The sequence below is a fragment of the Sphingobium xenophagum genome, assembly GCF_002288285.1.
GTDB lineage: Bacteria > Pseudomonadota > Alphaproteobacteria > Sphingomonadales > Sphingomonadaceae > Sphingobium > Sphingobium xenophagum.
The window spans coordinates 2,568,846-2,625,654 of sequence record NZ_CP022745.1; the positions used below are offsets into that span (position 1 = coordinate 2,568,846).

Annotated in this window: 51 protein-coding genes, 3 tRNA genes and 1 pseudogene (2 of these 55 only partly in view); 22 read left to right on the forward strand and 33 right to left on the reverse strand. The window is 63.7% G+C overall.

Features of this window, described 5'->3' with window-relative positions:
• From CJD35_RS23405 to CJD35_RS12530, 3 genes are all read right to left on the reverse strand, one after another.
• Window positions 1-938, reverse strand: the 5' end (the start) of a protein-coding gene (locus CJD35_RS23405; RefSeq protein ID WP_276327780.1) for an excinuclease ABC subunit UvrA. 1,729 nt of this gene lie to the left of the window's left edge; 938 of the gene's 2,667 nt are visible here — the first part of the coding sequence; the start codon lies at window positions 936-938; its stop codon lies beyond the left edge, outside the window.
• A gap of 213 nt (window positions 939-1,151) precedes the next feature.
• Complete coding sequence (locus CJD35_RS12525; protein ID WP_017183087.1) at window positions 1,152-2,261, reverse strand: S-(hydroxymethyl)glutathione dehydrogenase/class III alcohol dehydrogenase; 1,110 nt, start codon at window positions 2,259-2,261, stop codon at window positions 1,152-1,154.
• 69 nt (window positions 2,262-2,330) lie between these two features.
• Window positions 2,331-3,320 carry a zinc-dependent alcohol dehydrogenase family protein gene (locus CJD35_RS12530; RefSeq protein WP_017183088.1) on the reverse strand — a complete coding sequence of 330 codons (990 nt, stop codon included), beginning with the start codon at window positions 3,318-3,320 and terminating at the stop codon, window positions 2,331-2,333.
• A 138-nt stretch (window positions 3,321-3,458) separates the two neighbouring features.
• On the opposite strand from CJD35_RS12530, the gene CJD35_RS12535 reads away from it, so the two are divergent.
• Both CJD35_RS12535 and CJD35_RS12540 read left to right on the forward strand, forming a co-directional pair.
• On the forward strand, window positions 3,459-4,037 hold the full coding sequence (locus tag CJD35_RS12535) for a TetR/AcrR family transcriptional regulator (RefSeq protein WP_017183089.1): 579 nt from the start codon (window positions 3,459-3,461) through the stop codon (window positions 4,035-4,037).
• Between the two features lie 73 nt (window positions 4,038-4,110).
• Window positions 4,111-4,941, forward strand: coding sequence for an aldo/keto reductase (locus tag CJD35_RS12540; RefSeq protein ID WP_017183090.1), 831 nt, complete (start codon window positions 4,111-4,113; stop codon window positions 4,939-4,941).
• Between the two features lie 531 nt (window positions 4,942-5,472).
• Here CJD35_RS12540 and CJD35_RS12545 read toward each other — a convergent pair.
• From CJD35_RS12545 to CJD35_RS12570, 6 genes are all read right to left on the reverse strand, one after another.
• Window positions 5,473-5,548 (reverse strand) — tRNA-Lys (locus CJD35_RS12545).
• Between the two features lie 124 nt (window positions 5,549-5,672).
• Entirely contained in the window at window positions 5,673-6,785 is a 1,113-nt protein-coding gene (gene rodA / locus CJD35_RS12550) for a rod shape-determining protein RodA (protein WP_095687097.1), read from the reverse strand.
• Entirely contained in the window at window positions 6,782-8,860 is a 2,079-nt protein-coding gene (gene mrdA, locus CJD35_RS12555; protein WP_026002376.1) for a penicillin-binding protein 2, read from the reverse strand. Before mrdA ends, rodA begins: the two co-directional genes overlap by 4 nt.
• Complete coding sequence (gene mreD / locus CJD35_RS12560; protein ID WP_017183093.1) at window positions 8,857-9,384, reverse strand: rod shape-determining protein MreD; 528 nt, start codon at window positions 9,382-9,384, stop codon at window positions 8,857-8,859. The genes mrdA and mreD overlap by 4 nt, the downstream gene beginning before the upstream one ends.
• Window positions 9,381-10,295: a rod shape-determining protein MreC gene (mreC, locus tag CJD35_RS12565; protein WP_017183094.1), complete on the reverse strand. Its 915-nt coding sequence runs from the start codon at window positions 10,293-10,295 to the stop codon at window positions 9,381-9,383. The genes mreD and mreC overlap by 4 nt, the downstream gene beginning before the upstream one ends.
• Before the next feature lie 30 nt (window positions 10,296-10,325).
• The gene (locus tag CJD35_RS12570) at window positions 10,326-11,372 is read right to left on the reverse strand and encodes a rod shape-determining protein (protein ID WP_017183095.1); all 1,047 of its coding nucleotides are present in this window, start codon (window positions 11,370-11,372) and stop codon (window positions 10,326-10,328) included.
• A gap of 173 nt (window positions 11,373-11,545) precedes the next feature.
• On the opposite strand from CJD35_RS12570, the gene mutL reads away from it, so the two are divergent.
• Window positions 11,546-13,330 (forward strand): DNA mismatch repair endonuclease MutL, encoded by a 1,785-nt coding sequence (mutL, locus tag CJD35_RS12575; RefSeq protein ID WP_017183096.1) that lies wholly within the window; start codon window positions 11,546-11,548, stop codon window positions 13,328-13,330.
• Window positions 13,331-13,334: 4 nt separating this feature from the next.
• Window positions 13,335-13,835: a hypothetical protein gene (locus CJD35_RS12580; RefSeq protein WP_017183097.1), complete on the forward strand. Its 501-nt coding sequence runs from the start codon at window positions 13,335-13,337 to the stop codon at window positions 13,833-13,835.
• Window positions 13,836-13,993: 158 nt separating this feature from the next.
• On the opposite strand, the gene CJD35_RS12585 is transcribed toward CJD35_RS12580, so the two are convergent.
• From CJD35_RS12585 to CJD35_RS12625, 9 genes are all read right to left on the reverse strand, one after another.
• A complete protein-coding gene (locus CJD35_RS12585; protein WP_017183658.1) occupies window positions 13,994-14,461 on the reverse strand; it encodes a MaoC family dehydratase in 468 nt (155 codons plus the stop codon).
• 50 nt (window positions 14,462-14,511) lie between these two features.
• Window positions 14,512-16,062: an alkaline phosphatase D family protein gene (locus tag CJD35_RS12590; protein WP_017183659.1), complete on the reverse strand. Its 1,551-nt coding sequence runs from the start codon at window positions 16,060-16,062 to the stop codon at window positions 14,512-14,514.
• Between the two features lie 86 nt (window positions 16,063-16,148).
• Window positions 16,149-16,664, reverse strand: a complete 516-nt coding sequence (locus CJD35_RS12595; protein ID WP_037514823.1) for a DNA-deoxyinosine glycosylase — start codon at window positions 16,662-16,664, stop codon at window positions 16,149-16,151.
• A gap of 79 nt (window positions 16,665-16,743) precedes the next feature.
• Window positions 16,744-17,844: a redox-regulated ATPase YchF gene (ychF, locus tag CJD35_RS12600; RefSeq protein ID WP_017183661.1), complete on the reverse strand. Its 1,101-nt coding sequence runs from the start codon at window positions 17,842-17,844 to the stop codon at window positions 16,744-16,746.
• Between the two features lie 95 nt (window positions 17,845-17,939).
• Window positions 17,940-19,568, reverse strand: coding sequence for an alpha-D-glucose phosphate-specific phosphoglucomutase (locus CJD35_RS12605; RefSeq protein ID WP_017183662.1), 1,629 nt, complete (start codon window positions 19,566-19,568; stop codon window positions 17,940-17,942).
• 89 nt (window positions 19,569-19,657) lie between these two features.
• Window positions 19,658-20,227: an aminoacyl-tRNA hydrolase gene (gene pth / locus CJD35_RS12610; RefSeq protein WP_017183663.1), complete on the reverse strand. Its 570-nt coding sequence runs from the start codon at window positions 20,225-20,227 to the stop codon at window positions 19,658-19,660.
• A 113-nt stretch (window positions 20,228-20,340) separates the two neighbouring features.
• Window positions 20,341-20,955 carry a 50S ribosomal protein L25/general stress protein Ctc gene (locus tag CJD35_RS12615; protein ID WP_017183664.1) on the reverse strand — a complete coding sequence of 205 codons (615 nt, stop codon included), beginning with the start codon at window positions 20,953-20,955 and terminating at the stop codon, window positions 20,341-20,343.
• Window positions 20,956-21,144: 189 nt separating this feature from the next.
• Window positions 21,145-22,041, reverse strand: a complete 897-nt coding sequence (locus tag CJD35_RS12620; protein WP_017184734.1) for a TraB/GumN family protein — start codon at window positions 22,039-22,041, stop codon at window positions 21,145-21,147.
• Window positions 22,042-22,047: 6 nt separating this feature from the next.
• The gene (locus tag CJD35_RS12625; protein WP_017184733.1) at window positions 22,048-22,941 is read right to left on the reverse strand and encodes a TraB/GumN family protein; all 894 of its coding nucleotides are present in this window, start codon (window positions 22,939-22,941) and stop codon (window positions 22,048-22,050) included.
• Between the two features lie 134 nt (window positions 22,942-23,075).
• Between CJD35_RS12625 and CJD35_RS12630 the strand changes: the two genes are divergently transcribed.
• The 3 genes from CJD35_RS12630 (at window position 23,076) to ppdK (ending at window position 29,193) form a co-directional block, all read left to right on the forward strand.
• A complete protein-coding gene (locus CJD35_RS12630) occupies window positions 23,076-23,948 on the forward strand; it encodes a glycine--tRNA ligase subunit alpha (RefSeq protein WP_095687098.1) in 873 nt (290 codons plus the stop codon).
• 154 nt (window positions 23,949-24,102) lie between these two features.
• Window positions 24,103-26,352 carry a glycine--tRNA ligase subunit beta gene (glyS, locus tag CJD35_RS12635; RefSeq protein ID WP_086485637.1) on the forward strand — a complete coding sequence of 750 codons (2,250 nt, stop codon included), beginning with the start codon at window positions 24,103-24,105 and terminating at the stop codon, window positions 26,350-26,352.
• A gap of 138 nt (window positions 26,353-26,490) precedes the next feature.
• Complete coding sequence (ppdK, locus tag CJD35_RS12640; protein ID WP_017182918.1) at window positions 26,491-29,193, forward strand: pyruvate, phosphate dikinase; 2,703 nt, start codon at window positions 26,491-26,493, stop codon at window positions 29,191-29,193.
• A 58-nt stretch (window positions 29,194-29,251) separates the two neighbouring features.
• On the opposite strand, the gene CJD35_RS12645 is transcribed toward ppdK, so the two are convergent.
• On the reverse strand, window positions 29,252-29,737 hold the full coding sequence (locus CJD35_RS12645) for a hypothetical protein (RefSeq protein WP_017182917.1): 486 nt from the start codon (window positions 29,735-29,737) through the stop codon (window positions 29,252-29,254).
• 142 nt (window positions 29,738-29,879) lie between these two features.
• Between CJD35_RS12645 and CJD35_RS12650 the strand changes: the two genes are divergently transcribed.
• Both CJD35_RS12650 and CJD35_RS12655 read left to right on the forward strand, forming a co-directional pair.
• Window positions 29,880-29,956 (forward strand) — tRNA-Arg (locus CJD35_RS12650).
• A 56-nt stretch (window positions 29,957-30,012) separates the two neighbouring features.
• Window positions 30,013-30,089 (forward strand) — tRNA-Arg (locus tag CJD35_RS12655).
• Window positions 30,090-30,097: 8 nt separating this feature from the next.
• Here the strand turns inward: CJD35_RS12655 and CJD35_RS12660 are convergent.
• From CJD35_RS12660 to CJD35_RS12705, 10 genes are all read right to left on the reverse strand, one after another.
• Window positions 30,098-31,549 (reverse strand): cobyric acid synthase, encoded by a 1,452-nt coding sequence (locus CJD35_RS12660; protein ID WP_017182916.1) that lies wholly within the window; start codon window positions 31,547-31,549, stop codon window positions 30,098-30,100.
• A gap of 39 nt (window positions 31,550-31,588) precedes the next feature.
• Entirely contained in the window at window positions 31,589-33,205 is a 1,617-nt protein-coding gene (locus CJD35_RS12665; protein WP_095687099.1) for a pilus assembly protein TadG-related protein, read from the reverse strand.
• Entirely contained in the window at window positions 33,202-33,639 is a 438-nt protein-coding gene (locus CJD35_RS12670) for a TadE/TadG family type IV pilus assembly protein (RefSeq protein WP_017182914.1), read from the reverse strand. Before CJD35_RS12670 ends, CJD35_RS12665 begins: the two co-directional genes overlap by 4 nt.
• 167 nt (window positions 33,640-33,806) lie before the next feature.
• On the reverse strand, window positions 33,807-34,706 hold the full coding sequence (locus tag CJD35_RS12675) for a PAS domain-containing protein (protein ID WP_017182913.1): 900 nt from the start codon (window positions 34,704-34,706) through the stop codon (window positions 33,807-33,809).
• 96 nt (window positions 34,707-34,802) lie between these two features.
• Entirely contained in the window at window positions 34,803-35,024 is a 222-nt protein-coding gene (locus CJD35_RS12680) for a hypothetical protein (protein WP_017182912.1), read from the reverse strand.
• A 30-nt stretch (window positions 35,025-35,054) separates the two neighbouring features.
• On the reverse strand, window positions 35,055-36,314 hold the full coding sequence (locus tag CJD35_RS12685; RefSeq protein ID WP_017182911.1) for an N-succinylarginine dihydrolase: 1,260 nt from the start codon (window positions 36,312-36,314) through the stop codon (window positions 35,055-35,057).
• Entirely contained in the window at window positions 36,311-37,330 is a 1,020-nt protein-coding gene (locus CJD35_RS12690) for an arginine N-succinyltransferase (protein ID WP_017182910.1), read from the reverse strand. Before CJD35_RS12690 ends, CJD35_RS12685 begins: the two co-directional genes overlap by 4 nt.
• Window positions 37,327-38,553, reverse strand: a complete 1,227-nt coding sequence (locus tag CJD35_RS12695) for a hydrolase (protein ID WP_026002347.1) — start codon at window positions 38,551-38,553, stop codon at window positions 37,327-37,329. The genes CJD35_RS12690 and CJD35_RS12695 overlap by 4 nt, the downstream gene beginning before the upstream one ends.
• 97 nt (window positions 38,554-38,650) lie before the next feature.
• Complete coding sequence (locus CJD35_RS12700; RefSeq protein WP_095687100.1) at window positions 38,651-39,550, reverse strand: DUF481 domain-containing protein; 900 nt, start codon at window positions 39,548-39,550, stop codon at window positions 38,651-38,653.
• Window positions 39,551-39,604: 54 nt separating this feature from the next.
• A complete protein-coding gene (locus tag CJD35_RS12705) occupies window positions 39,605-40,090 on the reverse strand; it encodes an RNA pyrophosphohydrolase (protein ID WP_017182907.1) in 486 nt (161 codons plus the stop codon).
• 216 nt (window positions 40,091-40,306) lie between these two features.
• Between CJD35_RS12705 and CJD35_RS12710 the strand changes: the two genes are divergently transcribed.
• Both CJD35_RS12710 and CJD35_RS12715 read left to right on the forward strand, forming a co-directional pair.
• Window positions 40,307-41,683 (forward strand): cryptochrome/photolyase family protein, encoded by a 1,377-nt coding sequence (locus CJD35_RS12710; RefSeq protein ID WP_026002346.1) that lies wholly within the window; start codon window positions 40,307-40,309, stop codon window positions 41,681-41,683.
• A gap of 36 nt (window positions 41,684-41,719) precedes the next feature.
• Window positions 41,720-42,985 (forward strand): SAM-dependent methyltransferase, encoded by a 1,266-nt coding sequence (locus CJD35_RS12715; RefSeq protein ID WP_017182905.1) that lies wholly within the window; start codon window positions 41,720-41,722, stop codon window positions 42,983-42,985.
• A 4-nt stretch (window positions 42,986-42,989) separates the two neighbouring features.
• On the opposite strand, the gene CJD35_RS12720 is transcribed toward CJD35_RS12715, so the two are convergent.
• The 3 genes from CJD35_RS12720 to chrA all read right to left on the reverse strand — a co-directional run bounded on the left by CJD35_RS12720 (window position 42,990) and on the right by chrA (window position 46,603).
• Complete coding sequence (locus tag CJD35_RS12720; RefSeq protein WP_017182904.1) at window positions 42,990-43,703, reverse strand: SDR family NAD(P)-dependent oxidoreductase; 714 nt, start codon at window positions 43,701-43,703, stop codon at window positions 42,990-42,992.
• Window positions 43,704-43,779: 76 nt separating this feature from the next.
• Entirely contained in the window at window positions 43,780-45,258 is a 1,479-nt protein-coding gene (gene purF / locus CJD35_RS12725; RefSeq protein ID WP_019052066.1) for an amidophosphoribosyltransferase, read from the reverse strand.
• Window positions 45,259-45,406: 148 nt separating this feature from the next.
• Window positions 45,407-46,603 carry a chromate efflux transporter gene (chrA, locus tag CJD35_RS12730; protein ID WP_086485639.1) on the reverse strand — a complete coding sequence of 399 codons (1,197 nt, stop codon included), beginning with the start codon at window positions 46,601-46,603 and terminating at the stop codon, window positions 45,407-45,409.
• 233 nt (window positions 46,604-46,836) lie between these two features.
• On the opposite strand from chrA, the gene ccmC reads away from it, so the two are divergent.
• The 8 genes and pseudogenes from ccmC (at window position 46,837) to CJD35_RS12765 (ending at window position 53,751) form a co-directional block, all read left to right on the forward strand.
• On the forward strand, window positions 46,837-47,565 hold the full coding sequence (gene ccmC / locus CJD35_RS12735) for a heme ABC transporter permease CcmC (RefSeq protein ID WP_017184484.1): 729 nt from the start codon (window positions 46,837-46,839) through the stop codon (window positions 47,563-47,565).
• A 4-nt stretch (window positions 47,566-47,569) separates the two neighbouring features.
• On the forward strand, window positions 47,570-47,701 hold the full coding sequence (locus tag CJD35_RS23410; RefSeq protein ID WP_017184483.1) for a hypothetical protein: 132 nt from the start codon (window positions 47,570-47,572) through the stop codon (window positions 47,699-47,701).
• The gene (ccmE, locus tag CJD35_RS12740; protein WP_017184482.1) at window positions 47,698-48,144 is read left to right on the forward strand and encodes a cytochrome c maturation protein CcmE; all 447 of its coding nucleotides are present in this window, start codon (window positions 47,698-47,700) and stop codon (window positions 48,142-48,144) included. Before CJD35_RS23410 ends, ccmE begins: the two co-directional genes overlap by 4 nt.
• Window positions 48,145-48,199: 55 nt before the next feature.
• Window positions 48,200-50,124: pseudogene (locus tag CJD35_RS12745) on the forward strand (heme lyase CcmF/NrfE family subunit).
• A complete protein-coding gene (locus CJD35_RS12750) occupies window positions 50,121-50,648 on the forward strand; it encodes a redoxin family protein (protein WP_017184480.1) in 528 nt (175 codons plus the stop codon). The pseudogene CJD35_RS12745 and the gene CJD35_RS12750 overlap by 4 nt, the downstream one beginning before the upstream one ends.
• Window positions 50,645-51,052 (forward strand): cytochrome c-type biogenesis protein, encoded by a 408-nt coding sequence (locus CJD35_RS12755; protein ID WP_017184479.1) that lies wholly within the window; start codon window positions 50,645-50,647, stop codon window positions 51,050-51,052. The genes CJD35_RS12750 and CJD35_RS12755 overlap by 4 nt, the downstream gene beginning before the upstream one ends.
• On the forward strand, window positions 51,049-51,690 hold the full coding sequence (locus CJD35_RS12760; protein ID WP_017184478.1) for a tetratricopeptide repeat protein: 642 nt from the start codon (window positions 51,049-51,051) through the stop codon (window positions 51,688-51,690). Before CJD35_RS12755 ends, CJD35_RS12760 begins: the two co-directional genes overlap by 4 nt.
• 129 nt (window positions 51,691-51,819) lie before the next feature.
• A complete protein-coding gene (locus tag CJD35_RS12765) occupies window positions 51,820-53,751 on the forward strand; it encodes a potassium transporter Kup (protein ID WP_017184477.1) in 1,932 nt (643 codons plus the stop codon).
• 41 nt (window positions 53,752-53,792) lie between these two features.
• On the opposite strand, the gene CJD35_RS12770 is transcribed toward CJD35_RS12765, so the two are convergent.
• Window positions 53,793-54,266, reverse strand: a complete 474-nt coding sequence (locus CJD35_RS12770) for an Hsp20 family protein (RefSeq protein ID WP_019052074.1) — start codon at window positions 54,264-54,266, stop codon at window positions 53,793-53,795.
• Window positions 54,267-54,788: 522 nt separating this feature from the next.
• Here CJD35_RS12770 and CJD35_RS12775 point away from each other — a divergent pair.
• From CJD35_RS12775 to dnaE, 3 genes are all read left to right on the forward strand, one after another.
• Entirely contained in the window at window positions 54,789-56,039 is a 1,251-nt protein-coding gene (locus CJD35_RS12775; protein ID WP_017184475.1) for a lipoprotein-releasing ABC transporter permease subunit, read from the forward strand.
• Complete coding sequence (locus CJD35_RS12780) at window positions 56,032-56,703, forward strand: ABC transporter ATP-binding protein (RefSeq protein WP_017184474.1); 672 nt, start codon at window positions 56,032-56,034, stop codon at window positions 56,701-56,703. The genes CJD35_RS12775 and CJD35_RS12780 overlap by 8 nt, the downstream gene beginning before the upstream one ends.
• Before the next feature lie 75 nt (window positions 56,704-56,778).
• On the forward strand, window positions 56,779-56,809 hold the 5' portion of the coding sequence (gene dnaE / locus CJD35_RS12785) for a DNA polymerase III subunit alpha (protein ID WP_017184473.1). 3,503 nt of this gene lie beyond the right edge of the window; 31 of the gene's 3,534 nt are visible here — the first part of the coding sequence; it begins with the start codon at window positions 56,779-56,781; the stop codon falls past the right edge of the window.

A 56,809-nucleotide genomic window follows, 5' to 3' on the forward strand; every position in this document is an offset into this window, starting at 1 on the left:
GCGAACTTCACGGACAAGGCTTCGCGCTTCAGGCGCTTGCCGTCGCAGGTCGGGCAATCGCGGCCGATGATATATTGCGAGACGCGCTTATTCATCAGCGCGCTTTTAGTGTTGGCGAAGGTTTCCAGCACATAGCGGCGCGCGCCGGTGAAGGTGCCCTGGTAGCTCGGTTCCATGCCGCGCTTGAGCGCCGTCCGCGTCTGTTCGGGCGTCAGGCCCGCATAGACCGGCACCGTCGGCGCCTCTTCCGTGAAGAGGATCCAGTCGCGATCCTTTTTCGGCAGGTCTCGCCACGGCGTATCGACGTCATAGCCGAGCGAAACGAGGATATCGCGCAGGTTCTGCCCATGCCAGGCGGTCGGCCAGGCGGCGATCGCCCGGTCGCGAATGGTGAGGCTGTCGTCAGGAACCATCGTCTCTTCGGTCGCGTCATATATGCGGCCGATACCGTGGCAGGTCGGGCAGGCCCCCGCGACCGTGTTGGGCGAGAAATCCTCCGCATAGAGCATGGGTTGATGGCGCGGATATTCGCCGACGCGCGAATAGAGCATCCGCACCAGGCTGGAGAGCGTCGTCACGCTGCCGACCGAGGATCGCGCGTTGGCCGAGCCGCGCTGCTGCTGCAACGCGACCGCAGGCGGCAAACCGTCGATCGCGTCGACCTCCGGCACGCCGGCCTGGTCGATCAGGCGACGGGCATAAGGCGCAACCGATTCCAGATAACGCCGCTGGGCTTCAGCATAAAGGGTGCCGAACGCGAGCGATGACTTGCCCGAGCCCGATATGCCGGTGAACACCACGAAGGCGTCGCGCGGTACATCGACGTCAATATTTTTGAGGTTATTCTGGCGCGCGCCGCGAACCTGCACGCAAGCGGGCGGCCCCGTATGCCCATGATCGGTGGCCGGCGTCGTCGCGTGAATATCCTTGCTCTTCAATACAGTCTTCCTGCCCTATACGCCCGTGCGGCCCGTGGTTCATCACAATCGGGTAACAGATGAATGCATTTCCGACGCAATACATCCAACGGTTGTTATTGCATCGCGACGCGTTGCCCATTTGCCAGAGCGCGCGTCATCATGGCCGGGTTCGGGCCATGATGACGGCCGAATTGTCGATCTGGGCGCCTCGCGCCGCTTCGGATGGGCGGGTCAGTAGTGAATGACCGAGCGGATCGACTTTCCTTCGTGCATCAGTTCGAAGGCCTTGTTGATCTCCTCCAAACCCATCGTGTGGGTTACGAACGGGGCCAGATCGATATCGCCTTTCATCGCGTCCTCGACCATGCCGGGGAGCTGTGTCCGTCCCTTGACGCCGCCGAAAGCGGACCCCTTCCATACGCGGCCCGTGACGAGCTGGAATGGGCGGGTGGAGATTTCCTCGCCCGCGCCGGCAACGCCGATCACGATCGACTGACCCCAGCCACGGTGCGCCGATTCAAGCGCGGCGCGCATGACGTGGACGTTGCCGATGCACTCGAAGGTGTGATCGATGCCCCAGCCCGTCATCTCGATCAGCACTTGCTGGATGGGCTTGTCATGGTCCTTGGGGTTGATGCACTCGGTCGCACCGAACTGGCGTGCCAGCTCGAACTTGGAAAGATTGGTGTCGATGGCGATGATGCGACCCGCCTTCGCCTGGCGCGCACCCTGAATCGCCGCGAGGCCGATGCCGCCGAGGCCGAACACGGCGACCGAGTCTCCGGGCTGGACTTTGGCGGTATTGTGGACTGCTCCGATGCCGGTCGTGACGCCGCAGCCGAGCAGGCAGACATGTTCGGGGTTTGCCTCGGGATTGATCTTGGCGAGCGAGACTTCGGCGACGACAGTATATTCACTGAAGGTTGAACAGCCCATGTAATGATAGAGGGGCTGACCATTGTACGAAAAACGGGTGGTCCCATCGGGCATCAAGCCCTTGCCCTGCGTTTCGCGGACAGCGACGCACAGGTTGGTCTTGCCCGACAGGCAGAAGTCGCACTTGCCGCACTCGGCGGTATAGAGCGGAATCACGTGATCGCCCGGCCCGACGCTGGTGACGCCTTCACCGACCTCGACAACGATGCCCGCGCCCTCGTGGCCCAGAACCACCGGGAAAACACCCTCCGGATCACTCCCCGCCAGCGTGTACGCGTCGGTGTGGCACACACCGGTGTGCGTCACCCGTATGAGGACTTCGCCTTTCCGGGGTGGGGCGACATCGATCTCGACGATTTCGAGTGGCTTGCCCGCCTCGAAGGCTACAGCGGCGCGAGATTTCATGTTGGGATACCCTCGTTGAGTTAAACTGATTGCTGGTGCGAGGCCGTTGCGTCAGCGCCGCTATGACGGTCAGACCGTAACGACGACCTTGCCGATCTGTTCGTTCGATTCAAGGAAGCGGTGAGCGTCCTGGATGGCGTCGAGCGGGAAGGTGCGCGCGATCCGCGGCTTGAGCGCGCCCGATTCCAGACCCGCTACGATAAACGCCTTAGCGCGATCGAGGGCGGCATCGTCCGAGACGATCTCGCTGTAGAGATACCCCTTGAGCGTGAGGCTCTTGCCCAGCACGGAGAACAACGGGAACGGCGTCGGTTCGCCGCTGAGCGCGCCATATTCAAGCAGGATGCCGCCGCGTGCCATGCTTTCGGTCAGCGGCTCGAACGACGGGCCTCCGACCGGATCGAGCACCACGCGCGCACCCTGACCATCGGTTATCTCCATCACCCTTGCTACCAGATCCTCTTCCCCGGTCGCGACGACATGATGTGCACCGGCATCGATCAGGGCCTGGCGCTTGGCGCCGGTACGCGTCGTCGCGATTACCGTCGCGCCGACCATCCGCGCAATCTGGAAGGCAGCAAGGCCGACGCTGCTGGAGGCAGCAGTGACGATGACGAAATCGCCCTCGCCGAGTTTCGCCTGCTCCACCAGCGCCCCCCATGCGGTGACATACTGCATCCAGACGGCCGCGGCTTCCTCGAACGACAGCGCCGCCGGATGCTTGACGACGAGGCGGGCGGGCACGTTGGCGACCTCGCCATAAGTGCCCCAGCGCGCGATATCGAGCGGGGGGATGACGCTGACGGCTTCGCCTTCCGCAAACCCGGTCACGTCCGCGCCGACCGCGACGACAGTGCCGGCAGCCTCATAGCCAAGGCGGCTCGGGAACTCGGCTTCCTGAAGGTAGGCATGGTTGCGGAACATCACCTCGGCGCGGTTTATGCCTATCGCCTTCACCGCTATCTGCACTTCGTCGGCGGCGGGCGCGGGGACTGCCACATCTTCAATCCTGAGGACGCTAGCGTCGCCATATTCGTGGATGCGGACGATGCGGCTCATGGGAGACTCCTTGATTATTGAATGATCGTTCTGTAAGAGGGCGGACCACCAGTTTCAAGATATTATTTATCGATCGTTCCATATCGTGCGCCAGAGATGACAGAGACGAAAGCCCGTCGCCGCGCAGGTCGCCCTCGTGTGTTCGACACCGACGCTGCGCTCGACAAGGCGGTGCGGCTGTTCTGGCAGCGCGGCTACGAGGCGACATCGATGGCCGATCTGGTGGCGGAAACCGGCGTCGCCGCCGCCAGTCTCTATGCAGCGTTTGACAACAAGGCGGGGCTGTTTGCGGCGGTGATCGAGCGCTACGCCGCGACGTTCAGCGTCCACCTCTATGCACCCATCAACGATCCGTCGTTGTCCACCTACGAGGCCGTCAAAGGCCTGCTGGAACGAGCGGCGTCATCATTCTCGGAACCTGGAACGCCGGCCGGCTGCTTCATGTATTCGGCAGCGGCAGCCGTTTCGCCGGCGTCCGCCGCCATCGAATGCCTGCTGCGCGACAAGCGTATCGCGGCGGAGGCCCTCTTGATCGAGCGTCTGCAACGCGGCGCCGCGCAGGGCGAGCTTGCGGCCAACACCGATCCGGCCGTGCTAGGCAAATTCATCAGTACGGTCATGCAAGGCATGTCCGTTCAGGCGCGCGACGGCGCTACTATCAACGAACTGCTTTCCATCGCCAGAATGGCACTCGATCGATGGCCGGTTGCGGTCTGATCTTTATATGGTGGTTATCTGCCAATCCGCCTCCCGACCGAACAGTCGAACTCATTTTATAGGACGAAAGCACATGAAACACGTGACATTGCCCGGCGGGCAAGTGGTTCCTTCACTGGGACAAGGCACCTGGAAGATTGGCGAACGTGCCGAGCGGCGATCCGATGAGATCGCCGCGCTACGCGCTGGTGTCGAACTGGGCATGACGCTTATCGATACCGCCGAAATGTACGGCGATGGTGCGGCGGAAACGCTGATATCCGAGGCGCTGGGCAGCGTTCGCGACCAGCTGTTCCTCGTCAGCAAGGCCTATCCGCAGAACGCATCGCGCTCCCGCCTTGCCGGTGCGTGCGAGGCGAGCCTGAAGCGGCTCGGCACCGATCGGCTCGACCTCTACCTTCTCCATTGGCGGGGATCGGTGCCGCTCGCTGAGACAGTGGAGGCAATGGAGGCTCTAAAATCAGCGGGGAAAATTAGGCATTGGGGTGTCAGCAACCTCGATACCGACGATATGGACGATCTTATCGCTGCGGGCGGGGATGGCTGCGTGACCGATCAGATCCTCTACAATCTCGTCCGCCGAGGCCCCGAACTGGACCTGCTGCAGTGGCTCGCCGAGCATAACATACCGGTTATGGCGTATAGTCCAGTTGAGCAGGGACGACTTTCTACCCACCCCGCTCTCGACAAAATTGCAGCCGAGGTTGGCGCAACCCCTGTGCAGGTCGCACTTTCGTGGACGTTGCGGCACGATGGTCTCATCGCCATCCCGAAAGCGAGTTCAGTCGCACATGTGCGGGAGAACCGCGCGGCCGCCGATATCGTTCTTTCCGACGCTCAGCTTGCGACACTCGACGCGGCATTTCCCAGGCCACGCGACCGCCGTCCACTCGAGATGCTTTAGCGTCGGATGGCGATATCATCGCTCGAAGGAACGGAACGCAAACCGGATCGGCGTAGGCGCTCAGCGGTGCGGTGATCGGACCAGTGCCGACACCGCTATCGAGCGGCTGCTGCGCGACTGACGGTTCGAGAACAAGGCCTATCGCGTCCCCTGGCCCCAATCTGCTCTTAGCCTCCACGAATAACCGTCTGACCGTTCTTACCGTCTATGAGCGTATCCGAGCTGGCAGGGCATCCAGCCAAGGGCGTCATTCTTGTCCATCGGGCGCTCTGGATCGAAGCTCGGGCGGCCTATCTGTCAGCACGACACCGCGCTGCCCGAGTTTTCAAGCTGCCATCCCAGCGTGTGCCGCTGGCGGGAAGGTGAGCCGACTACTCGCTCAAGCTCAGTTCGACGGGGCGCAGGCCATGAACCGTTCACTGCACTGCAGCGCCGAATTAGCGCTGCTACCTAGAGAGCTACCTAGCACAAAAATGCTCTCAATAGCCCGATCTCGCAAGCTTAGTATCTGATTGACGAATAAGGGAAATGTGGTGGACGCACTAGGGCTCGAACCTAGGACCCGCTGATTAAGAGTCAGCTGCTCTACCAACTGAGCTATGCGTCCACACCGGCAATCGGGCGGTCTGGATGACCAGTGCCCGTTGGCGTGGGCGGGCAATTAGCAGCGTCATCGGGATTCGCAAACCCTAAATTGCGTTGGGTTGCAGAAATATTGCGCGGGGGCGGCTTCAGCCCCAGTTTCGGGGGTTGTTCGCGCGGCTGTTGGAGCGGTCGATCGCCATGATGATGCCCACGCACAGCATGACGGTCAGCATCGACGATCCGCCATAGGACATGAAGGGCAGGGGGATGCCCACCACCGGGGCCAGGCCCATCACCATCATCAGGTTGATGGCGACATAGAAGAAGATCGTCGTGGTCAGCCCCGCCGCGACCAGTCGGGCGAAGCGGTCGTTCGTACGCATCGCCACGCGCAGGCCCCAGCGGAACAGCAGCATGAACGCGCCGATCAGCAACAGGCCGCCAGCCATGCCCCATTCCTCCGCCATGGTGGCGAAAACGAAATCGGTATGGCCTTCGGGCAGATAGTCGAGATGGCTTTGTGATCCCTGCAGAAATCCCTTGCCCCAGATACCGCCCGAACCGATTGCGATCTTGGACTGGCTGATATGATAGCCCGCGCCCAGCGGATCGCTTTCCGGGTCCAGAAAGATGAGGACGCGCTTCTTCTGATAGTCGTGCAGGAAGCTGAAGGCGATCGGCACGATGGCAGCCACGGTCAGCCCCGATCCGATGAACAGGCGCAGCGGCAAGCCAGCCAGGAACATGACGGTCACGCCGCCAGCCAGGATCATCGTGGCGGTCCCCAGGTCCGGCTGGATCAACACCAGCGACCATGGCATGCCGATCAGCAAGAGAACGGGCCAGATCGCGTTCCAGCTGCGGATTTCGCCCACCGGCAGGCGCGCATAGAATTGCGCCACGGCCAGCACGATGACCGGCTTCATGAATTCGGATGGCTGAAGCTGCATGAAGCCCAGATTGATCCAGCGCTGGCTTCCCCCCGCAACCCCGCCGATCAACTCGACCAGAAACAGCGCCACCAGAATGGCGCCATAGGCGGGAAAGGCGAAACGCGCGAAGATTTCCAGCGGGATGCGGCTAAGGACCAGCGCCATCGCGGAAAATATGCAGAAGCGCACCGCCTGGTTGGTCGCCCAGGGGAAGATACTGCCACCCGCCGCGCTGTAGAGGACCAGCGTACCGAAAACCGCGATGGCCAGCAGCAGCGCCATGACGCGCCAGGGGAATTGAGTGATGGGCTGGGGAATGATGCTCATGGCACATCCGCCGCATTGCTGCCGGGGGGAGGAGGGGCGTCGTCCGACTCGTCGGTTGGTGGTGCCGCTGGTGCTGGCGTGGCGCTGTTGCCCGCCGCTGCTGCGTTGCTGCCATTGTCGGCGGCAGGTGGCGGGACTTCACCCTTCTCGATCGCGCGGGCCAGCCGGAACGCGCCCATTTGCCGCGCCTGCCTTTCCGATGGGGTGCCGCCCCAGCCCTTTTCCAGCGTCTCCAGCTTCTCCATCGCCTTTTTGGGATCGAACAGATAGGACAGCGTATCGCTGGCGATCATCGGCGCGTCCTCGTTACGGATCAAATGCCCGCCATGTTCGATGATGCAGGCGACCGCATAGCGCGGATTGTCGAACGGCGCGAACCCCTGGAACAGGGCATGGTCGCGCAGCTTGAACGCCAGTGAGCTGTTGCCGCGTACCCCGCCCGCGCGCTCGGCCATGGTGATGCGCCGGACCTGCGCGGTGCCGGTCTTGCCGGCGATCAGCACGCCGGGGATCGACATGCGCGCGGCCCCGCCCGTGCCGCCGCCATTGACGACTGCGCTCATCGCATCGCGGATGACGACCAGATGCTCTTCGGATGCGCCGACCAACGCAGGCTCGGGACGCTTCGCGCCGTGCAGGAAATTGGGCATGAGTTGCTTGCCGGTCGCCAGCCGCGCGGCCATCACCGCCATTTGCAGCGGATTGATCAGCATATAGCCCTGACCGATGGTGGCGTTCACCGTGTCATACACCTGCCATTTCTGGTCATATTTCTTCAGCTTCCAGGCCGGGTCGGGCACCGTGCCGTAACTTTGGCTGGGGAAGGGCAGGTCGAAACGCTGGCCCATGCCGCACCGACGCGCCATCGCCGCGATCCGGTCCATGCCGATGCGCTGGGCCATCTGGTAGAAATATATGTCGCAGCTCTGGGCGATGGCGGTCCGCATGTTGACCGCGCCATGGCCGCGCCGCTTGTGGCAGTGGAACAGCGTATTGCCGACGCGCAGCGCCCCGGAGCAACCGACCGTTTCCTGCGGCCCGATGCCCGCTTCCAGCAGCGCGAGCGCCACCATCGGCTTGACGGTCGATCCGGGGGGATAAAGCCCCTGCAACGTCTTGTTGCGCAACGGGACATGGTCATCCTGCGACAACATCGCCCATTCCATATGGCTGATGCCGTCCGAAAAACTGTTCGGATCGAAACTGGGCATCGACGCCATCGCCAGCACATCGCCATTGGCGCAATCGATGACGACGACGGAGCCGCTCTGCGTCGCCAGCCGCCGTCCGGCATATTCCTGCAATCCCGCGTCGATGGTCAGCTTGATCGAATGGCCGGGCGTATCGGGTCGGGTGGTCAGTTCCCGCACGATCTTGCCGCGCGCCGTCACCTCGACCCGCTTGGCCCCTGGCTTGCCGGTCAGATGTTCGTCAAACGCGCGTTCCAGCCCGTCCTTGCCGACCTTGAAACCCGGCGTGATCAGCAGCGGATTCTTGCGTTCCTTATATTCCTCCGCCGTCGCCGCGCCGACATAGCCCAGCAAATGACCGACTGTGGACCCGCCCGGATAATGGCGCGAAAAGCCCTGGCTGGGCGCAACGCCCGGCAGGTCGGGCAGGCGTACGCTGACGGCGGCATATTGGTCATAGGTCAGCTTGTCGGCGACCTGCACCGGGCGGAACCCGGCCGACTTGTCCAGTTCCTCGCGAATGCGATCGACCTCGTCCGGCTCCAGGCTCAGCAATTGCGCCAGATGCTTCACCGTCGCATCGGCGTCGACCACCCGCTGCGGGATCAGGTCGACGCGAAAATCGGTGCGGTTGTTGGCCAGCGGCCGACCATGGCGGTCGATGATCCAGCCCCGGCGTGGCGGAATGAGCGTCAGGTTGACGCGGTTGCTCTCCGACAGGAGCGAATATTTCTCATTCTCCGCCACGCTGATCCACGCCATTCGCGCGGCCAGCACGGCGCCAACCGCCCCCTGGAGCGCCCCCAGCACCATGGTGCGGCGGGTGAAGGTGAAGGACTGGGCGGCTTCGGTGATGATCTGGCGTTTGGAACCGGGAAATTTCATGCCATCACGCGCCAGCGGTCGATCCGCGCGCATTGCCGGACGACGAAGGGAAACAACAATATCGTCCAGAACATCTGTGGCGCGACCAACAGCAACCTCACATCGCCTCCGCCGGTGATGCGGGCAAAGAACAGCCCGCCGGCCATGCAGACTATAATGGCGAAACCGGCGATCAGCCAGTCCTGCCGGTAACTACGCCATATCATGCGATGCTCGACCGCGTCGACGCCTATCAGCATGATGGTCCACAGGAACATGGCGGAACCGATCGGCTGCCCGCTCATCATGTCGTCGAACAGGCCGAGCGGCAGGCCGATCCACGCCCGCCACAATTCCGGGCGCAGCAATCGCCAGGATAGCAGAAACAGCAGGCCAAAGGGCGGCATGACCGGCGATTGCGCGATCACCGGCAGCGCCGTGACAGACGATCCCAGCATGACGGTGATGACCGGGATTCCCGCCAGCCGAAATCGGGACGGGTTCCGCCCCAGGCGCGGCACATAATGAAGGTGCCGGTCGATCATGGCGTCGCTACATTGCCCGGCTCTGCGCCCTCCGCCGCGGCGGGGGCGCCTGGGTCGGGGCGTGTTACGACTTGTTCAAACGCGCGCTCGACCACGACCGCATCGACGCGCGATGGGTTGGCCAGCGGGAAGCCCCAGGCGATTTCACCCTGCACCCGCACGACGACAGCGACGGGAATGTTGGGCTGATATATGCCGCCAATGCCCGATGTGACCAGCAGGTCGCCCGGCTTGAACGGATTGCGCCCGGCCGACAGCGACCGGATTTCCAGCGATCCGTCGCCGGCCCCGGTCGCGATGGCGGGCACATTGTCATTCGCCCGCCGCACCGGCACGATGCTGCCGCTATCGGTCAGCAACAGGACGTCGGACGTGTTGGGCGTGGTGCTATGCACCCGTCCGATCAGCCCTTCCGTCGCGCGCACCGGCATGCCCGGCTGCACGCCCTGCCACCGCCCCGCATTCAGGCGAGCGAAGCGCCGCGCGCTGCTGGAGGAGGAACTGATCAGCCGCGCCGTCAACAACTGGCTGGCATCCTCATCGACCAGCTTGAGCAATTTCTTGAGCCGCGCATTTTCCTGCGCCACGGCCTTGGCTTCGATGATGCGATTGCGATCCGCCTCCACCTGGCGGCGCAGCGCGACATTCTGCGACCCCGCGCGCCAATAGGCGGCCAGCACTTCGTCGATGGAACTGACCCCGCTCACCATGTTTTTCAGGCCCACGGACACAGGGCGGGTCAATTCGGCGGTAACTGCGCGAATACCTGCAAACCCGGTGGGATCGAAGATCGCGACGACGATCAGCAACAGCCCGATCGCTGCGCCGGTGACCGCCACCACATAGCTGGCGAACAGGCTATATTGCGCCTTCCGGTTGTGTCCGGGGCGTCGGCTGGGTGGCCGCGCCATCTACGCGTCCCTTTCGCTCTGGCCTAACGATCAGGCGGTTTGCAATACACCCCGGAAGATCGGATCTTCCATCGCACGGCCGGTGCCGATCGCCACGCAGGTCAGCGGGTCTTCGGCGATGGTGACGGGCAGGCCGGTTTCGTCGCGCAATTCGTCGTCCAGACCATGCAGCAACGCACCGCCGCCAGTCAGGACGATGCCCTGATCGACAATGTCGGCGGCCAGTTCGGGCGCGGTATTTTCCAGCGCGATCCGCACGCCTTCCACGATCGTGCTGATCGGTTCGGCCAGGGCATCGGCAATCTGGCCCTGATTGATGCTGATTTCCTTGGGCACGCCGTTCACCAGATCGCGGCCCTTGATATGGATCGTCTCACCCACGCCGTCGGCGGGCGACTGGGCGATGCCATATTGCTTCTTGATCCGTTCCGCCGTGGCTTCGCCGATCAGCAGATTGTGATGACGACGCACGAAGGACACGATCGCTTCGTCCATCTTGTCGCCGCCCACGCGCACGCTGGTGGTATAGGCCAGGCCACGCAGCGACAGCACGGCGACTTCGGTGGTGCCGCCGCCAATGTCGACAACCATCGAACCGATCGGCTCGGTCACGGGCATGTCCGCGCCGATCGCGGCCGCCATCGGTTCCTCGATCAGGAACACCTGCCGCGCACCGGCATTGCTGGCGGCATCGCGAATGGCGCGACGCTCGACGCTGGTGGAGCCGGACGGCACGCAGATCACGATTTCAGGCGCGCGCCAGGGGCTGTGCTTGCCGCCATGCACCTTGGTGATGAAATGCTTGATCATCTGTTCGGCGACGTCGATGTCGGCGATCACGCCGTCACGCAGTGGCCGGATGGCCTCGATCGAATCCGGGGTCTTGCCCATCATCAGCTTGGCGTCGACGCCGACCGCCTTCACCCGCTTCACGCCGTTCAGCGTTTCGACCGCCACCACCGACGGCTCGTTCAATACAATGCCGCGACCGCGCACATAGACCACCGTATTGGCGGTGCCCAGGTCGATGGCCATATCCTGCGAAGTGAATTTGAAGAGACGCGAGAAGATCGACATGCCTTATCCTGTATCGCCCGCCGTCCCCGCGACGCGACTGGGGGACCGGTCGGAAAGCTGTTCCGTTCATCACTGCGCTAAATGGCTTCTGCCCTGTTCAGTTGTCCTGTGCAGTGCAAAATATTTGGCGTCGCGGGTCGCGGAAAGCGACCGATTGGGCTAGTCCCTAATCAATGTCAATACGCCGCCTGCCCGAACATCTGGTCAATCGTATCGCTGCCGGTGAAGTGGTTGAAAGACCCGCCAGCGCGCTCAAGGAAATTGTTGAAAATGCGTTGGACGCTGGCGCGACTCGCATCGCCATCCGCCTGTCGAACGGCGGACTCGACCGGATCGAGGTGAGCGACGACGGTGTCGGCATGGATTCGGTCGACATGGCGCTGGCGCTGGAACGGCACGCGACATCCAAGATGCCCGATGACGATGCCATTGAAAATGTGGCCACTCTGGGTTTCCGTGGCGAAGCGCTGCCGTCCATCGCCAGCGTCGCGCGCCTGTCGATCGACAGCCGGCGGCAGGGCGGGGAGGGCTGGAACCGCACGGTCGACAATGGGCAATTGGTGGCGGAGGGGCCAGCCGCCTTGCCCCCCGGCACCCGCGTCACCATCGAACAGCTTTTTGCCAAGGTGCCCGCCCGCCGCAAATTCCTGCGATCGGCCAAGGCAGAATATGCCGCCTGTCTCGACATCGTCCGCCGTCTCGCAATGGCACATCCCGCGGTCGCTTTCGCGCTGGAACATGACGGTCGCCGGACGCTGGGGGTGCAGGCGGGCCATGCGCGGGAGGAAAGGGTGGCTGCGCTGACGGACCGGGCGCTGGCGGACAATCATGTCATCATCAGCCTGGCACGCGAAGGCGTGCGCCTGTCGGGCGTCGCCTCCATTCCCACCTACAACCGCGGCGTGGGCGATCATCAATATCTGTTCGTCAATGGCCGCCCCGTGCGCGACCGGCTGCTCATCGGCGCGTTGCGCGGCGCCTATGCCGACATGCTGGCGCGCGATCGGCATCCGGTGGTGGCCCTGTTCCTCGACGTCCCGCCGCTCGATGTGGACGTCAATGTCCATCCCGCCAAGACGGAGGTGCGCTTCCGTGATCCCGCGATGATCCGGGGCATGATCATTTCGGGCCTGCGCCGCGCGCTCGACGAACAGGGCTTTCGCGCGGTCCAGAATGCCGATCCCGCCGCGCTGTCCGCCTGGCGCGCCGAACCCGTCTCGCCCACGCCGATCGGCGCGATGCCGATCTTTGACGCCGCGGCGGTCAGCTACAACCCGCTCGCCGCATCTTCCTTCGGCGATCGCCGTTCCAGCTTCATGACCCCGCCGCCGCAGGCGCGCGCCGAACCTGCCATGGCCCCCGCCCCGGAAGGGCAGAGCTTCCCGCTGGGCGTCGCGCGCGGCCAGGTTGCGCGCACTTACATCGTCGCGGAAGCGGAGGACGGCCTGGTCATCGTCGACCAGCACGCCGCCCATGAACGGCTGACGCTGGAACGGATGCGCCGGGCGATGGAAGGGCAGGGCGTCCAGTCGCAGGCGCTGCTGCTCCCCGAAGTCGTCGAACTGGAAGAACCCGCCTGCGACCGGCTGGAATCGCGCGCCCCCGAATTGCACGACTTCGGCCTCGACCTCGAACGCTTCGGCCCGTCCGCCATGCTGGTCCGCGCCGTACCGGCGATGCTCGGTCAGTCGGATGTCCAGGGCCTCGTCAAGGATCTGGCCGACGATCTCGCCGCCTATGACAGCGCCCTGTCGCTGAAGGAACGGCTGGATCTCGTCGCCGCGACCATGGCCTGCCACGGATCAGTCCGCGCAGGCCGGGTGCTCAGCGTCGCGGAAATGAACGCCCTGCTGCGCGAAATGGAAGTCACGCCACGCTCTGGCCAGTGCAACCATGGCCGCCCGACCTGGGTGAAGCTGGGCCATGGCGACATAGAAAAATTGTTCGGAAGGAAGTGATCTAATGACGATCCTCGCCGCCTTGCTGCTTGCCGCAGCCCCGGTTGCCGCCACGCAATGCACAGCACCCGCACCATTGGCCGAACCCTGGACCAGTTGGACCCAGAGCGGACGGGCAAAGGCGGGCGTTCAGGCTCATGGCGCACCCGCGCTGATCCTGGGAAAGCCGGTCACCGCCACGCTGACGCCCGCCGCCCATGTTCAATTCGCCGCGCCGCCGGGCAAAGGGGCGAAAGATGGGCATGGCGGTCTCTTCACCCTGTCGCTCAAGCAGGCGGCGCGGGTCGGGATCGCACTAGATGGCCCGGCCTGGGTTGACGTCATCACCGGCACGCAGGCGATGGCCTCGGTCGAACATGGTCATGGCCCGGACTGTTCGGGCATCCGCAAGATCGTGTGGTTCGATCTCCCCGCCGGTCGGCATCTGGTGCAGATTGCGGGGTCGAAAGCCGCCGATGTGCGGGTGATGGCGGCCGACGCGCTGGCCAACCAGCCGGTCGGATAGCGTTACAAAATCCTCCCCTGCAAGGGGAGGGGGACCGTTCGCGAAGCGAATGGTGGAGGGGTGTCGCCCTATCGATAGGGAGGCACCCCTCCGTCTGGCCTGCGGCCCGACACCTCCCCTTAAAGGGGAGGATCAAGAGGTGCGCACCTCCCCCAAAATCAAACCGGCCGCGTCCGCCACAATGCAATCGGGATCATGGTCAGCACCGCGTCGTCATCCTGATTGAGGATCGTCACCTTGCTGTGAACGATGCCCATTTCCGGGCGGCTTTGCGACGCCTTCTTGGCAATCACCTCGCTGGTGCCGCGCAGCGTGTCGCCGGGCCGCACCGGGCGCAGCCAGCGAAGCTCGTCGACGCCCATCGCGCCCAGACTCGCCGCCTGCCGCCCCGGATCGCGCTGCATCTCGGTCACAAACATCTTCATGAACAGGGCGGTGGTGTGCCATCCGCTGGCCGACAGCGTGCCGAAATGGGTGGCAGCGGCTGCCTCGTCGGACAGATGAAAGGGCTGGGCGTCAAACTCGGCGGCGAAGGCGATCGTCTCCTCCCGGCTCACCGTCCGAGGACCAAAGGCGATGCTATCGCCCACCGCAATATCCTCGAAATAGACTGTCGCGTCCGCCATGATATTTCCTTTCATGACGGACCTAATGCGAACTTACGTTTACGTCAATGTCAACTAATTTGGAGGGAAGGCTGGCCGCGCGGCACCGTCATGGTCGCGCGCGTGCTGATCGCGCCGCCCGGCGTGGATACCTGATCCACCACCCGCGCCTTCGTCGTCCAGGCATCGGGCGTCACTTCGCACACCAGATAGCCGCGCTGGTCGTTGATGAATTTCAGCTCCGGATTGTTCTTCAGCATCATGTCGCTGCCGGTCCGCAGATCGGACCCGTTGCCGCCCGACGAGATGGAGGTCGACACAAATTCCACCGCCACGGTCTTGTCGCCATTGTCGAGCAGCCCGGCGAAATTCTGGTGCTCATCCCCGGTCAGCACGATCACATTGTCCAGCCCGCGCATCTTGGCCAGCAAGCGGTTGCGCGGCACGCTATAGCCGGCCCAACTGTCGATATTATAGATTTTCGCCTTCTCGTCGGCATAGCGGCGCCGGTCGAGCGACATCATCATCACCTGCTGCGCCAGGCAATTCCATTTGGTCCGCCCGCGCTTCAGATTATCGACCAGCCAGCTTTCCTCCTGCGCCGAAATGACGGTCGCCTTGCTGTCGTCAATGCCGGGGCAATAGGGTTTGAACCCGTCGTTGCACGGCTGGTCGCTGCGGAAGGAGCGGGTGTCCAGAAAGTCGATCGACAGCAGGTCGCCAAAGCGCGCCTCGCGATACATGTTGGTGATGATGCCGTCGCGCGGCAGCATCGCGGCGCGCACCGGCATATATTCATACCATACTTGCAACCCGGCCTGACGGCGCAGGCGGAAAATCTCCGGCGGCACATCCTTCCAGTCATGGTCGCCGACCCAGTTATTTTCGACCTCATGATCGTCGAAGGTCGAAAACCATGTGTGGTTCGCGCGCGCGGCCTGCAGGTCATAGTCGCTCAGATATTGCGCATAGCGCAGCCGGTAATCGGCCACGTCGAAACAATCCTGGCCGATATGATGGCGGACCTGATCCTCCGGCAACCCGTCCTTGTCATAATCGGGGCCGCGCTGTTTATATTCGTAGATGAAATCGCCATAGTGAAAGACGAAATTCAGGTCATCCTCGCGCGCCAGATGGCGGAACGCAGTGAACAGCCCATCCTCATAATTCTGGCAGCCCGCGACCCCGAATTTCAGGCTGGCAAGACTGGCCAACGCCAGCGGCAAAGTGCGCGCCCGCCCGCGCGACGACTGGTCGCTGCCCAGGGCAAAACGATACCAATAGGGCCGGTCGGGTTGCAAGCCCGTCACCTCGACATGGACGCTATGGCCCAGTTCTGGCCGTGCCGTCGCCTCGCCCGAAGCCACGATGGTCTTGAACCTGTCGTCGCTCGCCACTTCCCATTTCACCGGCAGCGGCACCATCGGCATGCCGCCATGCGGCTCGAACGGCTTGGGGGCCAGCTTGGTCCAGATGACGAAACCGTCCGCCGCCGGATCGCCCGACGTGACGCCCAGGGCAAAGGGGTAGCCCGCAAACCAGCTTTGCGCCTTCAACAATGCGGGCGCGCCGATCAGCGGCGCCGTCGTGGCAACGGTCAGTAACTGGCGACGGGAAAACATGGCGGCGACTTTCTGTATGGCTGTTTTACGACTGTGTCTTAGCCTGCTGCCCTAGCTTCGCAATATGACAGATCGACGCAAGCACGTCAGACGATCCACGCGCGCAAGACCCGCCACCGCTCCGCCTTCTGCGTGCGCGACAACGTGGCATGCGCGCCGCTGGAGGAGGGGAGGTCGATCAGCGTCAGGTCGTCCCGCCCCGCCAATTGCCGTCGTCCATGCACCGCCGCCGTCCTGCCGTTGAACGCGACCGCCTGCAACGCGGGCAGGGCCGCAACGAATTGGCCCAGATCGCGAAGCTGCGCATCGCTGATCGCGCTGTCCAGACTGCCGGGCCGGGTCGCGCTGGCGATCACGTCCCACAACCCCACGCCCCGCACCCTTAAACGCTCCAGCCGCAGTGCATAGGGCTGCCCGACCAATGCCTCGTCCAGCACATCGCCGATCAGCGCCCAGAACGCATTGCCCGAATGCGCATAATATTCCTGCCGCGCGATCGACACATCGCCGGGCAGGCTGCCCAGGATCAGCAGCCGGGTGTCGGCATCGACGCTGGGCGGGAGGGCTGCCTTGCGCTGGATCGCATCCTCCAAAGCCGTCATGCCAGCGAAGGCTGGCATCTCAGGCGTTAGTGCGCTGCCTCACGAGGCCCCAGCCTGCGCTGGGGCGACGTTGGGGTTTCTACACGTTAAACCGGAACAGCATGATGTCGCCGTCCTGCGTCACATAGTCCTTGCCTTCGGACCGCCACTTGCCTGCTTCCTTGGCACCCGCCTCGCCATTGAACTGGACATAGTCGGCATAGGCCATGGTTTCGGCGCGGATGAAGCCCTTTTCGAAATCTGTATGGATCGCGCCAGCCGCCTGCGGGGCTTTCGACCCCTTGTGCACGGTCCAGGCACGCGCTTCCTTCGGTCCCACGGTGAAGAAGGTGATGAGGCCCAGCAACTCATAGCCCGCCCGGATGATCCGTGCGAGGCCCGCTTCGGTCAGCCCCAGGGCTTCCAGATATTCGCCGCGTTCCTCGACCGGCATGGTGACCAGTTCGGCCTCGATCGCTGCCGATACGATGACCGCGCTGGCATTTTCCGCCGCCGCCTTTTCGAACACCCGTGCGGAATGGGCATTGCCCTGCGCCGCCGCGCCTTCCTCGACATTGCAGACATAGAGGACGGGCTTGGCCGTCAGCAGTTGCGCCTGCGCGAACAGGCGTGCTTCTTCGTCATCGCGCGGCTGGGTCAGGCGCGCAGGCTTGCCATCGCGCAGCAATTCCAGCGTCTGCCCCAGCACGGAAGCGGCGGCCTTCGCCTCCTTGTCGCCCTGCGCGCCCTTCTTCAGCAGATTGGGCACGCGCTTTTCCAGGCTTTCCAGATCGGCCAGCATCAATTCCGTCTCGACCGTCTCGGCGTCGGCGATCGGGTCGACCTTGCCCTCGACATGGGTGATGTCGTCATCCTCGAAACAGCGCAGCACATGGACGATGGCGTCGGTTTCGCGGATATTGGCCAGGAACTGGTTGCCCAGCCCTTCGCCCTTGGACGCGCCCCGCACCAAGCCGGCAATGTCGACAAACGCCAGCTGCGTCTCGATGATCTTCTGCGACCCGCCAATCTTCGCGATCGTCTCCAGCCGGGGGTCCGGCACAGCCACGCGCCCCTCGTTAGGTTCGATCGTGCAGAAGGGATAATTCGCCGCCTGCGCCGCCTGCGTTTCGGTCAGCGCATTGAACAGGGTGGACTTGCCCACATTGGGAAGCCCGACGATACCGCAACGAAAACCCATTTGACTGCCTTCACTTCAAATCCGATGGCGCGCCCGATAGCGGTTTCGCCGTGCATTGGCCAGCCTTTGCCCCATCGGCGACAATATCGGGCCGATCAGGTGATGACGCTCGGCGCGTCCATGCCGGTATAGCCGCGAATGTCGGCCAGTTCCTGCGCGGCGGCGACCAGCGGGGCCAGCGCGTCCCCCGTCGCCAGATTGAGGTCGCCATCGGGCGCCATGTACCGCTCGATATAGACGCGCAGCGTCGCCCCCTGCGTGCCGGTGCCCGACAGGCGGAACACGACCCGCGATCCATCCTCGAACAATATACGCACGCCCTGATTGCGGCTCACCGATCCGTCGGTCGGGTCGGTATAGGCAAAATCATCCGCCGCGCTGATCGTCCCGCCGCTGTTGCCCGTTCCCGCCAGACTGTCGATCTTGCCGCGCAGCGCCGCCATGAGCGCATCAGCCCGGTCGGTGGCGATGGCCTCATAATCATGCCGGGCATAATAGTTGCGGCCATAGGTCGCCCAATGATCGGCCATGATCGCCGCCACGCTCTGCTGGCGCGCCGCGACGATGTTCAGCCATAGCAGCACCGCCCAGATGCCGTCCTTTTCGCGTACATGGTCGGACCCGGTGCCAGCGCTTTCCTCGCCGCAGATGGTCGCCATGCCTGCGTCGAGCAGATTGCCGAAGAATTTCCAGCCGGTCGGCGTTTCGTAGAGCGCAACGCCCAGTTTCTCCGCCACCCGGTCGGCCGCGCCGCTGGTCGGCATCGACCGCGCAATGCCCTTGAGCCCCGCCTTGTAACCGGGCGCGAGATGCGCGTTCGCGGCCAGCACCGCCAGCGAATCCGACGGCGTCACATAGCAATGCCGTCCGATGATCAGGTTGCGGTCACCATCGCCGTCTGATGCCGCGCCGAAATCGGGCGCGTCGACGGCCATCATCTTGTCGTAAAGCTCTTTGGCATGGACCAGATTGGGGTCGGGATGGTGATGGCCGAAATCGGGCAGGGGGGTGCCGTTCATCACCGTGCCCACGGGCGCGCCCAGCCGCCGCTCGAATATCTCGACCGCATAGGGTCCGGTCACCGCGCTCATGGAATCGAATGCCAGCGTGAACCCGCCCGCGATCATCGCCCGGATCGCGCCGAAATCGAACAATTGCTCCATCAGGTCGGCATAGCCCGTGACCGGATCGACCACCTCGACCAGCATGTCGCCCATCCGGCTCGTGCCGATATGGTCCAGATCGACGTCGGCGGCGTCCAATATGCGATACTGGTCGATCGTCAGCGTGCGCGCATGGATCGCATCGGTCACCTTCTCCGGCGCCGGGCCACCATTGCCGACATTATATTTGATCCCGAAATCCTCGTCCGGTCCGCCCGGATTGTGGCTGGCCGACAGCACCAGCCCACCAAAAGCGCCCGACGCGCGGATCAGGTGCGACGCGGCTGGCGTCGACAAAATGCCGCCCTGACCCACCAGCACCCGGCCAAATCCGTTGGCCGCCGCCATTTTCAGGACGATCTGGATGACCTCGCGATTGAGATAGCGTCCGTCGCCACCCACCACCAGCGTCTGCCCGGCAAAGCCCTCCAGGCTGTCGAACACGGACTGGACGAAATTTTCGGCATAATGGGGCTGGGCAAAGACCTTCACCTTTTTGCGCAGGCCCGACGTTCCCGGCTTCTGATCGTTGAACGGCGTGGTCGAAACTGTCTGAATCACCCGGTAACCCCCTGCAAGACGCAATGTCCCGCGCCCTTATGGCCCGGCGTTGTGACAATTCGCAATGCAGTTATTGCCTGCCCGTCCGCTCAATCCGCCAGCCGCAGCGCGACTTCGTTCATGAACCGCGCATCGTCATTCTTCGCCAGCCATTCCGCTTCCGCGCCGATCGCGCCCAGCATGTCGGCCAGTGCGTCGCTCTCGCTCTTGTGATAATTGCCCAGCACATAGTCATGCACCCGGTCCTTGTGCCCCGGATGACCGATGCCGATCCGCACCCGGCGGAAATCCGCGCCGATATGCGCGTCGGTCGATCGCAGGCCGTTATGCCCGGCATTGCCGCCGCCGCGCTTCACCTTCACCTTCATCGGCGCCAGGTCCAGTTCGTCGTGAAAGACGGTCACGTCCTGCGGCGTCAGCTTGTAGAAGCGCATAGCATCGCCAACCGCCCGCCCGCTTTCATTCATGAATGTCGCGGGTTTCAGCAGCAGTATCTTCTCCGGCCCGATCCGCCCTTCCTGGGTCCAGCCCTGGAACTGCTTGCGGGGCGGGGAGAAGCGATACAGGTCCGCGATCAGGTCTGCGACCATGAAGCCGACATTATGCCGGTGCATCGCATATTGCGCGCCCGGATTGCCCAGGCCCACCCAGATTTGCATCGTCCCTTGCTCCTTCACGACAAAACCCCGTTCGCCCTGAGCCTGTCGAACCGCCAGGTCCGACAGGCTCAGCCCGAACGGGGTTGAGCTGAACCGTTATACGGTCGAAAGGCTTATTCGGCTTCCGCCTCGGCCTCGCCTTCACCTTCGGCGCTCTTGAGAGCCGACGGGGCGACGATGGTCGCGATCGTGAAGTCGCGATCCTCGATCGCGGGCTTCGCGCCCTTGGGCAGCGTCACCGCGCTGATGTGGATCGAATCACCGACTTCGAAGCCGGTCAGGTCGACCACGACATCGTCGGGGATTTCGGAAGCATCGACGACCAGTTCGACATCATGACGAACGACGTTCAGCACGCCGCCCTTCTTGAGGCCGGGCGAGGCGGCTTCATTTTCGAAACGCACAGGGACCGCGACGGTCACGCTGGCATGTTCGGCAACGCGCAGGAAGTCGGCGTGCAGCGGACGGTCCGAAACGGGGTGGAAGGCCACATCCTTGGGCAGGGTGCGGACGGTCTTGCCGTTCACTTCGACCATGATGACCGAATTGAAGAAGTGGCCGGTGCCGAGCAGCTTGTTGAGGAGCTTTTCCTCGACATGGATCGACAGGGGTTCTTCGTTCATTCCATAGATGACGGCGGGTACGCGGCCCTCACGGCGGAGGGCGCGGGAGGCTCCCTTGCCTGCCCGATCGCGTGCCTCGGCCGACAGCGTAAGCTGCTCGCTCATTGCGTGTCTCCAAAAGCTGGTTTGAGTTACTTTTCCCGCCACGCCTCCAGGGATGACCATAGCGGGAGCGCGCCCTTTAGCAGAAAAGTCCCAGAAAGCAAGCGGGCCAACACGCGGTGCTCCCGCGAAGGCGGGAGCCCAGTTCATACGTCTCGACTGGGCTCCCGCCTTCGCGGGAGCACAAAGCGCCTACTGCACCCGCGTCACCGCAAACCCGCGCGCCTTCAGCAGGTCGATCAGATTCTCCCGCCCCGTCAGATGTCCGGCGCCCACCGCGATGAACGGCGCGCCTTTCATCGGTTCGATGGCCTTCACCCAGTCGCGGTTGCGCGCCACCAGCACCGCCTCCTCGACCACTGGGTCGGGCTGCTCGCCAATCTGGTCCTCCCTGGCGATCGCTTCCATGTCGCCCGTGCTCCAGGCCTTGAGGATGCGGTCATACAGCCCCTTCATATCCTTGGCCTCATGCACGGTCTGCACCAGCAGGCGCGATTGCGCCGCTTGCGGCAGCGTGTCGAACGCGCCGAACTGCCGTTCGATCGTCTCCAGCCCGCCAATCGGCTTGCCTGCCTTTGTGAAGGCCGCGATCAGTACCGGCTCGACCCCGTCATCCTGACTGACGCCCAGCTCCTGTTGCGTCGCCGCCGACAGCAGCATCGCCGCTGCCCAGCTTTCATAGCCTGACAATATTTGCGTGCTGGTCCCGCCATCGCTGATCGCCTTGTCCAGCGCAGCCTTCTCCTTGTCCGGCACGCGCGCTTCGAGTGGCGGCAGGCCCGGACTGCGCCCCATGGATTCAAACAGGGCCAGCGTTTTCTCCTCGTCCTGCAAATCCGCCGCCTCCAGCACCAGCCGGTCGGCCTTGGCCATCGCTGCGCGGATCGTCGGCGTCTCCCACGCTACCCCCTTGGGCAGCACATGGATGGTGCCGAACAGCCATCCCTTCATGTCGCCGCGCTGCACCTGCCACAGCGCCGGGCCTTCCTTTGCCGCGGGCGATGGGGCAGGGTCACCGCCACAGGCGGCAACCAGCGTCAGCGCACAGAATGCCAGAAAATGCGCCAGAAATCGGGTGAACAGCCGCATCCCCGCTTACTCCTTCACGCGCCGGGTCTTGATGCCCAGCGCCTTCAACTGATCCTGCACGCTGCCCTTGCCCGCCAGATGCCCAGCGCCCACGGCCACGAACACGGTGCCGGGCCGGTCCATCCGCCCCTTTATCCACTGCGCCCAGTTCGCATTGCGTCCGATCAGCAATGTCTGCGCCAGCTGCGGCGTCGCTTCGAGCGATTCGTTCATCGACCTGGCCAGCCGCTTGGGGTCGCCCGCCTGCCAATAGCGCAGCAGCTTGGCAAACTCGCCCTCCATCTCCGGCAATCCATCGACCGTCGCGTTCAGAAATTCGATCTGTTGCGCCATCGGCAGCGTGGCGAAGAAATCGATCTGCTGCTCGACCGTCTCCAGCGCCTCGACCTGCTTGCCCGCCTTCACCGCCGCCGCGCGCAATATCTTCTCCGCGCCCAGATCGGCGCGGTAGCCCAGCTTCTGGAGCGGCGCGACCGACAGCGCCATGCCCGCCATCCACGGGGCAAAGCGCTCGAACGCCTGCCACGGCATCGCATTGGCTTCCATCGCCGCGCGATATTTCGCCCGCGCCGTGTCGTCCAGCCGGTCCGACAGCGCCACCCCGTCGCCCGCAACCGCCTTGCTCATCATGACAGCGCCCATGACATTGGGATCGTCCGGCTCGATAATCTCCAGCACCAGCTCGTCCGCCCCGTCGAACGCGGCCTTCACATCGCCGCGAAACCAGTCGATCCCGGGCTTCATCACATGGACGGTGCCGAACAGGTAGATGGTGGTGTCCGCATCCTGCACCCGCCACAGGGCGGGGGTGGCAACGATATTGGCGGGCGTGGCAGGGCGCGCCTGCGCCACGCCACTCATCATCAACAGCGCAGCGGCGCATAAACGAAGCATCTTCATGCCGCACACATGCGTGCAGGGCGGCCCAAGGGCAAGCTGCTTAACCCTGTTTTGCGCGCGTTTCCCTTGACCGTATCAGCCCCATACGCCAATGCGCGACGCCAAGATAAACCGTCATATCGCAAGGATCACCCGTGGCCGAAGGCAAAGCGCTTTCCTTCCAGGATCTCATCCTGACCCTCCATGCCTATTGGGGGAAACAGGGCTGCGTCATCCTCCAGCCCTATGACATGGAAGTGGGCGCTGGCACCTTCCACCCCGCAACCACCTTGCGCGCGCTGGGGCCAAAGCCGTGGAACGCCGCCTATGTCCAGCCCAGCCGCCGCCCGACCGATGGCCGCTATGGCGAAAATCCCAACCGGCTCCAGCATTATTACCAATATCAGGTGATCATGAAGCCGTCGCCCGCCAACCTTCAGGATCTCTATCTGGGGTCGCTGATGGAAATCGGCATCGACCCGCTGGTCCACGACATCCGCTTTGTCGAGGATGACTGGGAAAGCCCGACGCTGGGCGCCTGGGGGCTGGGCTGGGAAGTCTGGTGCGACGGCATGGAAGTCAGCCAGTTCACCTATTTTCAGCAGATGGGCGGCTATGACTGCAAGCCGGTCGCGGGCGAACTCACCTACGGGCTTGAACGGCTCGCCATGTATATTCAGGGCGTCGACAGCGTCTATGACCTGAAATTCAACGACGCGGACGTCACCTATGGCGACGTGTTCCTCGACAATGAAAAGCAGATGTCGAAATGGAATTTCGAGGTCGCCGACACCGAAAAACTGTTCCGCTGGTTCAAGGATTGCCAGGCCGAATGGCGCCAGTGCATCGACAATGGCGTCCCGCTCGCCGCGTTCGAGCAGGCGATCAAGGCATCGCACACCTTCAACCTGCTGCAGGCCCGCGGCGTCATCTCCGTACAGGAACGCGCCAGCTACATGGGCCAGGTCCGCGACATGGCCAAGGGCAGCTGCGAAGCATGGATGGAATCCAACGGATGGACGGCGTGAATTCAGCACTTAACATCCTCCCCTTGCAGGGGAGGTGGCGCGCCGGAGGCGTGACGGAGGGGTGTTGCCCTGTCGATAAGGCGACACCCCTCCGTCTGGCTGCGCCAGACACCTCCCCTGCAAGGGGAGGATTTTCTACATGTGGGTATGACCAATGACTGACTTCCTCCTCGAACTGCGCTGCGAGGAAATTCCCGCGCGCATGCAATTGAAGGCCAGCGACGATCTCGCCCGCCTGTTTTCCGAGGAACTGGCCAAGTCCGGCCTCACCCCCGGCGCGATCGACAGTTTCGTGACGCCGCGCCGCCTGGCGCTCATCGCCCGCGACCTGCCGCTGGAAACCGCCGCCGTCAGCGAAGAACATAAAGGCCCGCGCACCAGCGCGCCGCCCCAGGCGCTCGAAGGCTTCCTGCGCAAGACCGGCCTGACCCAGGACCAGCTGGAGGATCGCGACGGCGTCTGGTTCGCCGTCATCAACAAGCCGGGCCGCGCGACCGCAGACGTGCTGGCGCAGGCCATCCCCGCCATCATCCGCGCCTTCCCCTGGCCCAAATCCATGCGCTGGGGCAGCGCGTCCCAAACCACCGAAAGCCTGCGCTGGGTCCGCCCGTTGCAGGCCATCGTCGCGATATTGGGCGAAGACCTTATCCCCTGCGAAGTCGACGGCATCCAGTCCGGCTACGCCACGCTCGGCCACCGCTTCCACCATAGCGGCGAGATCACCATCGGGGGCGCGAGCGATTACGCCGAAAAGCTGCGCGCCTGCCATGTCATCGTCAGCCATCAGGAACGCCAGTCGATCATAGCGGAAAAATCGGCGCAGGCCGCCGCCGCCCACGGCTACACCGTGGTCGAGGACAAGGGGCTGATCGCGGAAAATGCTGGCCTCACCGAATGGCCGGTCCCGCTGCTGGGCGATTTCGACCCCGCCTTCCTGGAGGTGCCGCCCGAAGTCATCCAGCTGACCCTGCGCATCAACCAGAAATATTTCGTGCTGCGCGACGGGCAGGGCAAACTCGCCCCCGCCTTCATCTGCACCGCCAATATCGAGGCGAAGGATGGCGGCGCGGCGATCATCGCGGGCAACCGCAAGGTACTGGCCGCACGCCTCTCCGACGCGCGCTTCTTCTGGGAACAGGACCGCAAAACCCGGCTGGAAGATCACGCAAAGAAGCTGGAACGCATCACCTTCCACGAGAAACTCGGCACCGTCGCCGACAAGGTCGAGCGCGTGGCGAACCTCGCCCGCTGGCTGGTGGAAGAGGGCATCGTCACCCCAACCACCCCCGCCACCACCGTCACCCCAGCGAAGGCTGGGGTCTCAGGCGGCAGCACACCAACGCCTGAGATGCCAGCTTCCACTGGCATGACGAAAGAGCAGTTGGCGCAGCTTGCGTATGACGCGGCAATGCTCTGCAAGGCCGACCTCGTCACCGAAATGGTCGGCGAATTCCCCGAACTGCAAGGCATTATGGGAGGCTACTACGCCCGCGCCGAAGGCCTGCCCGACGCCGTAGCCGACGCCATCCGCGACCATTACAAGCCGGTCGGCCAAGGCGACGACGTGCCGACAGCGCCGGTCACGGTAGCGGTGAGTTTGGCGGATAAGCTGGATACGATTGGCAGCTTTTTTGCCATCGGCGAGAGGCCTACCGGTTCTAAAGACCCATTCGCCCTTCGTCGCGCTGCGTTGGGTCTGATTAGTTCAGCGGTCGAAAATAATGTGCGCTTTCCTCTCGAAAAGCTGTTCATTGCTGCGCTTGCCGAAAAACAGCGAACTGCAGATGGAGATCCAGAAGCGGTATTTCATCTGTTTGATTTCTTCATTGAGCGCTTGAAGGTTCAACAGCGCACGGCAGGCGTTCGCCATGATCTTATAGAGGCAGTTTTCATGGCTGAAGAGGAGACGGAAGTCCTCCGCCTGCTCGCCCGCGTCCATGCGCTCCAGTCCTTCGTCGCGACCGATGACGGCGCGAACCTGCTGGCGGGCTACAAGCGTGCCGCGAACATCCTCAAGAAGGAAGCGCCTGCCCAACCCACCACCGTCATCCCCGCGAAGGCGGGGACCCATCTCCCAACCGAGCAATCAGACACAGCGGCGGCGATGGATTCCCGCCTTCGCGGGAATGACGGGCCTCTTTCCTACACCCCCGAAATAGCCGAAGCTGCGCTCATCGCCGCGCTCGACGTGGCGGAACCGCGCACGGCTCAGGCGGTGGCGGCGGAGGATTTCGAGGGTGCGATGGCGGCCCTTGCAACGCTCCGCGCGCCCATCGACGCCTTCTTTGAAAGCGTGACGGTCAATGATCCCGATGCGGACAAGCGCGCCGCCCGCCTCGCCCTTCTGGCGCGGGTCCGCGACGCCGTTCACAGTGTGGCGGACTTTTCGAAAATTACCGGGTGACGTAATAAAATGTCATGTTTGCCGGGAAAAGTACGAAGTTAAGGCGTAATAATCCTATTCGAACGCGCATGATCTGGCTATGCATGTCGGATTGTTGCGATGCAATATAATCGGCAATCAGTGCAGGGAGTGCCGGGAATGAAGAATACAGAAGAGGGCATGATGACGACGACCGCAACGCGCTATGTTTATCGTTTTGGCGGCGGCGTCGATGATGGCGGTCAGGGGGACCGCAATCTTCTGGGCGGCAAGGGCGCCAATCTCGACGGCATGGCCGCGATCGGCCTGCCTGTCCCTCCGGGCTTCACCATTACGACGGCCATGTGCACCCGCTATTATGAAGATGGCGGCGTCTATCCCGACAGCGTGAAGGCGGAAGTCGCCACTGGCCTCGCCCACATCGAAAGCATCACCGGCAAGACGTTCGGCAACGCTGCCGATCCGTTGCTCGTCTCGGTCCGCTCCGGCGCGCGCGCCTCGATGCCCGGCATGATGGACACGGTCCTCAACCTTGGCCTTAACGACGAAACCGTCGTCGGCCTCGCCAACACGTCGGGCGACGAGCGTTTCGCCTGGGACAGCTATCGTCGCTTCATCCAGATGTATTCGGACGTCGTGCTGGAACTGGACCATGGCGCGTTCGAAGAAGCGCTGGAAATCGCCAAGGAAGATCAGGGCTACACCCTCGACACCGAAATGACGGCGGACGACTGGAAGGCGCTGGTTGCCGAATATAAGGCGCTGGTGGAAAAGCTGTGGAACAAGCCGTTCCCGCAGGACGTCCATGACCAGCTCTGGGGCGCGATCAGCGCCGTATTCGGGTCGTGGCAGTCGGAACGCGCGAAAGTCTATCGCCGCCTCAACAACATCCCCGGCGAATGGGGCACTGCCGTCAATGTGCAGGCGATGGTGTTCGGCAATATGGGCGAAACCTCCGCCACCGGCGTCGCCTTCACCCGCGACCCGTCGACCGGCGAGAATGTCTATTATGGCGAATTCCTGATCAACGCCCAAGGTGAAGACGTCGTCGCAGGCATTCGCACCCCGCAATATCTGACCAAAGCCGCGCGCGAACGGGCAGGGGCCAAGCCGCTGTCGATGGAAGAGGCGATGCCGGAAACCTATGCCGAACTGGCCAAGGTGTTCCAGATCCTCGAAACCCATTATCGCGACATGCAGGACATCGAATTCACGGTGCAGCAGGGCAAGCTGTGGATGCTCCAGACCCGGTCGGGCAAGCGCACCGCCAAGGCCGCGCTCAAAATGGCCGTGGACATGGCGCATGAAGGGCTGATCACCGAAGAAGAAGCCGTCGCCCGCGTCGATCCCGCCGCGCTCGACCAGTTGCTTCACCCCACGCTCGATCCAAAGGCGCCGCGCGACGTGCTGACCAAGGGGCTGCCCGCCAGCCCCGGCGCTGCGTCGGGCCTGATCGTGTTCGACGCCGATACGGCCGAGCGCCGCAACGAAATGGGCGACGCCGTCATCCTGGTCCGCGTGGAAACCTCGCCGGAGGATATTCACGGCATGCACGCGGCCAAAGGCATCCTGACCGCCCGCGGCGGCATGACCAGCCACGCTGCCGTCGTCGCCCGCGGCATGGGCCGCCCCTGCGTGTCCGGCGCTGGCGGCATCTCGATCGACAATAGCGCCAAGATCCTGCGCGTCGGTGGCCGTGAACTCAAGGAAGGCGACATCCTCACGCTCGACGGTTCGACCGGCGAAGTGATGGCGGGCGAAGTCCCGACCGTTCAGCCCGAACTGGCCGGCGACTTCGGCACCCTGATGGTCTGGGCCGACAAGGTGCGTCGCCTCAAGGTCCGCGCCAACGCCGAAACGCCGCAGGACTGCAAGGTCGCGCGTGAATTCGGCGCGGAAGGCGTCGGCCTGTGCCGCACCGAACATATGTTCTTCGACGCGGCCCGCATCACCGCCGTGCGCGAAATGATTTTGGCCGACAGCGAAAAGGGCCGCCGCGTCGCGCTCGACCGGCTGCTGCCCGAACAGCGTGACGATTTCGCGCAGATTTTCATGGTGATGGCGGGCCTGCCCGTCACCATCCGCCTGCTCGATCCGCCGCTGCACGAATTCCTCCCCCATGCCGAGGCGGAATTTGAGGAAGTGGCCAAGGCGGCTGGCGTCGGCGTCGAACTGTTGAAGCGTCGCGCCAACGAACTGCATGAATTCAACCCGATGCTGGGCCATCGCGGTTGCCGCCTGGGCGTCACCTATCCCGAAATCTACGAGATGCAGGCCCGCGCGATCTTCGAGGCGGCGCTGATCGTCAAGCAGCGCGGTGGCGAAGCGCCGATCCCCGAAGTCATGATCCCGCTCGTTGCCACCCGCAAGGAACTGGAACTGATGAAGGCGATCGTCGATCGGGTCGCGACCGAAGTGTTCGCGGAACAGGGCGACAGCGTCGAATATCTGGTCGGCACGATGATCGAATTGCCCCGCGCCGCGCTTAAGGCAGGCGAGATCGCGGAAGTCGGCGAATTTTTCTCCTTCGGCACCAACGACCTTACCCAGACCACGATCGGCATCAGCCGTGACGATGCTGGCCGGTTCCTGACCCAATATGTGGACAAGGGCATCTTCGCCCGTGATCCCTTCGTCAGCATCGATGTCGAGGGTGTAGGCGAACTGATCCAGCTTGCCGCCGAACGCGGGCGCAAGACCCGCCCCGGCATCAAGCTTGGCATTTGCGGCGAACATGGCGGCGACCCCGCCTCGATCGCCTTCTGCGAGGCCACCGGCCTCGATTATGTCTCGGCCTCGCCCTATCGCGTGCCGATCGCCCGCCTGGCCGCGGCGCAGGCCGCTCTGGCGAACAAGAATTAAGGCAAAGGGCGGGGCGCAAACCCCGCCTTTTTCTTACCGGCTCTAGACCCGGCCCGGCTCAGACCGGCGTATTGATCCGACCGAACAGTCCCTTGCGCTGCCCGCCGCCTTCCAGCGCACGCGCCTGCTCCCGCCAATCCTCACGCGCGATCGTGCCGGGCGTCAGCCCCAGCCGCGCTTCCAGCGCCGCCTCCTGCTCGCTGCTCAGCGTGGCGATCTGGCCATAGCGATGATAGCCTGCCTCATGGAGCGATGCTGCCTGCGACTGGCTCAAGCCCTTGATCCGGCTCAGATCGTCGCCTTCCGCGGCAACGCCAGCGCCCGGCACGGCATCAACCGCTGGCGTCCGCTTCTCCAGCGCGACGATCCGCGCATTGGCAGCCTCCAACTGCGCGTCGCGATCCTTGAGCATCGCGCGATGGGCGGCCTGCTCGTCCCGCCAGGCCCGGCGATATTTACCGCGCCCGCTCATCATCAGGCCCAGGATCAGGCCAATGACCAGCGCGATCAGCAGCAGGGCGATGTCATTAAGGGTGAAGCTCATGATGGCATCCTTTCATTACCGTCTCGAACGGCGGATGACGCCAAAAGTTGCCCCGTGGCCCCATAAAGGCGGGAAGGGCGGGTAAAAGTGAAAAAAGGGGCTTGCCCAATCCGGCGCGCCCTACTATCCGCGCCACTCCAGTGCACCCGTAGCTCAGCTGGATAGAGCATCAGACTACGAATCTGAGGGTCGGGCGTTCGAATCGCTCCGGGTGCACCATTTATTCGAAGGGCTTTTGGTCCTGGCTTCCAGCCGCGATCAGTCTCCCTTCCAGCGCACCCGTAGCTCAGCTGGATAGAGCATCAGACTACGAATCTGAGGGTCGGGCGTTCGAATCGCTCCGGGTGCACCATTTCCCCTTCACCCCATCGCCAGCGCGACCATCGCGTCGATGTCGGCATGCTGCTCCAGCAGCGCCGCGACCTCATCAAGGGCGTCCTCGACCGTCTGTGCATAGTCGGCCATCGCCGACTGCCCGCCCAAGCGCTGCAGCAATGCGTTCCGCAGCGGCGCGCTGGCCAGGAGGCCATGGACATAGCTGCCCAGCACCCGCCCATCGCGGCTGATCGCGCCATCGGTCCTCTCGCCGTCCAGAATGGCAAAGGGCCGCGCACAATCCGGCCCGCTGGTCGCGCCCATATGCATCTCATACCCGGTAAAATCGGCTGCTAGCCCATGACCCTGTACCTGATGGAGCGCCTTGCCGGACGACATCAGCGTATCCACTTCCAGCAGGCCAAGTCCGGCAATGGTCTCCGACGGTCCCTCGATCCCTTCGGGGTCGCCGATCGTCCGTCCCAGCATCTGGTAGCCGCCGCAAATCCCCAGCACCGCGCCACCCCGCCGGTGATGCGCGCGAATGTCGATGTCCCAACCCTGCGCCACCATCGCGCGCATGTCGGCGATCGTCGCCTTGGACCCCGGCAGGATCACCAGCGCCGCATCGGCAGGGATTACCTGCCCTGGCCCGATCATCCGCAACTCGACCGACGGCTCCAGCTTCAACGGATCAAGATCGTCGAAATTGGAGATGCGCGGCAGCACCGGGCAGGCGATGACCAGCGGCGCATCGACAGACGGCGCGCGCCGTTCCAGCACCACCGCATCTTCGCTCGGCAGCCGCGCCACGGCGTCCAGCCACGGCATCACCCCCATGCCGCGCCAGCCCGACAACGCCGCAATCTGGGCATAGCCATCCTCGAACAGGGCAGGATCGCCACGGAATTTGTTGATCAGGAAACCCCGGATCATCGCAGCGTCCGCCGGGTCTATCACCGTGCGTGTGCCAACCACCGCCGCGATCACGCCGCCCCGGTCGATGTCACCGACCAGTATGACCGGCACGTTGGCCGCCCGCGCAAAACCCATATTGGCAATGTCGCCCGCACGCAGATTGATCTCGGCTGGCGATCCCGCCCCTTCGACCACCACAATGTCGCATTGCGCCTTCAATCGCTCGTAACTTTCCAGCACAGCACCCAGCAGCTCGCCGCGCGCGCTACGGAAATTGCCCGATCCCAACGTGCCGCGCACCTGGCCATGGACGATCAGCTGGGATGTCCGGTCCGCCTGCGGCTTCAACAGCACCGGGTTCATGTCGCTATGTAACGGCACGCCGCACGCAACTGCCTGCAATGCCTGCGCCCGGCCAATCTCTCCGCCATCGCTGGTGACGGCCGCATTGTTGGACATGTTCTGCGGCTTGAACGGCCGCACATTGTAGCCCCGTCGGACCAGCGCCCGGCACAATCCGGCGACCAGCACCGATTTGCCCACGTCCGATCCGGTTCCCTGTAGCATGATCGCGCCCATCGGACGCTCCTGACGGCAGCGGGCCGCCAGCGCAAGTCGTCAGGCGACGATGGCCGCCATCCCGCACCGCATCTCATGCACGCGCACGTCGGCATAGCCCAGCTGCACGCCAAGCGTCGCCGTCACGCTCGCCAATATGCCGTCCAATAAGGGGGCGGTCGTGGCCAAAAGCGTGCCGATGGCCGGGGCGAGTGGGCTGAGGTTCACGTTGATGCCCAGCACCGACACCTGCACCTGCGTCCGGCTGACCAGACTGGCGGCCAATCCTTGCGTCAGGTCGTTGGTGCTGACGCGCTTGGCTGTCTGCGCGCTGATCTCGGCGGGGGAAAAATGCACATTCTGCGGCTGCACGCCCCCCAGCGCGACATTCGCATAGCCCGTCACTTTCGTGCCAAGCAGTTGCGCCAATAGGGCCGGACGCGGATTGGCGGGCAGGTTGAAATTGGTCAGGGCCTGCGTGTCGACATCCGCCAGTGCCGCCGTACCGATCGATGGTTTCACCGCCAGGGTCACGCCCTGGGTCATCGATCCGGACGTGCAATCGATCGCCGACAGCCGGGCTTCCGCCGCTGCCAGTTCCACATAGAGCGGGATACGCACCGACGCGATGCCGGACAGCGCCGTGGCCACGCTACTTTCCAGATAGAGCCGGGTCTGGGCCGTGCGCAGCACGACGGACTTGTCCGCCGTCACGCTCAGCAGGGGGGATCGCACTTGCCCTTCGCCAATCACCAGCATCAGCCGCGTCGATGTCAGCCCCGGCACCGTCACACGCAGGTCCATCGGCACGGATGTTCCCGATGGCGGGCTCAGGATCATGCGCAACATCGAAAAGGCGTCGAGCAGCAGATGGGGTTGCCCGGTTGCGCTCGCTGCGCCCCGCATCGGGCCAAGATCGATGACATCGCTCAGCCGGATCGATCGTCCCGCAATCTTGCCCGCCATGCCCAGCAGCACCGCAGCGCTTTGATTGCCGCCCGCACTGTCGGCCATCGCCCCGATCACGTCGGACAGCGGGATTTCGCGATCGAACAATTCGCCATAGGCCTCATCATCGCGCCCCGTCCTGACCCGCAGCGCATCGGCAACGCCCAGCAGGTCCAGATTCAGGCTGGCGAGACCCTGGCAGTCCATCACCGTCAGGTTCAACTCCGTCCCCGCCAGGCTGGACAACAGCATGTTGGGCAACCCGCCACTGACCGCCGCCAGCCCTGTCCCGATTGAAAAGGCCGCCGCATCCTGTCGCGTGGCGATCGCCCGCGCCCGCAGGTCGATGCCATCGCGACCGACCAGCAGCCGGGCGAAAAACAGGGGCGTGCGCCGTTGCAGTTCGACCCGCATCGCCCCGCCTTCGCCGGCCACGAACCGATCCGCCACCGGCACGGCGCGATCGGCCCGATAATTGCCACCGTCAACGCCTACCAGCGCAACGCCACTGACCCCGCTTTGCCCTATCAACTCTTCTGCCGCGCTGCGCCCGCCGCCGACGGCCGCCAGCGCCGCTGCATCGGCAATGCCCTGCAACTGCCGCTTGGCCAGATATACCGACCCCAGATCCACCGCGACCGTCGCCGCGCCCGCCAGCATGAACAGCGATCCCGCCATGATCAGGCTGATGCCGCCACGCGCCTCTTGGATCAGGCCGCGTCGGGTCATGGCATGGCGATCCGTATGACTGCACTGCGCTGAAGCGTCGTGTTGGACAGGGGAATGGGTGTGGCCGCGAAGATCGGCGCATTGTTGAGATCATAGCTCAGCGTCACCCGATAATAGCCGCCACTCTCCTGCGTGCCGATACTGATGGTCTGCGCGGCGGGCGCGGGGAAGGCGGTGCGGCTGGCGGCGATGCTCTGCTCCACCAGGGCGCGTCGTTCGGCAGCGTCCAGACCGGCGACCGCCGCGCGTGCCGCATCATTGGCGGCCTGTTGCAGGCTGTGGGCCGTCATAAACCAGCTGCCATAGACCAATATGCCAAACAGCAGGCTGATGAGCAGGGGCAGGGCAAAGGCCGCCTCGACCAGCGCGCTGCCCGCTTGATTGCGGGACAGGGCGGCGATCGACCGAAAGCGGAGGGTTGGGCTTTTACGCATAAGGACAGCCTAGCCGGGCGCACTCAACAGCCGGTTTGGTCGGCTGTCGGTGGATAGTGCGCAATTCGCGCAATTCTCCGTCCCACCGATCCGGGCCTTCAATCAATCCTGATCCACTCCCTCCGAAACGGACCATGAATTTGCGCAAAAGCTGCACCCGTCGCCGCTTACCCGGCCTTATCCGTTGCCATTCGCTGCCCTGTCATCACGATCACGGCGCCCTCGATCCCGTAAGTGCCATGCAGCTGCGCGATCGCCGCCTCTACGGGCATGATTTCCCCGCCATTGGTCAGCAGCCGTGTCGTCACCCGCCTGTCACCCTCGCCGCGCAGCACCCGCTCCAACTGCTCGCGAAACTGGGGGCGGGCGGAAACTTCGATAATGTCGGGCAGGCACACGCTCGACAGCCTTTCTTCAGGCAGGCCCATCATCGCGCAGAATGTGTCGTCGGCAATCTCTATGAAGGCGCGCGTCGACACCCGGACATAGCCGACCCCGCCATGCACGCTCATCGCCTTCAGAATCGCCGATTTGACGTCGGCCAGACGGTGACGGCGCATGTCCGCGGTAATGTCGCGCAGCAGCAGGGCGATGCCGTCGCCAAAGGAGAATGTCTCGAAATGCAACCATGCATCGCTGCGAAAGGGGGAGGGGATGTCCGCCGCGCTGGCCTCCCCGGACGCCAGGCTATGACGTATATGGGCTTCCGTCAGCGCACCGGCAAATTCGGGCAGCGCTTCCCATAGCGATCGTCCTTCCAGGTGCCGGTCCCACCGCTTGGTCATCGCCAGCGCCACGCTGTTCACATAGTCGATCGTCAGGTCGCTGCGGCACAGGATCAACCCCTGATGGATGTGGTTCGCCAGTTCGCGCATCCGGTCGGGGGCAGGGGCGGGACCATCGCCGACGCCCAGATTGCGGAAACTCTCCACCCCCATGAAGATATGGGTCTCGCGGCCATGATGGGTGATCATCACGGGTTCACGCGCGCCGACCTCCCGCCAATGGGCGAAATTGCGCACCAGTTCGGCGGCGGCGACGCTCCGCCCGCGACGATCATCCAGCATGGCTTCTTGGCTCCCGGTTCCTGTCAGGAAACCAGGATACAGCGCCGGATCAAAAGGTGAATCGACAGACCACTCCGTTTCGGAGGGGAGGGTGGCTCAGCTGCCGTAAGCGCGCTGATAGTCCAGCGCGTCGATCATCTTGCCGCCCGCCATGAACACAGCGCCAGTGCAGGCCAGCGCCAGCAACTGACCGCCCAGGCCGGGATATTGCTGCATATAGACCAAACCGCGTTCAGACGCGCCCAGAGCCAGCGCATAGATGATCAGGAACGCCTCGAACTTGGTCTTTATCGTGAAAAGGCGTTTGATGCGTCCCATTATGATCCCACCTGGCGTTGCGGCCCGCCGCTAGGGGATTAGATCGCCTGAAAGCTGCAAATGGTCAACAAGGGTTAACCATGATTGTTCGATCCGGGCGATCAGCCGTGTGTCCGCCAGGTCATCCGGCGCAATCTGTTCGGGCCAATAATCACTGACGATCCGCGCAATCGCGTCCAGCTTGCCCTCGTCCATCATGAAGCGCGGGTCGATCGTCGCCGGGTCCGCCACCACGCGCAACCGCAGGCAGGCCGGGCCGCCGCCATTGGCCATGGACTGGCGCACATCCACCGGCACCAGTCGACGGATCGGCCCGTTGCCCGCCACCATCTGCTCCAGCCATTGCCACACGGCAGGGGTTTCCTGCGCCTCGGTCGGCAATATCAGCGCCATCCCGCCATCGGGCAGCGTTACCAGTTGCGCGTTGAACAGATAGGATTTGATCGCGTCGGCCAGGCTGACCGCACTGGCCGGGACTTCGACAATCTCGACACCGGGCATGACCGCGCGCAAGTCGGCGTAGAAACCCGCCTTGTCGGCAAAGGCGAGTTCATGCGCGAACAGTACCCGTTCATTGGCGACGGCCACGACATCATTGTGAAACGCCCCCGCCGCGATCGCCTCTTCGGACTGCTCGACAAACAGGGTCCGGGCTGCGTCCAGCCCATGTAGCCGCGCCACGGCCTTGCTCGCTTCGAGATGCTGGCGCGCAGGGAAGGGGCCGCCCGACCGGCCATAAACGAATATCTCCACGCCTGCCGCGCCATGATGGTCACACAGCCGCATATGATTGGCCGCGCCCTCATCACCGAAAGGCGCAGGTACCGGGGCATGAACCGCAAAGGCGCGGGGATCGGAAAAGGCGACCCGCAACTGCGCCAGCGTCTGCGGCCATTCATGGCTGCGATGCGGCATGGTGACGAGGTTCGCGACGGTCAGGTGCGTTCGCCCATCGGCGGTATCGCTGGCGGGGGAAACCGTTGCTGCATTCGCCGCCCACATGGATGATGCCGACATCGCAGCCGCGCGGATATGTGGCTCGGCCGCGCCAATATCCGTCCCCAGTTGCGCCAGCCATGTCCCGTCGGGCCGCCATTGCGGCAGGAATATCCCCTGCGCCAGTCCCAGCCTGACATTGCCGCGCATCTTCTCGATACCCTGCAATGCGGCCGCGCGCGGATAGGCGATCGCCCCGGCATTGCGGGACGAAGCCAGATTGCCCAGGCTCAGTCCCGCATAATTGTGGCTCGGCCCGATCAGCCCGTCGAAGTTGATCTCGGTAACGCTCATGCCCGTCCCGCCATGGTAAAGCTCTGCCCCGGTTCCAGATGCAGTCGCGCCGCGCTTGCCGCGTCCAGCGACACCACGCCATCCTCATCCTCGATCACTAAGCCATAGGTGCAGCGATAATCGGCCAGCGTTCCTGTCGACACCAGCATCTTGACGCCGCCCTTGTCGTGGCAGCATGACAATATGACGTCACGCGCTGCCGCGATCGTTTTCAACTGGTCGATCTGCCCCACCATCGTCGGCCCGCCGTCGAAAATATCGACATAGCCCGCATTGATGAACCCTTCCGTCTCCAGCATCCGCATCGCCGCCCGGCCATTGGGGTGGGGCAGGCCGATGACGGCGCGCGCGCTGTCGGTCAGCATCGCGGTATAGATGGGCGTTTTGGGCATCAGGTCGGCGATGAACTGGTTACCATTGACCGCGTTGAACTCGTCCGCCTCCTGAAAACTCATGCCAAAAAATCGCCCGGCAAGCCCATCCCAGAAAGGCGATCCGCCAGCCTCGTCAATCACACCGCGCAGTTCCGCGATGATACGGTCGCCAAAGCGTGGCCGATGCCCGCGAATGTAAAGATAGCGGCTGCGCGCCAGCAGCAGGCCCAGCCCCTCCGCCCGTTCGCGCGGATGCAGGAACAGCCCGCCTACTTCGGTCGACCCTTCCAGATCGGTCGTCAGCGACAGCATCTGCGCCCGGAACGTCCGCGCCAGTTCCCGGCTATGCTGGGTCAACATGCCCAGCCGATAGGAGTAGAAGGGCCAGCTTTGCCCGACGGTCGAAAATATCTGGCATGTGCCGCGCACCTGCCCCGTCTCCGTATTCTCCAGCACCAGCACGATCAGTTCGTCCTTGATGCCTTCCCCGGTGCGGGCCAACGCAGTCGCGGTCCGCTCCAGCTTTGCCGACAGCGCCTTGCGATCAGGCGGCAGGTTGGTGAAGCCGCCACCCGTCAGCTTGGCCATCTCGTACAAGGTCTGCAAATCGTCCGCGCGCGCGGTACGCATGATGAAGCTCAAGCGATCATTCCCTCTCTTTTATATTGTCCTTGCGCGATCCGCAGCAGCGCCAGCGCAGACAGTTGCGCCCGTTCGGCCAGACTGTCGGTCAGCAGAAATTCCGCGTCGCTATGGATGCTGCCGCCGCGCGCGCCCATTGTGTCGACCACCGGCACGCCGCACGCCGCGATATTATTGCCGTCGCATACCCCGCCCGTGTCGCGCCAGCCGATCGGCAGGCCCAGTTCCGCGCCGCACCGCTGCACCAGTTCGAACAGCGCCAGCGCCTTGGCGTCCATCGGCTTGGGCGGTCGGCCAAAGCCGCCATGGCAATGCAGGCTGACGTCATGCTCGCGCGCCACATCGGCGATCGCCCGGTCCAGCAACGCCTGCGCCGCACTCTCGTCTGCGGGCGTCATCGGCCGGAAATTCACGCGCAACACCGCATGATCAGGAACGACATTGTTCGGCCCGCCGCCGTCGATCCTGGCCGGATTGCAGGAAAAGCCCTTGCCGCTCGCCGCCTTCAGCCTCAGCGCCAGATCCGCCGCTGCCAGCAGCGCGTTGCGCCCATCATCGGGATTGCGCCCGGCATGGGCGCTGCGCCCGGTGACGATGATCGAAAAATTGCCGCTCCCGGCCCGCGCGCCCGCCAGCGTGCCATCGGGCAGCGCAGGCTCATAGGTGAAGGCGGCCAGCTTTCCCGCCGCCGCCTGCTTCAGCAGCGCGGCAGAAGAAGGACTGCCCACTTCCTCGTCGCTGTTGATGACGACATCATAGCCCAGCCTTGCGGCCTCTTCCGTTTCCTCGAACGCGTGCAGCGCCGCCAGCATCACCGCCAGCCCGCCTTTCATGTCCGCCACCCCCGGTCCGTTCAGCACGCCCGGCTCCAGCCAGCGCAGCGTCTGGAAAGGATGATCGATCCCGAACACCGTATCCATATGCCCCGTCAGCAGCAGGCGCACTCGCGCATCCGGGCGAACCGACAGGTGGAGGTGGCGACCCGATGCGATGCTATCGATCCGCCCGTCGGCGGTGACCGTCTCGACTGGCGTGGCGTCCACCAGTCTTATGTCACCGGGTAGCACGGCAAAGGCGTCGGCCAGCAATCCGGCCATCACCCCCAGTCCATCCAGATTACGCGACCCGCTGTTGACAGCGGCCCAGGCCTGCACCTGCGCCAGCATCGGCGCATCTGCCGCATGGTCCAGCAATGTTCGATCGAGCGATGATAAAAGCGTCATCCCGCCGGGTCTATCAGACCCCGCGCTGTGTCTCCACCCCTCTGACAGCGTAGTCATGCGTCAGCCTGGAATGTGACAATCCGATCTGGCCGATGGCCTAAAAATCGTAACTCAAAGTCACCCGGCTGAGCGTGTTGAAATTGCGCGACGACAATAATGTCTCGGACTCATACTGCACGTTATAGGACAGCGCGGCCGACCAGCGCGTCGTCACCTTCGTCTCCATCGACGTCAGCGCGTTGAGCGAATAGACGTCGCTCTCCGCATAACCGGCGGCGGTCTGCTTGAATGTCAGGGTGGGACTGGCCCGCCAGGCCAGCGCCATCGATCCACGGGCGCCCAGCTTGGTTTCCCGCACCCCGATCAGATATTTGGCGTGTCGCACCGAAGGGCCGATATCGACCAGCAGGTCGACAGGCTTGCTCACGATCAATTTATAACCCACCCCCGCCGACGCGGTGTAACGCTCGTCATAGCCGATGGACGTGTCCCGCTCGAACTGGGCAAACCCATAGGCAAAGCCGCGCGGATCGAACTGATATTTGGGTTCATAGCTGGCAAAATAGCGTTCGCGCGACGTGACGCCATTGGCGCGGCGATAATCGGCGGACGCGCTCAGCTTGTGCGACCATTGAAGGCCATTGCGGGTTGCCGTCGCGGATGCGCTGATCCCGATTTCGCTGGTAGAGCCGGTCGATCGGAACCCGCCCGCTTCGACCCGTCCGGTCCACAATTCGGCGAAGCTCGCTTCGCGAATCACCGTGTCATGGGTGGCCTTGGTTCGCTCTTTCCAGCTGTTGACGAGTTGCTGGATCTCGTCCGCTGAACCTGGGTTGGTCTGACGGGCGATCTTCGCGACGGTCGCGATGTCCGTTTCATTCCCATTGGCAATCGCCGCCTCCAGCATTTCGCGCACTGTTGGCGGCAACAGGGTCGTATCGGCGGCATGGACCGGAACGGCGAAGAGCAAGGCGACGGGGATCAAACAGCAGCGCATGTGCGTGTCATAGCTGCATGACCGCAAAGGTTAACCCCCAAAGCGACAGGTCGCTCAGATAAGCGCCCTGAACTCCGCCAGAATGTCGCGGTACAGCTTGCGCTTGAACGGCACGATCAGCTCCGGCAGCGTCTCCGGATCGGTCCAGCGCCATTCACGAAATTCGGGATGCTCGGTCTGGATATCGATATGCTCGTCCTGCCCCAGGAAGCGAGCCAGGAACCAGATCTGTCGCTGGCCGCGATATTTGCCGCCCCACAGCTTGCCGACCAGTTCCGGCGGCAGATCGTAGAAATGCTCGTCCTTGGTCGTCGCGATGATCTTGACATGATCGGCGATGATGCCGGTTTCCTCATGCAATTCGCGAAGCGCCGCTTCCCTTGCCTCTTCGCCTTGGTCGATGCCGCCCTGCGGCATCTGCCAGGCTTCGACCATATTATCGAGCCGTTGGCCGACGAAAACCTTGCCATGCATGTTGACGAGCATGATGCCGACGCAAGGTCGGTATCCGCGTTCCTGTTCTTCGGGCGTCGAAGCCATTTTGTCCCCTGATTACGCTATTTCGACCGCGACATACCCCCCGGAGCCGCCGACTTTTTCCTGTTTCTCCCGCCAAGGATAGGCGGCATGGCTGCATCCGTCCATTGATCGAATCGCAACGCGATGGATTTGGTCGCCACAAATATGGCGGCCTGCCTTGGCAAGATGCTTTATAGGTCGCTTGGAACCGGCATGATCCGGCTGCATTGCAGGATGATGACCAAACCCGTCCTGCTCTGGCTCCGCCAGGATCTTCGCCTGTCGGATCAGGCTGCGCTGGTCGCCGCTGTCCAGGCAGGGCCGGTGATCCCTCTCTATATCCTAGACGATGACACGCCGCGCCATTGGGCAATGGGCGGCGCGGCGCGCTGGTGGCTGCACCACAGCCTGTCGCGGCTGGACGAAAGCCTCCGCGCGAAAGGATCACGCCTCATTCTGCGGCAGGGCAAATCGGCGGACATCATACCGCAGGTCGCAAAGCAGGCGGGCGCCGACAGCGTATATGCGCTCCACCACTATGAACCCTGGTGGCGCAACGCGGAAAAGGCGGTCGGCAGGCAAGTGGACCTGCACCTTCATGATGGCGGCCTGCTCCTGCCGCCCGGTGCGGTACGGACAGGGGGAGGGGGCATCTATCGCATCTATACGCCTTTCGCCCGCGCGGTGATGACCCACATGCCCCCGCCTGCGCCTTGCCCCGCCCCGGACGATATTCCCGCGCCATCATCCTGGCCGACGAGCGATTCGCTGGACGACTGGGCGCTGCTGCCGACCAGCCCAGACTGGGCGACCGGCTTTTCAAAGGACTGGACGCCGGGAGAGGCCGGCGCGCAGGCCAATCTGGAAAGCTTCGCCGATGAAGCGCCTGACTATGCCACCGGCCGCAATCTGCCCTCGATCGAGGGGACGTCCCGCCTTTCGCCCCACCTTCATTTCGGGGAAATCTCCCCGGCCACGGTCTGGCATCGCCTGACAGGTTCGGATGAAGGAACAACAACCTTCCTCAAGGAACTGATCTGGCGCGATTATGCACATAACCAGATCGTTGAGCGGCCCGACTATGGCTCCGCCAACGCCCGCGCGGATTTCGACGCGCTGCCCTGGCGCGACCTGAGACAGGCGAAACGTGATTTCACTGCTTGGCAGCGCGGCTGTACAGGCTATCCGATTGTCGACGCCGGGATGCGCCAGCTTTGGGCGACGGGCTGGATGCATAACCGCGTCCGCATGATTGCGGCGAGCTTCCTGATCAAGCATCTGCTGATCGACTGGCGTCACGGTGCGCGCTGGTTCTTGGATACGCTGGTCGATGCCAGCTACGCCAACAACAGTGTCAACTGGCAATGGGTGGCGGGCAGCGGGGTGGATGCCAATATGTTCGTCCGCATCATGGCCCCGCTGGTCCAATCGGAAAAGTTCGACGCGGCTGCCTATATTCGCCAATGGGTGCCGGAACTTGCCGACCTGTCAGACACCCATATTCATGACCCCGACGCCCATGGCGTCCGTCCCCCGGCCTATCCGGCAAAGATTGTCGGCCATCGCGAAGGCCGCGAACGCGCGCTGGCCGCCTATCGCGACGTTAAGGGATGATTGCAGCCCGGCCCGGCTTGATGCAAGATTGACGTCATGAATGCGATCGATCCCCGGCGCGGCAAGCGCCCCCTGTCCGTACGGCGTCCGCCGCGATCGGGGGCCGTCAGTGCGTTCGCCCGCATGATCGGCCCGCAATTTCACCGCCTGCTCGATCGTATCGACCAGGGGCTGGAGCAGGGGGCGATCGACGCCACCCTGCCGGATGGCACGCGCAGGCTGTTGGGCGGACGCGCGCCGGGGCCGGAATGCACGGTGCACCTGTTGCACTGGCGCGCGCTGTTGCGACTGGCGACGGGTGGTTCGTCCGGTTGGTATCGCGCCTGGGCGGCGGGCGAATGGACCAGTCCCGACCCGGTGCCGCTCTTCGCGCTGTTCATGGCGAATGCGGTGGCGCTGGGCAAGGCTGCCCGGCCACGCGGCCCCGCCCGCTGGGCCGGGCGCTTGGCGCATTGGGCACGTCGCAACAGTCGTCGCGGATCGCGCCACAATATCGCCTTCCACTACGACCTGGGCAATGATTTCTACCGCCTCTGGCTCGACCAGAATATGCATTATTCCAGTGCCTTGTTCGCTGGTCCTGACAGCCGGATCGAAACCCTGGAACAGGCGCAGCGTCGCAAGGTCGACGCGATCCTCGATCGGTTGGACCTCGCCGATGGCGCGTCGCTGCTGGAAATTGGCTGCGGCTGGGGCGGGTTGGCGGAGCAGGCGATGGAACGCCATGCGGTCCGCTACACCGGCCTAACCTTGTCGACGGAACAGGCCGATTATGCCCGCGATCGCCTGGGGTCGGGTGCGGAGATTTGCCTGACCGACTATCGCGACGCGCAGGGGCAATATGACGCCATCGCCAGCGTCGAAATGGTGGAGGCGGTCGGCCAGCGCTATTGGCCCGACTATCTCGCCGCCATCCATCGCCTGCTCAAAGCGGGCGGTCGCGCGGCGATCCAGTATATCCTGATCGATGACGCGATCTTCGATGGCTATGCGCGAAGCGCCGACTTCATCCAGACCTATATTTTCCCCGGCGGCATGCTGCTCTCCGAAAGCCGCTTCCGCGCTCTGGCGGAGCAGCAGGGCTTTGTCTGGCAGGATGTGGAGCGCTTCGGCCTCGACTATGCCGAAACGCTGCGCCGGTGGCGCGAACGGTTCGACCGCGTCATCGACGAAGGCCGGCTGCCCGCCAGTTTCGACCAGCATTTCGTGGCCTTGTGGCGCTATTATCTGATGTATTGCGAAGGCGGTTTTCGTGGCCGGGGCATAGACGTGGCCCAGGTCACGCTGGTCAAGCCCGCCTGACGCCTCAGCGCTCGATCCGCACCCGATGCCCGGTCGGCGTGTCCGCCACCACCAGATCGACAATAGCGTCAGCCGCCACTTCCGGTTCCTTGACCGTCGCAGGATCTTCACCGGGAAATGCCCGCGCGCGCATCGCCGTGCGGGTCGCAGCCGGATCGACGATATGCGTGCGGATGGCGGAGATATTCTTCATCTCCTCGCCATAAGCTCCTACCAGCGTCTCCAGCGCGGCCTTGGACGCGCCATAGGCGCCCCAATAGGCACGGGGCGTTGCGACCGATGATGTCAGCGCCACCACTCGCGCATCCTTGCTCGCCCGCAACATCCGGTCGAACGCCGCGATCAATGCTTGCGGCGCGGCGATATTGAGCGTCAGCAGTCGCGCAAATTCCTTGGCGTCGATCGCGGGCACTGCGGCCAGCGATCCCAGCGTCGCCGCGTTCAGCACCAATATGTCCAGCGCGTCCCAACGCCCGGCAATCGCCTGGGCCAGCCGCCCGATGCTTTCCCCGTCGATCAGGTCCAGCGGCGCGATCGTCGCGTGGCCGCCCGCCTTGTGGATCGCATCCTCCACCTCTTCCAGACCCCCGGTGGTCCGCGCGGTCAGCACGACATGCGCGCCCGCCACCGCCAGCGCCTTGGCCGTCGCTGCTCCGATGCCGCGACTGGCCCCGGTTACAAGCGCCAGCTTGCCAGAAAGAGGAAGCGTATCAGTCATATGTCCCCATATTCCAGCGAACGCCGGAATTCCTTTTACATGCGGCAATAGATTACAGGTTCGCCCGACCGAGCGTTCAGGCGACCCGCTCGGCCAGCAATTCCAGCTGGTTGGTGACCACCACATCGTCCTGATCGGTCAGGGTCGTGGGATAGTCGCCGGTGAAGCAGGCATCGCAATATTGCGGCCGCCCGTCCGCGCGTTTGGCTTCGCCCAGCGCCTTGTACAGGCCATCGATCGAGATGAAGGACAGGCTGTCGGCATGGATGAAATCCTGCATCCCGCCCACGTCCAGCTTGTGCGCCAGCAACTTGGTGCGTTCGGGCGTATCCACGCCGTAGAAGCAGCTATGTTTGGTCGGCGGAGAGGCGATCCGCATATGCACCTCGGCCGCGCCTGCCTCGCGCATCATCTGCACGATCTTGAGCGATGTCGTCCCGCGCACGATCGAATCGTCGATCAGCACGATCTTCTTGCCCTCGATCAGCGCCCGGTTGGCGTTGTGCTTCAGCTTCACGCCCAGATGGCGGACCTTGTCGCCCGGCTGGATGAAGGTGCGGCCGATATAGTGGGACCGGATGATGCCCAGTTCGAACGGTATGCCCGATTCCTGCGCATAGCCGATGGCGGCGGGAACGCCGCTGTCCGGCACGGGGATCACATAATCCGCCTCGACCGGGTTTTCGATCGCCAGCTGCGCGCCGATCGCCTTGCGGACCGAATAGACGCTGGAGCCATCGACGATCGAATCGGGTCGGCTGAAATAGACATGCTCAAAAATGCAGGGGCGCGGATGCACTTCGCCAAAGGGGCGGTGTGATCGTATCTCGCCCGAATTGGTGACGATCACCAGTTCGCCTGGATCGATCGAGCGGATATATTCAGCGCCCACCACATCGAACGCCACGGTTTCGGACGCGAACATGATGGTGTCGCCCAGCTTCCCCATGACCAGCGGTCGGATGCCCAGCGGATCGCGGCAGGCGATCATGCCTTCAGGCGTCATGACGATCAGCGAATAGGCGCCCTCGACCTGCTTCAGCGCATCGATGAACTTGTCGAGCAGGGTGCGATAGCTGGACGTCGCGACCAGATGGATGATGACTTCGGTGTCGGACGTCGACTGAAAGATCGAGCCGCGCCGAATCAGCTCGCGCCGCACCTTCATGGCGTTGGAGATATTGCCATTATGGGCAACCGCGAATCCGCCAGAATTCAGTTCCGCATAGAGCGGCTGGACGTTGCGCAGCGATGTTTCGCCAGTGGTTGAATAGCGCACATGGCCGCAGGCCGAACCGCCCGGCAGGCCGCGAATCACCTCGTCCCGGTCGAAATTGCCCGCGACATGGCCCATGGCCCTGTGGGTATGGAAATCATGCCCGTCCCAGCTGGTGATGCCTGCGGCTTCCTGCCCCCGATGCTGAAGCGCATGGAGGCCGAGCGCGACGATAGCAGAGGCCGTGTCAGCGCCAGAAACGCCGAAAATGCCGCATTCTTCGCGCAACTTGTCGTCGTCGAAAGGGTTGGTCGTGATCATGGGTGTGAGCGGGTCCATAGCCGTTCCTGCCCGACGCCAAGGGCCGGGCTTTGGCGCGCATATAGTCACTCTCGTCCGCTTTGTCGCCCTCCTGTAACAAAAAAGCGTGCCGGGCCGTTCCTTTACCCACCCCGGTGGGGCGAAACGGCCTGGCCGGGCGTTGCCATCAGAGCGAAATCAGCCAGCCAGCCGCCGCTCCGCCAGCCAATATGGCGGGCGTCACCCAGGCCCCTTTGACCCGCCAGGCGACCGCCAGGGCAAGTGCGAATAGCACCGCAACGATCAGCATATTGTCCACGCGCGCAGCCGTCGCCAGCGCCAGTTGGGCAAAGGTCGCCGCGATGATTCCCACCACCACCGCCGCCACGCCGGTCAGCAGCCGATGCAATGTCGGATGGGCGACCACCGCCTCCAACCGCTCGAAGAAGAGCATCGAGAAGGCAAAGGCTGGCAGGAACATGCCCGCCGTCACGGCGAGCGCGCCCAGCGGCCCGCCCGCGACATAGCCCACAAAGGTCGCGAAGATCACCAGCGGCGCAGGCAGCACCCCTGCCAGAGCTATCCCGTCCAGAAAGGCAGAATCGCTGATCCACCCGCGCCCGACCGTGTCGGCACGCACATAGGGGATCGCCGTATAGGCGCCGCCAAAGGTCAGCAGTCCGCCTTTCAGCCCGGCAATGAACAGCATCGCCAGCGTCGCTGGCGCGTGGGTGACGATCGGCCCGGCCGCACCCGTAGTTCCCACGAAATACTGCACGATCATCACGCCCACTATCGGCACCAGCAGCACCAGCACCGCCACAACGGACCGCTCCGCCGCCGCATAGGCCAGTCCCCCGGTCAGCAGGATGATCCAGAATGGCACCGCCATCAGCGTCGCGATCAGCGCCACCACGGCTATGCCCGCCAGCAAACGGTCCTCGATAATATGCTGGCCGATCCGCACCACCGCGCGCGCAATCACCGCCAGCACGACGATCTGCACGCCGAGCAGCACACCGGTCAGCCCGACATGCCCGGCGATCCAGCCGATATACAGCCAGCCCGCAATCATCATCAGCGCCAGACCCGGCAGCATGAATCCCAGCCCTGCCAGCAATCCGCCGATGCGTCCGCGCGCCATCATGCCCAAATGGACGCACAGTTCATGCGCTTCGGGTCCGGGCAACACCTGCAACACCGCCAGCAACCGGTTGAAGCGTGCAGGCGCGATCCAGCGCTCTTCCTCGACCAGCGCCTGGCGCACCATCGCAATCTGCGCAACCGGCCCGCCAAAGGCGAGCGCGCCAAAACGTAGGAATTTGAGGAACAAGGCGACCAGACTGATCGGCGGCGGTCGGGTGGTATCCATCGGGTCGGTCATATAAGCGCTCCTGACGCCGCAGGCACGGCGAAGGGAACGGACTTGGACGTACCCCGTCTGACCGGGCGTCCGTGTTGGCCCGATGCGCCAAGCTATCGGCGAAGGCAGCAAGCGATGTCAATATCGTCCCGGCACCGGCCACATCCAATCTCACCTCTCCTTCCATCGGCCCGTCCATCGGCAAAAAGCCCTACTGGCCATGCCGTCCCCGCACGGCTAAAGACGCAGCCCTGATGCATCGTTTCGCCAATCCTGCCCGCTTTCTAAAGATCGCCCGTCCGCTCACCGGCTGGCTGTTCTGGACCGGCCTTGCTCTGCTGCTGGCGGGCTGCGCCTGCGGCCTGTTTGTGACGCCAGCCGACTATCTTCAGGGGCAGACGGTGCGAATCCTCTACATCCATGTGCCCCCCGCCTGGCTGGGGATGGCCGGTTGGACCGGCATCGCTGTGGCGGCGCTGATGCAGCTGGTCTGGCGGCATCCACTTGCCGCCGTTGCCGGTCGCGCCATCGCCGCGCCGGGTGCTCTGTTCACTGCCATCTGTCTTGCCACCGGATCGATATGGGGGCGTCCGACCTGGGGAACATGGTGGGAATGGGATGGGCGCATGACATCGATGCTGGTCCTGCTATTCCTCTACCTCGGCTATATCGCGCTGGCCAACGCCAGCGCGCGCCAGGGGGCGGGGCAGGGCGGTGTCAGCAACGTGACCGCCATCTTCGGGCTGGTCGGCGCGATCAACATCCCGATCATCAACCGCTCCGTCGTCTGGTGGAACAGCCTGCACCAGGGACCGTCCATCACCCTGCGCGGCTCCAGCATCGACATGGCCTTGCTGTGGCCGCTGGGCCTGACGGTGCTGGGCTTTTCCCTCTGGTTCGGCGCAATCGTGCTGATGCGGATGCGCGCGATACTGGCACAGAATAAGGTCGAGGCGCGCATGCAGCGCCTTGCGAGAGGATAGCCCCATGCACCAATGGATCTTCGTCGCCGCTGCCTATGCGGTGACCCTGCTGGGAACAGCGGTGGTCAGCCTGATGAGCTGGCGCGCGATGCAGCGCGCAGAGGCGCAGGCCGAAACGCTGGCGGGCCGGTCATGAAGGCCAAGCATCAACGCCTCATCCTCGCGCTCGTTGCGCTGGTCGCGCTGGTCGGCGCGGGCCTGCTGGCGGCGTCCGCGCTTAAGGATGAAGCCGCCTATTTCTACGCGCCGGGCGATGTGAAGGCCAAGGGTGTCGAACCGGGCAAGGCGATTCGCCTGGGCGGCATGGTCGTGAAAGGCAGCCTGAAACGCGCGCCCGATGGCGTCACCATGTCCTTCGACGTCACGGACGGCAATGCCACCGTCCCTGCGACATTCAGCGGCATCGCGCCTGACCTGTTCAAGGAAGGCAGCGGCGTCGTCGCCGAAGGATCGTTCGACGACAAGGGCACTTTCATCGCCACCAACCTGCTCGCCAAGCATGACGAACGCTATATGCCCCGCGAACTGGAAGGCATGAGCTACAATGAAACCACCCATGAATTGCAGGTGGAAAAGTGAGAATGCGCCACACCGCGGATCATGACGGAACGCCCATGATCAGGGGGCAGGCCGCATGATCGCCGAAACCGGTCTCGCCGCGCTCTGGCTCGCCGCGTCCCTTGCGCTGCTTCAGCTTGTCCTGGCCCTCGTTGGCCTTAAGGGCGACAAGCCCGACCTGCTCGCAGCCGTCCGTCCTGCCGCCGTGGCGCAGGGTGTCCTGACCGCGATCGCCTTTGCGCTGCTGATCACCCTGTTCATGCGCTCGGATATGTCGGTGCTGCTTGTCGCCACCAACAGCCATTCGGCCAAGCCCTGGCTCTACAAATTTGCCGGGACATGGGGCAACCATGAAGGCTCGATGCTGCTCTGGGTCACGGTCATGGGCGTGGCGGGGGCGGCGGTTGCCCTGTTCGAGCGCGCGTTGCGGCGCGACACCCACATGGCGACCCTGGGCGGCCAGGCGGCGATCAGCCTCGGCTTTTATGCCTTCCTGCTTTTCTCATCCAATCCCTTCGCCCGGATTTCGCCAGCGCCAGCGGACGGGCAGGGGCTTAACCCCTGCTGCAAGACCCCGGCCTCGCCTTCCATCCGCCCACGCTCTATCTGGGCTATGTCGGCCTCTCCGTCGCCTTTTCCTTCGCCGTCGGCGCGCTGCTGACGCGGCAGGTCGACGCCGCTTTTGCCCGCGCCATGCGGCCATGGGTGCTGGGCGCGTGGATATTGCTGACGCTGGGCATCACGGCGGGCAGCTATTGGGCCTATTATGAGCTTGGCTGGGGCGGCTGGTGGTTCTGGGACCCGGTCGAAAACGCCTCGCTCATGCCCTGGCTCGCTGCGACGGCCTTGCTCCACAGCGTGACCGTGCTGGCGACGCGCGACGCACTGCGCGCCTGGACGGTGATGCTGGCAGTCGTTGCCTTCTCCATGTCGATGGTCGGCACCTTCCTCGTACGATCGGGCATCCTTACCAGTGTCCATGCCTTCGCCGTGGACCCGGAACGGGGCAGTTTCATCCTCGGCCTGCTCGCCCTTTATATCGGCGGCGCGCTGGCCCTGTTCGGCTGGCGCATCGGCGCTGTCCGCGAAGGCGCGCCCTTTGAACTGGTCAGCCGCGAAACCCTGCTGGTCGTCAACAATCTGCTGCTAACCGTCATATTGGGGCTGGTCCTGATCGGCACCCTCTATCCGCTGATGACCGAAGCGTTCGGCCACAAAGTCTCCGTCGGCGCCCCTTATTTCGACCGGATCGCCGGCCCCATCGCGCTGGCGCTGATGATCGCCATGGCTGTCGGCCCGTTGGTCCGCTGGCGGCGCGACCAGGCAAAGGCTGTTAGCAAACGTTTGCTGGGCCCACTTTGCATTGCGTTGCTATTGTTCAGCTTGGTGTCGGTTTTGGCCTGGGGCCGCATCGGCATCCTGCCTTTCCTTGGCCTCGTCGTCGCCGGATCGGTCGGCGTCGCCAGCCTCGCGCCCTTGTGGAAACGCAATCTGCGCCGCACGCCGCTCTTCACCTATGGCATGGTCATCGCCCATCTGGGCTGCGCCGTCAGCCTGGGCGGCATGGCCAGCGATTCCGCCTTCACCGTTGAAAAGCTGGTCGCCGCCCGTCCCGGTGACACGATCGAAACGGCTGGCTGGCAGATTCGCCTGCTTCAGATCCAGCCCCTTGCCGGCGACAACTGGACCGCGCTCCAAGCCGATATGGACGTCAGCCGGAACGGCGCGCCGGTCACCATTCATCCCCAGTCCCGCTTCTTCGCCTCTCCGCCGACCACCACCAGCGAAGCTGCGCTGCTCACCCGTTGGGACGGCCAGCTTTACGTCGTGCTGGGCGAAGAGGTGGAGGGCGGCCGGTGGCAGCTGCGCATCTGGTGGAAGCCCTTTGTCACGCTGATCTGGCTTGGCGGCATCATGATAGCGCTGGGCGGCGCGCTGGCGCTGCTCGGCCGGGAGCGTCGCGGCTGGCTGATGAAATGGCGGACGAGGGCGGCGGCATGAGGAAATGGCTCATCTGGCTTCCGCTCGTCCTGTTCCTGGGCTTCATCGCCCTGTTCGCCAGCGGCCTGTTCCAGCCTGACGATCGCATCATCCACTCCCGCCTCGTGGGTCAGCCGCTCCCGGCCTTCAACCTGCCTGCCGCCGCCAGCGATCGGCCGCCGCTCGCGAGCGGCCAGCTTGCCGCCGGACAGCCGCGCCTGCTCAACATTTTCGCCAGCTGGTGTGTCCCCTGCGCGGCCGAAGCGCCCCAACTCGAAGCGTTGCGGGCAGCAGGCGTGCAGATCGACGCCATCGCCATCCGCGACGCCCGCGCCGATGTCGACGCTTTCCTCCAGCGCAACGGCAACCCCTATGCCCGCATCGGCCTGGACGCGCGCAGCGAAGTCCAGATCGCGCTGGGTTCGTCGGGTGTTCCCGAAACCTTCGTCATCGATGGCAAGGGCCGCATCGCCTATCAGCATATCGGCGAGATCCGCGCCGACGATGTGCCGATGATCCTCGACCGGCTGAGGAGCGCGCAATGAAGTATCTGGTCCTGCTCTTCGCGCTGATCGCCGCGCCGCTGGCCGCGCAGACCGCGCTCCCGCCCGCGCCCTATGCCAATCAGCAGATCGCCGACCCGGCGCTGGAGCGCAAAGCCAAGGCGCTGATGGAGACCATCCGCTGCCTGACCTGCCAGAGCCAGTCGATCGCCGACAGCAATGCCAGCATGGCGGGCGACATGCGGTCCCAGATCCGCGAACGCATCATGGCGGGCGAACAGCCCGAAGCGATCCGCGCCTGGCTGATCACCCGCTATGGCGACTGGGTGAGCTATGAACCCACAGCCGCGCCGATCCTCTGGCCGCTCTGGGCCGCGCCACTGGTGTTGCTGGGACTGGGCCTCCTCCTCCTGCGTGGCCGAATCAAGCGAAAGGGACGGGCATGACCGGATGGTTCCTGGCCTTCGGGCTGGCCGCCCTGGCCTTCGTCGCGATGCTGCTGGTAGGTCGCATCCCGCGATCGGCGCGCGAAATCACGGCCGCCGCGCTGTTGCTTGGTCTGGCGGGCTATGCCTGGCAGGGCAATCCCGGCCTTGCCGGCGCGCCGCGAACGGTCAAACAGATTGACGCGCCCTTTGACGAGAAGCTGGCTGAGCAAAGGCGCGGCCTGGCGGAACGTTATGGTCCCGCCGGGCAATGGCTGGTCATGTCCGATGGCCTGGGGCGTCAGGGCAAGACGAAGGAATCGGCCAATATCCTGCTTGCAGGACTGCGCCAGACGCCCAATGATCCCAACCTCTGGCTTGGTCTTGGCAACGCACTGGTCGCCCACGCCGATGGCGTCGTGTCACCGGGCGCGGACTTTGCGTATCGGCGCGCCCTTGCGCTCGACCCGGACGGGCTGGCGCCCCGCTATTTCTACGGTCTTGCGCTTGCCCGCAATGGCCAGTTGCAGGCGGCGCGCGACCTTTGGGCGCCACTCGCCGCAGCCACGCCGCCGGGCAGTGCGATCAGGACGGAACTGGACGCCAATATCGCGCGTATCGACTCGCTGCTGTCCGGTAATGGGCCGGTCAGCCCATGATCACCCCTCAGGCCGCATTGCGCGGCCTTGGGAGCCGTGATAGGGCGCGGCGGTTTGTGGGGTGGCGGCATTTCCCTGATTGCCCTTGGACAGGTGTCGAACAGAGCATGACAATTCGGCTTTTCCTTCGTGGCTGATCTTCTTCCCAATACCGCGCCATCGTCCCCTGCGGACGATCATGACGGCGGCCACGGCCATTCCCGGCAAAAAGCGACGGTCAAACTCGTCGTCGGCGCGATCGGCATCGTGTTTGGTGACATCGGCACCAGCCCGCTCTACGCTTTCCGCGAAACCTTTGCCGGGCATCACCATCTCGATCTCGACCCCGACCATATATTGGGCGTCATCAGCCTGATGTTCTGGTCGATGATGCTGGTGGTGACGCTAAAATATGTCAGCATCATCATGCGCGCGGACAATAAGGGCGAAGGCGGCAGCCTGGCCCTGCTGGCGCTGATCAATGGCCAGACCAAGACGCAGCGCTGGTCGCGCGGCATCGTGCTGCTGGGCGTATTTGCGACAGCGCTCTTCTATGGCGACTCGATGATCACCCCGGCCGTGTCCGTGCTTTCGGCGGTGGAAGGGCTTGCGGTTTACAACCCCGCACTGGCGCCCGCCGTCCTGCCGGTCGTCATCCTGATCCTGCTTGGTCTGTTCTGGATACAGGGGCTTGGCACCAACAAGGTCGCCGCGCTGTTCGGCCCGATCATGCTGCTCTATTTCGTGTCGATCGGAAGCCTTGGCATCCTCTCCATCATCAAGACGCCCGGCATCCTGTTCGCCTTCAACCCCTATTGGGCGGTGATGTTTTTCGTCACCGATCCTCTGCCCGCCTTCCTCGCACTGGGATCGGTCGTTCTCGCGGTGACCGGTGCCGAAGCGCTCTATGCCGATATGGGGCATTTCGGTCGCAACCCGATCCGCGTCTCCTGGCTGGCCTTCGTCCTGCCCGCCCTGATGCTCAACTATATGGGGCAGGGCGCGCTGCTGTTCCGCGAAGGCGCCGCCGCGCTGCACAGCCCCTTCTACAATCTCGCGCCGCAATGGGGACAGTTGCCGCTGATCGTACTGGCTACCATGGCCGCGATCATCGCGTCGCAGGCTGTCATTTCGGGCGCGTTCTCCGTCACGCAGCAGGCGATCCAGCTGGGCTTCATGCCCCGCCTGCGCATCGCCCACACCAGCGCCGCAACCGCAGGCCAGATCTACATCCCGCTCGTCAATTGGGGCTTGATGGTCATGGTCATCCTGCTGGTCCTGACCTTCAAGACATCGTCCAACCTGACTGCGGCCTATGGCATCGCGGTCACAGGCGCGATGTTCATAGACAATGTGCTGCTGACAGTGGTGCTCTATCGCCTGTGGCAATGGAAATGGTATTATGCCGCGCCGGTGCTTGCGGTGTTCTACATCGTCGATGGCGCCTATCTTGCCGCCAACCTGACCAAGGTGCCGGACGGCGGCTGGTTCCCGCTGCTGATCGGCTTCATCATCTTCACGTTGCTGACCACCTGGTCGCGCGGTCGGCGGCTGGTGCAGGATCGCTTGCGTGAAGCGGCCATGCCGATCCCGGTATTCGTCGCCTCCGCCGCCAACAGCGCGGTCCGCGTTCCCGGCACCGCGGTATTCATGACGTCGACACCCGACGGTGTGCCCCATGCGCTGCTGCATAATCTGAAGCATAACAAGGTGCTGCACGAACGCGTGATCCTGCTGACGGTGAAGATCCGTGACGTACCGGTCGTGGAGGATGACGGCCGCTGCAAGCTTGAGGATCTGGGCCGGGGCTTCTTCCGCATGGTGCTGCAATATGGCTTCATGCAGGAACCCGATGTCCCCGCCGCGCTCAAGAATGTCGCGGGATGCGGTCAGGCGTTCAAGATGATGGACACCAGCTTCTTCCTGGCACGACAGACGCTGCTGCCGTCGTCCAAGCCCGGCATGCCGCTGTGGCGGGAAAAAATCTTCGCCTGGATGCTGCGCAACGCGGAAAGCGCGATGGAATTCTTCCGTCTTCCGACCAATCGGGTGGTCGAACTGGGCAGTCAGGTCGAGATATAAAAAGGGCGCAGCCCCAATCAGGCTGCGCCCCGACGTGCCTATCAGGCCGCGTCGCGATCCTTCGCGGTGATTTCCACAAGCTGACCGCCATTGATGGCAATCTTCTTGGGCTTCATCGCTTCGGGTACTTCGCGCAACAGGTCGATCACCAGCAGGCCATCGGCCAGGTCCGCCTTTTCCACGCGCACGAAATCGGCCAGTTCGAACCGCCGCTCGAAGCTGCGATTGGCGATGCCGACATGCAGGAATTTGGACCGGTCGGCTGGTGAGCCTTCATCCTTGCGACCGACAACCTGAAGCAGATTCTGCTGCGCGGTGATGTCGATCTCTTCAGGACGGAAGCCTGCAACGGCCAGCGTCACGCGATAGCGATCTTCCGATAGCCGTTCGATGTTGAAGGGCGGATAATTGTCGCCCTGGCTCAAACGCGCATTATTTTCGATCAGGTCGAACAGGCGGTCGAACCCAACGGTCGAGCGGCGATAGGGGGTCAGGTCAAAGTTACGCATCGTCATAATCTCCCAAAGAGCAAAATGAACCTGCCGAACCCGAAACCGGCGTTCGGCAATACCATGTCTGGCCCCATGCGGCGGCCAGACGCGCTTGATATGGTTCGGGCTTTTCGGCTTTCAAGGGGATGTGGCAGCCAGCATTTCGAGCGCCAGCGCGTGCGGGGTTGGACAGTTTGTCCTATCGTCAGGGAACAACAATTGGCGCAGACAAAAAAGCGCCCGGATCGCGGTTTCACGATCCGGGCGCTTAATGGACGATTGCTCGTCTCCCCCTTGGTCTGCCTCGACCGCTTCTCAGCCCCCTAAGCTCGAAACGGGATGCAGTATCCCTGAACCACGGCCTTTTACCTGTGCTTCGGCTATCTTGCTATGACTGCTGAGGGACGGAGTCACGGGCAAAATCGGCTGCGTGTGATTTTGCGCCTATGCCTGTGGCTGTGATGCAACAATCTGGCAATGCTTGCCGTTGTGCCATGCTATGCCTAGACGATCAGCCTGTTCCTTCGCAAAGGCCGACCGCGCCACATGATTCTATCCCGTTACGAACGCATGATCGCCAAACGCTACCTGTTGCCGGGGAAGGGGGAGGGCTTCATCTTCCTCGTCGCCGGGATCAGCCTGGTCGCCGTCATGCTTGGTGTCGCTGCGCTCATCATCGTCATGAGCGTCATGAACGGCTTTCGCGCCGAACTGTTCGACAAGATTGTCGGCCTCAACGGCCATGCCGTGGTGCAAGGCTATGGCGGCCGTCTGCCGGACTGGCGAGCCGTTCTGGCAGAAGCCAAGGCGACACCGGGCGTCACCAGCGCGACGCCGATGATCGAACAGCCCTTGCTGGCTACCTTCAACGGACGGGCGGAAGCCGTGTTGGTGCGGGGCATGACCGTGGCCGACATCCGCGCCAACAAGACGCTGAAGGGCAAGGTGATCGCTGGCAGTCTGGACAGTCTGACGCCCAATAGCGGCAAGATCGGGATCGGATCGCGCCTGGCCGAAAACATGGGGATCCAGCTGGGCGACAGTCTGACCGTGATCAACCCGGCGGGCCGCTCCACCCCGTTCGGCACGGTGCCGCGGCAGGTCGCCTATCAGGTCGCCGCCATTTTCGAGGTCGGCATCTATGATTATGACAAGGCCTTCATCGTCATGCCGATGGAGGATGCGCAGACCTTGCTCCTGCTGGGCGATGTCGTTGGCATGATCGAGGTTGAAACGGTCAATCCCGACAAGGTCGGCCAGATATTGGAACCGCTGGCAGGTAAGGTTGCAGGCCGCGCCGTCATCACCGACTGGCGGCAGATGAACGCATCGCTGTTCGAGGCGCTGGCCGTCGAGCGGGTCGCGATGTTCGTCGTGCTATCGATCATCGTGCTGGTCGCGGTGTTCAATATCTTGTCCTCGCTGATCATGCTGGTGCGTGCCAAGACGCGCGACATCGCGATTTTGCGCACGATGGGGGCGAGCCGGGCCGGGTTGGTGCGCATATTCATGACGGTGGGCGTCACCATCGGCACGCTGGGCATGGTGGCGGGGCTGATCCTTGGCTTTACCTTCCTTTTCTTCCGCCAGAATGTCGTCAACGCGATCCAGTTCGTGACAGGGCAAAATCTCTGGGATCCCTCGATCCGCTTCCTGACCGAATTGCCCTCGCAAGCCGATCCCGTAGAGATCGCCACGATCTGCATCATGGCCTTGCTGTTCAGCTTCCTCGCGACGCTCTATCCGGCCTTTAAGGCCGCCAATACCGATCCTGTGCAGGTTCTCCGCTATGAATGACATTTTGAAAGTCGTAGGGCTAACCCGCAGCTTTACCCAGGGTGGCGAGACGATCCATGTCCTGCGCGGTGTCGACCTGACCGTGGGACCGGGCGAGATTGTCGCGCTGCTGGGGCCATCGGGCTCCGGCAAATCCACCCTGCTCCAGGCGGTTGGCCTGCTGGAGGGCGGCTTTGACGGGTCGATCCGCATTGATGGCGAAGAAGCGGCGAAGCTCGATAATGACGGCCGCACCCGGTTGCGCCGCGACGCATTGGGCTTCGTCTACCAGTTCCACCATCTGTTGCCCGATTTCAACGCGACCGAAAATGTCATCCTGCCCCAGGTCATCCGCGATACCGAGATGGAGGCCGCGCGCACCCGTGCGGAATCCTTGCTGACGTCGCTGGGTCTTGGCCATCGGCTGGACCACCGACCCAGCCAATTGTCAGGCGGCGAGCAACAGCGCGTTGCCGTCGCCCGTGCGCTCGCCAACCGGCCTGCGCTGGTGCTGGCGGACGAACCGACCGGCAATCTGGATGAGCGGACCGCCGACATCGTTCTGGCTGAATTTCTGCGGCTGGTGCGTGAGGAGGGATCGGCAGCCTTGGTCGCGACCCATAATGAACGGCTTGCCGCCCGGATGGATCGCGTTGTCCGGCTGCACGAAGGGGTCTTGCAGTAAGGCAGCCCAATCTTACCCACAGACTTTTCTTCCGCAGGGCTGGTCACCAAGCTGGCCTTCTGGATAGAGTGCCCTATGCCCCACGCCGCTTTCGTCCCGCTTCGCA

Excerpts from the sequence above, each read along its gene's own strand:
- mreC (WP_017183094.1), bottom strand. The coding sequence starts at position 10,295 with ATGGCGCGGCCACCCAGCCGACGCCCCGGACACAACCGGAAGGCGCAA.
- CJD35_RS12775 (WP_017184475.1), top strand. The coding sequence starts at position 54,789 with ATGATTCTATCCCGTTACGAACGCATGATCGCCAAACGCTACCTGTTG.
- chrA (WP_086485639.1), bottom strand. The coding sequence starts at position 46,603 with ATGACCGACCCGATGGATACCACCCGACCGCCGCCGATCAGTCTGGTC.
- CJD35_RS12685 (WP_017182911.1), bottom strand. The coding sequence starts at position 36,314 with ATGAGCGTTACCGAGATCAACTTCGACGGGCTGATCGGGCCGAGCCAC.
- rodA (WP_095687097.1), bottom strand. The coding sequence starts at position 6,785 with ATGAGCATCATTCCCCAGCCCATCACTCAATTCCCCTGGCGCGTCATG.
- CJD35_RS12540 (WP_017183090.1), top strand. The coding sequence starts at position 4,111 with ATGAAACACGTGACATTGCCCGGCGGGCAAGTGGTTCCTTCACTGGGA.
- CJD35_RS12665 (WP_095687099.1), bottom strand. The coding sequence starts at position 33,205 with ATGACCCGACGCGGCCTGATCCAAGAGGCGCGTGGCGGCATCAGCCTG.
- CJD35_RS12750 (WP_017184480.1), top strand. The coding sequence starts at position 50,121 with ATGAGGAAATGGCTCATCTGGCTTCCGCTCGTCCTGTTCCTGGGCTTC.
- CJD35_RS12590 (WP_017183659.1), bottom strand. The coding sequence starts at position 16,062 with ATGTTTTCCCGTCGCCAGTTACTGACCGTTGCCACGACGGCGCCGCTG.
- CJD35_RS12780 (WP_017184474.1), top strand. The coding sequence starts at position 56,032 with ATGAATGACATTTTGAAAGTCGTAGGGCTAACCCGCAGCTTTACCCAG.
- CJD35_RS12700 (WP_095687100.1), bottom strand. The coding sequence starts at position 39,550 with ATGCGCTGCTGTTTGATCCCCGTCGCCTTGCTCTTCGCCGTTCCGGTC.
- CJD35_RS12645 (WP_017182917.1), bottom strand. The coding sequence starts at position 29,737 with ATGAGCTTCACCCTTAATGACATCGCCCTGCTGCTGATCGCGCTGGTC.
- CJD35_RS12625 (WP_017184733.1), bottom strand. The coding sequence starts at position 22,941 with ATGAAGATGCTTCGTTTATGCGCCGCTGCGCTGTTGATGATGAGTGGC.
- CJD35_RS12755 (WP_017184479.1), top strand. The coding sequence starts at position 50,645 with ATGAAGTATCTGGTCCTGCTCTTCGCGCTGATCGCCGCGCCGCTGGCC.
- CJD35_RS12760 (WP_017184478.1), top strand. The coding sequence starts at position 51,049 with ATGACCGGATGGTTCCTGGCCTTCGGGCTGGCCGCCCTGGCCTTCGTC.
- ccmC (WP_017184484.1), top strand. The coding sequence starts at position 46,837 with ATGCATCGTTTCGCCAATCCTGCCCGCTTTCTAAAGATCGCCCGTCCG.
- CJD35_RS12695 (WP_026002347.1), bottom strand. The coding sequence starts at position 38,553 with ATGACGCTTTTATCATCGCTCGATCGAACATTGCTGGACCATGCGGCA.
- CJD35_RS23410 (WP_017184483.1), top strand. The coding sequence starts at position 47,570 with ATGCACCAATGGATCTTCGTCGCCGCTGCCTATGCGGTGACCCTGCTG.
- mrdA (WP_026002376.1), bottom strand. The coding sequence starts at position 8,860 with ATGAAATTTCCCGGTTCCAAACGCCAGATCATCACCGAAGCCGCCCAG.
- CJD35_RS12720 (WP_017182904.1), bottom strand. The coding sequence starts at position 43,703 with ATGACTGATACGCTTCCTCTTTCTGGCAAGCTGGCGCTTGTAACCGGG.
- CJD35_RS12580 (WP_017183097.1), top strand. The coding sequence starts at position 13,335 with ATGACGATCCTCGCCGCCTTGCTGCTTGCCGCAGCCCCGGTTGCCGCC.
- CJD35_RS12525 (WP_017183087.1), bottom strand. The coding sequence starts at position 2,261 with ATGAAATCTCGCGCCGCTGTAGCCTTCGAGGCGGGCAAGCCACTCGAA.
- CJD35_RS12680 (WP_017182912.1), bottom strand. The coding sequence starts at position 35,024 with ATGGGACGCATCAAACGCCTTTTCACGATAAAGACCAAGTTCGAGGCG.
- CJD35_RS12660 (WP_017182916.1), bottom strand. The coding sequence starts at position 31,549 with ATGGGCGCGATCATGCTACAGGGAACCGGATCGGACGTGGGCAAATCG.
- ychF (WP_017183661.1), bottom strand. The coding sequence starts at position 17,844 with ATGGGTTTTCGTTGCGGTATCGTCGGGCTTCCCAATGTGGGCAAGTCC.
- CJD35_RS12770 (WP_019052074.1), bottom strand. The coding sequence starts at position 54,266 with ATGACGATGCGTAACTTTGACCTGACCCCCTATCGCCGCTCGACCGTT.
- CJD35_RS12715 (WP_017182905.1), top strand. The coding sequence starts at position 41,720 with ATGAATGCGATCGATCCCCGGCGCGGCAAGCGCCCCCTGTCCGTACGG.
- CJD35_RS12620 (WP_017184734.1), bottom strand. The coding sequence starts at position 22,041 with ATGCGGCTGTTCACCCGATTTCTGGCGCATTTTCTGGCATTCTGTGCG.
- ccmE (WP_017184482.1), top strand. The coding sequence starts at position 47,698 with ATGAAGGCCAAGCATCAACGCCTCATCCTCGCGCTCGTTGCGCTGGTC.
- CJD35_RS12595 (WP_037514823.1), bottom strand. The coding sequence starts at position 16,664 with ATGACGGCTTTGGAGGATGCGATCCAGCGCAAGGCAGCCCTCCCGCCC.
- CJD35_RS12705 (WP_017182907.1), bottom strand. The coding sequence starts at position 40,090 with ATGGCTTCGACGCCCGAAGAACAGGAACGCGGATACCGACCTTGCGTC.
- CJD35_RS12585 (WP_017183658.1), bottom strand. The coding sequence starts at position 14,461 with ATGGCGGACGCGACAGTCTATTTCGAGGATATTGCGGTGGGCGATAGC.
- glyS (WP_086485637.1), top strand. The coding sequence starts at position 24,103 with ATGACTGACTTCCTCCTCGAACTGCGCTGCGAGGAAATTCCCGCGCGC.
- CJD35_RS12670 (WP_017182914.1), bottom strand. The coding sequence starts at position 33,639 with ATGCGTAAAAGCCCAACCCTCCGCTTTCGGTCGATCGCCGCCCTGTCC.
- CJD35_RS12570 (WP_017183095.1), bottom strand. The coding sequence starts at position 11,372 with ATGTCGATCTTCTCGCGTCTCTTCAAATTCACTTCGCAGGATATGGCC.
- CJD35_RS12675 (WP_017182913.1), bottom strand. The coding sequence starts at position 34,706 with ATGCTGGATGATCGTCGCGGGCGGAGCGTCGCCGCCGCCGAACTGGTG.
- mreD (WP_017183093.1), bottom strand. The coding sequence starts at position 9,384 with ATGATCGACCGGCACCTTCATTATGTGCCGCGCCTGGGGCGGAACCCG.
- mutL (WP_017183096.1), top strand. The coding sequence starts at position 11,546 with ATGTCAATACGCCGCCTGCCCGAACATCTGGTCAATCGTATCGCTGCC.
- CJD35_RS12530 (WP_017183088.1), bottom strand. The coding sequence starts at position 3,320 with ATGAGCCGCATCGTCCGCATCCACGAATATGGCGACGCTAGCGTCCTC.
- CJD35_RS12710 (WP_026002346.1), top strand. The coding sequence starts at position 40,307 with ATGACCAAACCCGTCCTGCTCTGGCTCCGCCAGGATCTTCGCCTGTCG.
- purF (WP_019052066.1), bottom strand. The coding sequence starts at position 45,258 with ATGGACCCGCTCACACCCATGATCACGACCAACCCTTTCGACGACGAC.
- pth (WP_017183663.1), bottom strand. The coding sequence starts at position 20,227 with ATGCAAATCTGGGTGGGCCTGGGCAATCCGGGCGCGCAATATGCGATG.
- CJD35_RS12615 (WP_017183664.1), bottom strand. The coding sequence starts at position 20,955 with ATGAGCGAGCAGCTTACGCTGTCGGCCGAGGCACGCGATCGGGCAGGC.
- ppdK (WP_017182918.1), top strand. The coding sequence starts at position 26,491 with ATGAAGAATACAGAAGAGGGCATGATGACGACGACCGCAACGCGCTAT.